This is a genomic window from Microbacterium sp. (assembly GCF_036277215.1).
Classification (GTDB): Bacteria; Actinomycetota; Actinomycetes; order Actinomycetales; family Microbacteriaceae; genus Microbacterium.
The window spans coordinates 1-46,007 of sequence record NZ_DASUNI010000240.1; the positions used below are offsets into that span (position 1 = coordinate 1).

Annotated in this window: 41 protein-coding genes; 9 read left to right on the plus strand and 32 right to left on the minus strand. The window is 70.0% G+C overall.

Annotation, left to right across the window (positions count from 1 at the left end; genetic code table 11):
- Positions 1 to 370: formylglycine-generating enzyme family protein (locus tag VFX99_RS11850; RefSeq protein WP_329666496.1), on the plus strand; the 370-nt coding region annotated here is incomplete at its 5' end.
- Positions 371 to 398: 28 nt separating this feature from the next.
- Here the strand turns inward: VFX99_RS11850 and VFX99_RS11855 are convergent.
- The 6 genes from VFX99_RS11855 to VFX99_RS11880 all read right to left on the minus strand — a co-directional run bounded on the left by VFX99_RS11855 (position 399) and on the right by VFX99_RS11880 (position 7,943).
- A complete protein-coding gene (locus VFX99_RS11855; RefSeq protein WP_329666497.1) occupies positions 399 to 2,486 on the minus strand; it encodes an ABC transporter ATP-binding protein in 2,088 nt (695 codons plus the stop codon).
- The gene (locus VFX99_RS11860; protein WP_329666535.1) at positions 2,483 to 4,210 is read right to left on the minus strand and encodes an ABC transporter ATP-binding protein; all 1,728 of its coding nucleotides are present in this window, start codon (positions 4,208 to 4,210) and stop codon (positions 2,483 to 2,485) included. Before VFX99_RS11860 ends, VFX99_RS11855 begins: the two co-directional genes overlap by 4 nt.
- A 325-nt stretch (positions 4,211 to 4,535) precedes the next feature.
- Positions 4,536 to 5,462 (minus strand): J domain-containing protein, encoded by a 927-nt coding sequence (locus tag VFX99_RS11865; protein WP_329666498.1) that lies wholly within the window; start codon positions 5,460 to 5,462, stop codon positions 4,536 to 4,538.
- Between the two features lie 56 nt (positions 5,463 to 5,518).
- Positions 5,519 to 6,034 carry a hypothetical protein gene (locus VFX99_RS11870; protein ID WP_329666499.1) on the minus strand — a complete coding sequence of 172 codons (516 nt, stop codon included), beginning with the start codon at positions 6,032 to 6,034 and terminating at the stop codon, positions 5,519 to 5,521.
- Positions 6,031 to 6,858 (minus strand): LssY C-terminal domain-containing protein, encoded by an 828-nt coding sequence (locus VFX99_RS11875; protein WP_329666500.1) that lies wholly within the window; start codon positions 6,856 to 6,858, stop codon positions 6,031 to 6,033. Before VFX99_RS11875 ends, VFX99_RS11870 begins: the two co-directional genes overlap by 4 nt.
- 14 nt (positions 6,859 to 6,872) lie before the next feature.
- A complete protein-coding gene (locus tag VFX99_RS11880) occupies positions 6,873 to 7,943 on the minus strand; it encodes an enoyl-CoA hydratase/isomerase family protein (protein ID WP_329666501.1) in 1,071 nt (356 codons plus the stop codon).
- 137 nt (positions 7,944 to 8,080) lie between these two features.
- On the opposite strand from VFX99_RS11880, the gene VFX99_RS11885 reads away from it, so the two are divergent.
- Together VFX99_RS11885 and VFX99_RS11890 are read left to right on the plus strand one after the other, a co-directional pair.
- Entirely contained in the window at positions 8,081 to 9,748 is a 1,668-nt protein-coding gene (locus VFX99_RS11885) for an ABC transporter ATP-binding protein (protein ID WP_329666502.1), read from the plus strand.
- Positions 9,745 to 10,566 (plus strand): ABC transporter permease, encoded by an 822-nt coding sequence (locus VFX99_RS11890; RefSeq protein WP_329666503.1) that lies wholly within the window; start codon positions 9,745 to 9,747, stop codon positions 10,564 to 10,566. Before VFX99_RS11885 ends, VFX99_RS11890 begins: the two co-directional genes overlap by 4 nt.
- 6 nt (positions 10,567 to 10,572) lie before the next feature.
- On the opposite strand, the gene VFX99_RS11895 is transcribed toward VFX99_RS11890, so the two are convergent.
- Together VFX99_RS11895 and VFX99_RS11900 are read right to left on the minus strand one after the other, a co-directional pair.
- A complete protein-coding gene (locus VFX99_RS11895) occupies positions 10,573 to 11,976 on the minus strand; it encodes an HNH endonuclease signature motif containing protein (protein WP_329666504.1) in 1,404 nt (467 codons plus the stop codon).
- 83 nt (positions 11,977 to 12,059) lie between these two features.
- A complete protein-coding gene (locus VFX99_RS11900) occupies positions 12,060 to 12,527 on the minus strand; it encodes a hypothetical protein (protein ID WP_329666505.1) in 468 nt (155 codons plus the stop codon).
- A 103-nt stretch (positions 12,528 to 12,630) separates the two neighbouring features.
- On the opposite strand from VFX99_RS11900, the gene cofG reads away from it, so the two are divergent.
- Genes cofG through cofC form a run of 4 tightly spaced genes read left to right on the plus strand, consistent with a single transcriptional unit; the run spans position 12,631 to position 18,234 of the window.
- A complete protein-coding gene (gene cofG / locus VFX99_RS11905; protein WP_329666506.1) occupies positions 12,631 to 15,033 on the plus strand; it encodes a 7,8-didemethyl-8-hydroxy-5-deazariboflavin synthase CofG in 2,403 nt (800 codons plus the stop codon).
- Positions 15,030 to 16,577, plus strand: coding sequence for an NAD(P)/FAD-dependent oxidoreductase (locus VFX99_RS11910; RefSeq protein WP_329666507.1), 1,548 nt, complete (start codon positions 15,030 to 15,032; stop codon positions 16,575 to 16,577). Before cofG ends, VFX99_RS11910 begins: the two co-directional genes overlap by 4 nt.
- A complete protein-coding gene (fgd, locus tag VFX99_RS11915; RefSeq protein WP_329666508.1) occupies positions 16,574 to 17,587 on the plus strand; it encodes a glucose-6-phosphate dehydrogenase (coenzyme-F420) in 1,014 nt (337 codons plus the stop codon). Before VFX99_RS11910 ends, fgd begins: the two co-directional genes overlap by 4 nt.
- Positions 17,584 to 18,234 carry a 2-phospho-L-lactate guanylyltransferase gene (gene cofC, locus VFX99_RS11920; RefSeq protein ID WP_329666509.1) on the plus strand — a complete coding sequence of 217 codons (651 nt, stop codon included), beginning with the start codon at positions 17,584 to 17,586 and terminating at the stop codon, positions 18,232 to 18,234. The genes fgd and cofC overlap by 4 nt, the downstream gene beginning before the upstream one ends.
- A gap of 101 nt (positions 18,235 to 18,335) precedes the next feature.
- Here the strand turns inward: cofC and VFX99_RS11925 are convergent, their stop codons facing one another.
- The 7 genes from VFX99_RS11925 to VFX99_RS11955 all read right to left on the minus strand — a co-directional run bounded on the left by VFX99_RS11925 (position 18,336) and on the right by VFX99_RS11955 (position 23,865).
- On the minus strand, positions 18,336 to 19,076 hold the full coding sequence (locus VFX99_RS11925) for a sulfite exporter TauE/SafE family protein (protein WP_329666510.1): 741 nt from the start codon (positions 19,074 to 19,076) through the stop codon (positions 18,336 to 18,338).
- A gap of 1 nt (position 19,077) precedes the next feature.
- Entirely contained in the window at positions 19,078 to 20,082 is a 1,005-nt protein-coding gene (gene cofD / locus VFX99_RS11930; protein WP_329666511.1) for a 2-phospho-L-lactate transferase, read from the minus strand.
- Positions 20,079 to 20,876, minus strand: a complete 798-nt coding sequence (locus VFX99_RS11935; protein WP_329666512.1) for a uroporphyrinogen-III synthase — start codon at positions 20,874 to 20,876, stop codon at positions 20,079 to 20,081. Before VFX99_RS11935 ends, cofD begins: the two co-directional genes overlap by 4 nt.
- 193 nt (positions 20,877 to 21,069) lie before the next feature.
- Positions 21,070 to 21,369, minus strand: a complete 300-nt coding sequence (locus VFX99_RS11940; RefSeq protein ID WP_329666513.1) for a hypothetical protein — start codon at positions 21,367 to 21,369, stop codon at positions 21,070 to 21,072.
- Complete coding sequence (locus VFX99_RS11945; protein ID WP_329666514.1) at positions 21,359 to 21,760, minus strand: phage holin family protein; 402 nt, start codon at positions 21,758 to 21,760, stop codon at positions 21,359 to 21,361. Before VFX99_RS11945 ends, VFX99_RS11940 begins: the two co-directional genes overlap by 11 nt.
- 2 nt (positions 21,761 to 21,762) lie before the next feature.
- A complete protein-coding gene (locus tag VFX99_RS11950; RefSeq protein ID WP_329666515.1) occupies positions 21,763 to 22,161 on the minus strand; it encodes a hypothetical protein in 399 nt (132 codons plus the stop codon).
- Between the two features lie 129 nt (positions 22,162 to 22,290).
- Positions 22,291 to 23,865, minus strand: coding sequence for a protoporphyrinogen/coproporphyrinogen oxidase (locus VFX99_RS11955; RefSeq protein WP_329666516.1), 1,575 nt, complete (start codon positions 23,863 to 23,865; stop codon positions 22,291 to 22,293).
- Between the two features lie 86 nt (positions 23,866 to 23,951).
- On the opposite strand from VFX99_RS11955, the gene VFX99_RS11960 reads away from it, so the two are divergent.
- Positions 23,952 to 24,521 carry an HhH-GPD-type base excision DNA repair protein gene (locus tag VFX99_RS11960; RefSeq protein ID WP_329666517.1) on the plus strand — a complete coding sequence of 190 codons (570 nt, stop codon included), beginning with the start codon at positions 23,952 to 23,954 and terminating at the stop codon, positions 24,519 to 24,521.
- Between the two features lie 87 nt (positions 24,522 to 24,608).
- On the opposite strand, the gene VFX99_RS11965 is transcribed toward VFX99_RS11960, so the two are convergent.
- The 8 genes from VFX99_RS11965 to VFX99_RS12000 all read right to left on the minus strand — a co-directional run bounded on the left by VFX99_RS11965 (position 24,609) and on the right by VFX99_RS12000 (position 33,753).
- The gene (locus VFX99_RS11965) at positions 24,609 to 25,994 is read right to left on the minus strand and encodes a glycine--tRNA ligase (RefSeq protein ID WP_329666518.1); all 1,386 of its coding nucleotides are present in this window, start codon (positions 25,992 to 25,994) and stop codon (positions 24,609 to 24,611) included.
- Between the two features lie 123 nt (positions 25,995 to 26,117).
- Complete coding sequence (locus tag VFX99_RS11970; protein ID WP_329666519.1) at positions 26,118 to 27,149, minus strand: hypothetical protein; 1,032 nt, start codon at positions 27,147 to 27,149, stop codon at positions 26,118 to 26,120.
- Positions 27,150 to 27,161: 12 nt separating this feature from the next.
- Positions 27,162 to 29,036: a substrate-binding and VWA domain-containing protein gene (locus VFX99_RS11975; protein WP_329666520.1), complete on the minus strand. Its 1,875-nt coding sequence runs from the start codon at positions 29,034 to 29,036 to the stop codon at positions 27,162 to 27,164.
- 99 nt (positions 29,037 to 29,135) lie between these two features.
- A complete protein-coding gene (locus tag VFX99_RS11980) occupies positions 29,136 to 30,173 on the minus strand; it encodes a hypothetical protein (RefSeq protein ID WP_329666521.1) in 1,038 nt (345 codons plus the stop codon).
- Positions 30,174 to 30,181: 8 nt separating this feature from the next.
- Positions 30,182 to 31,315, minus strand: a complete 1,134-nt coding sequence (gene menC / locus VFX99_RS11985) for an o-succinylbenzoate synthase (protein ID WP_329666522.1) — start codon at positions 31,313 to 31,315, stop codon at positions 30,182 to 30,184.
- A gap of 22 nt (positions 31,316 to 31,337) precedes the next feature.
- Complete coding sequence (locus VFX99_RS11990; RefSeq protein WP_329666523.1) at positions 31,338 to 31,733, minus strand: hypothetical protein; 396 nt, start codon at positions 31,731 to 31,733, stop codon at positions 31,338 to 31,340.
- Between the two features lie 119 nt (positions 31,734 to 31,852).
- The gene (locus tag VFX99_RS11995; RefSeq protein WP_329666524.1) at positions 31,853 to 32,764 is read right to left on the minus strand and encodes a cyclase family protein; all 912 of its coding nucleotides are present in this window, start codon (positions 32,762 to 32,764) and stop codon (positions 31,853 to 31,855) included.
- 254 nt (positions 32,765 to 33,018) lie between these two features.
- Positions 33,019 to 33,753 carry a GNAT family N-acetyltransferase gene (locus tag VFX99_RS12000; protein ID WP_329666525.1) on the minus strand — a complete coding sequence of 245 codons (735 nt, stop codon included), beginning with the start codon at positions 33,751 to 33,753 and terminating at the stop codon, positions 33,019 to 33,021.
- A 118-nt stretch (positions 33,754 to 33,871) separates the two neighbouring features.
- Here VFX99_RS12000 and VFX99_RS12005 point away from each other — a divergent pair, with 118 nt between their 5' ends.
- Positions 33,872 to 35,275: an MFS transporter gene (locus VFX99_RS12005; RefSeq protein WP_329666536.1), complete on the plus strand. Its 1,404-nt coding sequence runs from the start codon at positions 33,872 to 33,874 to the stop codon at positions 35,273 to 35,275.
- Positions 35,276 to 35,307: 32 nt separating this feature from the next.
- On the opposite strand, the gene VFX99_RS12010 is transcribed toward VFX99_RS12005, so the two are convergent.
- From VFX99_RS12010 to VFX99_RS12050, 9 genes are all read right to left on the minus strand, one after another.
- The gene (locus VFX99_RS12010; protein ID WP_329666526.1) at positions 35,308 to 36,732 is read right to left on the minus strand and encodes an HNH endonuclease signature motif containing protein; all 1,425 of its coding nucleotides are present in this window, start codon (positions 36,730 to 36,732) and stop codon (positions 35,308 to 35,310) included.
- A 169-nt stretch (positions 36,733 to 36,901) separates the two neighbouring features.
- Complete coding sequence (gene rbsK, locus VFX99_RS12015; RefSeq protein ID WP_329666527.1) at positions 36,902 to 37,831, minus strand: ribokinase; 930 nt, start codon at positions 37,829 to 37,831, stop codon at positions 36,902 to 36,904.
- Between the two features lie 40 nt (positions 37,832 to 37,871).
- Positions 37,872 to 38,816: a nucleoside hydrolase gene (locus VFX99_RS12020; RefSeq protein ID WP_329666528.1), complete on the minus strand. Its 945-nt coding sequence runs from the start codon at positions 38,814 to 38,816 to the stop codon at positions 37,872 to 37,874.
- 39 nt (positions 38,817 to 38,855) lie between these two features.
- Positions 38,856 to 41,588 carry a family 78 glycoside hydrolase catalytic domain gene (locus tag VFX99_RS12025; RefSeq protein WP_329666529.1) on the minus strand — a complete coding sequence of 911 codons (2,733 nt, stop codon included), beginning with the start codon at positions 41,586 to 41,588 and terminating at the stop codon, positions 38,856 to 38,858.
- Positions 41,589 to 41,601: 13 nt separating this feature from the next.
- Positions 41,602 to 42,447 carry a fumarylacetoacetate hydrolase family protein gene (locus VFX99_RS12030; RefSeq protein ID WP_329666530.1) on the minus strand — a complete coding sequence of 282 codons (846 nt, stop codon included), beginning with the start codon at positions 42,445 to 42,447 and terminating at the stop codon, positions 41,602 to 41,604.
- Positions 42,444 to 43,319, minus strand: a complete 876-nt coding sequence (locus tag VFX99_RS12035; protein WP_329666531.1) for a fumarylacetoacetate hydrolase family protein — start codon at positions 43,317 to 43,319, stop codon at positions 42,444 to 42,446. Before VFX99_RS12035 ends, VFX99_RS12030 begins: the two co-directional genes overlap by 4 nt.
- Positions 43,320 to 43,428: 109 nt before the next feature.
- Positions 43,429 to 44,220 (minus strand): SDR family NAD(P)-dependent oxidoreductase, encoded by a 792-nt coding sequence (locus VFX99_RS12040; protein WP_329666532.1) that lies wholly within the window; start codon positions 44,218 to 44,220, stop codon positions 43,429 to 43,431.
- Between the two features lie 25 nt (positions 44,221 to 44,245).
- A complete protein-coding gene (locus VFX99_RS12045; RefSeq protein WP_329666533.1) occupies positions 44,246 to 45,076 on the minus strand; it encodes an SDR family oxidoreductase in 831 nt (276 codons plus the stop codon).
- 57 nt (positions 45,077 to 45,133) lie between these two features.
- A partial coding sequence (locus VFX99_RS12050) for an alpha/beta hydrolase fold domain-containing protein (protein ID WP_329666534.1) occupies positions 45,134 to 46,007 on the minus strand: 874 nt, incomplete at its 5' end.

Below are 46,007 nucleotides of genomic sequence, written 5' to 3' on the forward strand. Positions count from 1 at the left end.
TCTGATGGTGAATCGATGGCAGGGGTCATTCCCGTTCCACAACACCGGGGCAGCGGGGTGGGTGGGCACGTCGCCGGTCGGCACGTTCTCGCCCAACGGATACGGCCTCGTTGACATGACAGGGAACACCTGGGAATGGACGACCGATCTCTATGCCCCTCGCCATGTGGTGTCGGGGTCGACGGGCATCGCGGCGGGCTCACGCGCGAACCTCTTGGGCGTCGCAGGCACCCGCGAGAGCCGTCGCGTGCTCAAAGGCGGCTCGCACCTGTGCTCGCCGGACTATTGCCTGCGCTATCGTCCGGCCGCGCGGAGCCCCCAGTCCGAGGACACGGCGATGACCCACATCGGGTTCCGCTGCGCGCGCTGACGCGTGTTGGGCCGAGCCCGTCACGCCGTCAGGACGACGAGACCTCCGCAGAGTCCGTCGTCACGGGGAGGGCGCGCTCGGCATCCGTGGTGACCGGAACTGTGCCTATCGCGTCGGGCTGTGCATCGAGATCGGTCGCCGCCTGCTCGAACTGCGACTGGTACAGCCGCCAGTACGCACCCTGCGCTGCGATGAGCTCCTCGTGGGTGCCCTTCTCGACGATGTCGCCGTGCTCCATCACGAGGATGAGGTCGGCATCGCGGATCGTGGAAAGCCGGTGCGCGATCACGAACGACGTGCGTCCCTCGCGAAGGGCAGCCATGGCGTGTTGCAGGAGCAGTTCGGTGCGCGTGTCGACCGACGAGGTCGCCTCGTCGAGGATCAGGACCGAAGGCTGCGAGACGAACGCGCGGGCGATCGTGATCAGCTGCTTCTCACCGGCCGAGACGTTCGATGCTTCCTCGTCGAGCACGGTGTCGTAGCCCTCGGGGAGCGAATGCACGAACCGGTCGACGCGGGTCGCGGTCGCGGCATCCACGATCTCCTGGTCGGTGGCCGACTCGCGCCCGTAGCGGATGTTCTCGCGGATCGTCCCGGCGAACAGCCACGGATCCTGCAGGACCATGCCGGTCCGCGAGCGGACGTCGTCGCGCGTCAGGTCGGCGATGTCCTGCCCGTCGAGCAGGATCCGGCCGCCGTCGAGCTCGTAGAACCGCATGATCAGGTTGACCAGCGTCGTCTTGCCGGCGCCGGTGGGTCCTACGATCGCAACCGTCTGGCCGGGCTCGACCCGGAACGACAGATCCGTGATCAGCGGGCGGTCCGGCGTGTACGAGAAGCGCACGTTCTCGAACTCGATGACACCCTCACCCTCGACGGGCTCGGGCGCATCCGCCGCATCCGGTGCCTGTTCTTCCGCGTCGAGGAGCTCGAAGACGCGCTCAGCCGATGCGGTGCCCGACTGGATCACCGCCGCCATGCCGCCCAGCTGCGACAGCGGCTGGGTGAACTGCTGCGAGTACTGGATGAACGCCTGCACGTCACCCAGCCGCAGCTGGCCGTTGGCGACCATGAGCCCGCCGAGGACGGCGATGCCGACGTAGGTCAGGTTTCCGACGAACATCATGCCGGGCATGATGATGCCGGACAGGAACTGCGCCTTGAAGCTCGCCTGGTACAGCTCCTCGTTCTCGACCTGGAACTTCTCGCGCGAGTCGACCTCACGGCCGAACACCTTGACCAGCGCGTGTCCGGAGAACGACTCCTCGACACGGGCGTTGAGGCGGCCGACCTTGCGCCATTGGGTGCCGAACGCCTTCTGCGAGCGGGGTCCGATCACACCGAAGATGACCGCCATGAGCGGCAGCGACACGAGCGCGACGAGCGCGAGCTGCCACGAGATCGAGAACATCATGATGAGCACGCCGATGACGGTCAGCACGGATGTCACGACGCTGGACAGCGACTGCTGCATCGTCTGGGTGATGTTGTCGATGTCGTTCGTCACGCGGGAGATGAGCTCACCGCGCTGCACCTTGTCGAAGTACGACAGCGGCAGCCGGTTGATCTTCGTCTCGACGGACTCGCGCAGCCGCCACATCGTGCGGACCATGATGACGTTGATGACGTAGCCCTGGATCCAGCTGAGGAACGAGGAGGCGACGTAGATCGCGAGCACGGCGACGATGACGACTCGGAGCGCCTCGAAGTCGACGCCGGTGCCCACCGAGAAGTCGTTCATCGCCGCGATCATGTTCGCGAGGTCGGTCTGTCCGGCGGAGCGGAGCGAGGCGACCACGACCTCTTGCGACGTCCCTGCGGGGAACTGGGCCGCCAGCGCGTTCGACGCCACGCCCTCGAAGATGATGTTCGTGGCCTCCCCGAGGATCTTGGGCGCGATCACTGCGAGGAAGACGCCGACGGCGCCGAGGATCGAGACGAAGACGAAGGCTACGGCGTGTGGCTTGAGCAGCCCGACCAGTCGACCGAAGCTCTGGCCGAAGTTCTGCGCCTTGCCCGGCTTGACGCTGTCCCAGTCCCCGGAATTCTGACGGGCCTGCTCGGCGAGCTCGAGTTCGAGGCGCTCCTCCTCGGTGAGGGTGTCCGGAGTGCTCATACCTCCACCCCCAGCTGCGACTCGACGATCTCCCGGTAGGTCTCGCTGGTGCGCAGCAGTTCGTCGTGTGTTCCGACGCCGACCATCCGGCCGTCTTCGAGGACGACGATGCGGTCCGCATCCGTGATGGTCGAGACGCGCTGCGCGACGACGATCTTCGTCACGTCGGGCAGTTCGCGCCAGAGCGCCTGCCTCAATCGAGCGTCGGTCGAGAGGTCGAGCGCGGAGAACGAGTCGTCGAAGACCAGGATGTCGGGCTGGTGCACGATCGCTCGGGCGATCGCGAGCCGCTGGCGCTGGCCGCCCGAGACGTTGGTGCCGCCCTGGGCGATGCGCGCGTTGAGCTGCCCCTCCATCTCCTCGACGAAGTCCTTGCCCTGAGCGATCGCCAATGCCTTCCACAGATCCTCATCCGTGGCCTCCTCGCGCCCGAACCGCAGGTTGGTCGCCACGGTGCCCGAGAACAGGAATGGACGCTGCGGCACGAGGCCGATGCCCTTCCACAGGTAGTCGAGATCGGCTTCGCGGACATCGACGCCGCCGACGCGCACCGCGCCGCCCGTCACATCGAACAGACGCGGGATCAACGAGATCAGCGTCGTCTTGCCGGAACCGGTGGATCCGACGATCGCGACCGTCTCGCCCCGCTTCGCCTCGAACGTGATGGCCTTCAGCACCGGCGACTCAGCGCCGGGGTAGGTGAACTCCACGTCGTCGAAGGCGACGGCTCCCGGTGCGGTGAAGTCGCCTATGGGGTTCTCCGCGCGAGTCAGAGTCGACTCGCTCGCGAGCACCTCGCCGATGCGCTCCGCCGAGACGGCGGCGCGGGGAATCATGATCGTCATGAAGCTCGCCATCAGCACGCCCATGAGGATCTGACCCACGTATTGCATGAAGGCGAAGAGGGTGCCGATCTCGACCGTGCCGGCGTCGACCTGGATGCCGCCGAACCAGATGACGCCCACGACGGTGACGTTCAGCACGAGCATGGCGACCGGGAACAGCAGCACGAACAGCGAGCCGACCTTACGGCCGACGACCATGATGTCGGTGTTCGCGACGGCGAAGCGCTCCTCCTCGATGTCCTCGCGGACGAACGCTCGCACGACCCGCACGCCGGTCAGCTGCTCGCGCATGACGCGGTTGACGGCGTCGAGCTTCTTCTGGAAGCTGCGGAACAGGGGCACCATGCGGCTGATGATCAGCAGGACGAACGCCAGCAGCAGCGGCACGGAGACCGCGATCAGCCAGCTGAGCCCGACATCCTGCTGCAGGGCCATGATCACGCCGCCGATCGCGAGCAGCGGCGCCGTGACCAGCATCGTCGCGCCCATCATCGCGAGCATCTGCACCTGCTGCACGTCGTTGGTGTTGCGGGTGATCAGCGAGCCGGGACCGAACTTCGACACCTCACGCTCGGAGAAGCCGCTGACCTTCTCGTAGACGTCCAGGCGGATGTCGCGGCCGGCTGCCATCGCCGCCTTCGCGGCGAAGTAGGTGGCGATGATCGACGCGACGATCTGGCCGAGCGAGATGACCAGCATGAACGTGCCGGTCGACCAGATGTACGCGGTGTCGCCACGCGCCACGCCCTGGTCGATGATGTCGGCGTTCAGGCGAGGCAGATACAGGGATGCCATGGCCGCGATGAACTGGAAGACCAGCACACCGAGCAGGAGCCAGCGGTACTGCTTCAGGTAGCGGAAGAGGAGTTTGCCGAGCACGAGGTCTCCGGGAAAGGTCGAGCGAGCGGGCGCGGCGGCGCCACCGCTCCACACTGCCACGAAGTTCCGACATGCTCACATGATCGGCGGCTGCGTACGCTCAGGGCGGAACGCGCGGCTGTCGGCGGGCGGGGGTACACCTGGGGCATGCCGACGCGCAATCAGATCGACCTCGTCGAATTCCCCGTCGCCGACGACGCCACTCTCGGGAAGACGCGCGCCGCCGCACTGTCCCGCCGGGCTCCCCCGACCGCGAGACTGCACCCGCAGGTCGAGACTGCGGGATCAACCCGCAGTCTCGACGTCCCGATGCAGTCTCGCGGCCTCAGACGAAGCGCACGGCCTGCTGGAGGCGCGTGCGGATGTCGAAGATCTCGTTGCCGCCGACCGACCGCGCCCCCGGGACGCCCTGACGCAGCACGTTCCCGAGCGCGCCGCGCGCGACCAGCACGACAGGGATGCCGCGCACGCGGCCGAGATCGGTCACGGCCTGCATCAGGTCGTCGTCGGGCAGGACGATGATCGCGCCGCCGAATCGCACGCCGGCGGCCCGCGCGACCGTCCGCATGCGCGAGAGGAGGTCGGCGACCGGCGTCCCGGTCACGCCGTCGCCGGTGATCTCGCCGCGACGCACGCCGACGGGCGCGCCGAAGTCCTCGGACAGCACCGCGTAGAGGCCCGACGGGCTCAGCACGATGTGGTCGAGCTTGTCGTCGCCGGTGCCTCCGCGCACCGGCGCGGCGACGTCATGCCACACCGTGTAGCCCATGCCGAGATCCGAGACCACGCGAGCCGTCGCCTCCTCGGCGAGAGCGTCGGCCAGCATGCGCCGCAGCTCCCGCGGCGCAGAACGGACCAGGGCCGGGTCGTAGGGGTCTTCGACGGTGACGCCGCGGCCCGCCCACTCGCGGATGAGGGTGAGGTATCGCTCGCGGCGCCAGCCGCCGGGCTGCCCGTGCGATCGCGCCTTGGGGCGGGTGTCGGCCGGGCGGGCGGGAGCGCGCCAGCCGGACCACTCCGGAGCCGCGGCCTCGCCGAAGCCATGTCCGCGGTCGTAGGCCGCGCGTGCCTCGACCGTGCCGACGAGGTCCCACGCGCGCTGCACCTGGATGAACACGAGTGCATCGCCGCCGGTGTCGGGGTGCGTCTGGCGGAGTCGCAGCCGATAGGCCTTGCGGAGCGCCTCTTCGTCGGCGGCGGGATCGACGCCGAGCACGTCGTATGCCGAGGCGGACAGCGGACTGTCGAACACGCGACCTCTCCCTCCGCGGCGGATGCGGCGCGATCCAGGCTAATCGGTGCGGAAGGTCAGCCGCGCTCGTGGCGCCGAGCGTACGCTGCGGCGCTGCGGCTGGACAGCGCGAGCAGGATCAGGATGTCGAGACCGAGCGTCAGCAGGGTCGTCGTGATCGTGATCTCCTGCCCCTCGGCCCACCACTGGACGAACGAAGAACTGATGGCGATCGCGGAGAAGGTCATCACGATCACCCGAGCCCAGTTGTGTCCGGCGAGGATGAAGAACGCCAGGATCGCATCGAGCAGGAGAAAGGACCCGAGAACGACCATCAGGACGATCAGCGCGACCCCCGCGAGCTGCGGAGTCGCCTCGACATCGTCGAACGACACATCCAGGTCGCGTACCACCGTCGGCCACTGCAGCACTGTGGCGATCATGACGATGATCCCCGCGACGACCCGGAGCAGCACGAGGACCACGCCCGCCACGGTCGACGGAGGTCGCTGCATGTCGGGGTCGTAGGTGGTGGGCTTGAGCAGCTCTGCGGCCGGCTCGAACGCCGGTCGCTTGCTCGGTACGTCCGTCATCGCGTTCCCACCTCGACCGGCCCCACGTCCACGATCGGCAGGTCGCCGTCGGTGCGGATGCTGTCACCGCCGCCGTTTCGGGCGTGATAGCCCGTCGAGAAATCCTTGAGGATCGTCACGACGACCCGCGCATCGCCGGCGGTCAGCGTCCTGACGATGTGATCGCGCTCGATGTCGGTGTCGGCATCGATGCGGTGGGTGACCTGCAGCGTGAAGAGCGAGAGCCCCACCGCCGTGTCGAAGGTTCCCGCGGCCAGCCAGTCGACACGGTAGCCGCCGGGCAGAAGCCAGCCGTCGGGGCACCTCCAGAACCGGACATGATGGCGCTGCGCGGGGTTGCCGTCGACTTCCTGCTGGTATGCGAAGTCCTGCTGCCTGCTGAAGAGGAACAGCGGACTGACGGGGGCCTCGTCGTAGCTGCGACGCGTCAGCGTCGAGGTGACGATCCGCCACGACGAGCGAAGCGTGACGGGGTCGGCTTTCGTCCATCCGGCCTGCACCATCGCGGTGTCGATCTGATCCGCCTCACCCAGGAACGCGAGATTGACCGGGTCGCCGAGCAGACCGTCGCTGGTGCGAGCCCGCCCGATGAAGTAGTCCGGGACGTAGATCGTCGTGAGGATGCGATGAAGCCGCGGGAGCACGAGGTAAGCCAGCAGCACCCAGCAGGCGATCGCGAAGACGAAGCCCCACCAGCCGACGTTGAACGTGTCGGTGAGGCTCAGGTATGCCAGCCAGACCGACGCGAGTCCCGCGAAGACGAAGAAGAACCAGTCGACCGCGATTCCGATCGAATAGCGGCGTGGGCGCGGCGCCGTTGCCATCAATGCTCCGCCCTTCAGTTCCAGAGGGGAACGGTCGGTCGGTAGGCGAAGGCGGATGCCGCGGCATCCGGTGTCAGTTCTCCGATCGTCGCCGGCTGCCACCGCGGGGTGCGGTCCTTGTCGACCAGCTGAGCGCGGATGCCCTCCAGGAGGTCGGGCTGGCCGGTTGCGAACCACATGACGAGTCCGTACTCCTGGGCGAGGGCGGCCCGCAGGTCGGGCAGCTCGCGAGCGCGACGGACGGCGGCGAGGGTCACCGCGAGCCCGGTGGGCGAGACCTCGCCGAGCACGTCCGCCGCGGCCGACGCTTCGGCCTCCGGCCGTCCCCGGAGCCGGTCGACGATCTCGGCGACGGTGTCGGCGGCGAAGGCCTCGTCGATCCACGGCCGCCGGGCCGCGAGCTGCGAGGGCTCAGGGGTCTCGTCGAAGAGGAGCACCAGCTCGGTCGGGCTCGACGGGTCGGCGCGGGTCTCGAGCGCATCACGCAGGCCGTCGAGGTTCGCCGACGGCACGAAATGGTCGGCGAGACCGGCGTAGATGGCGTCGGAGGCATCCATCGTCGCGCCCGTCAGCGCGAGATACTCGCCGAGCCGGCCAGGTGCCCGGGCGAGAAGCCACGTGCCACCGACGTCGGGCGTGAACCCGATCCGGGTCTCGGGCATCGCGAGCTTCGACCGCTCGGTCACGATGCGGATCGCCGCATGCCCGGCGAGTCCGATGCCTCCGCCCATCGTGATGCCGTCAGCCAGCACGACGATGGGCTTGGGGTATTCGGCGATGCGCGCGTTCACGGCGTACTCGGCGCGGAAGAACCGTCCTGCGCCCTCCGGATCTCCCGACCGGATCTGATCGTAAAGGCCCCGGACGTCTCCGCCGGCGCACAGGCCGCGGTCCCCGGCGCCGTCCAGCAGCACCAGATCGACGTCCGTATCGTGCTCCCACTCGTCCAGCGCGGCCGCGAGATCGCCGATCATTCCGAGATCGAGCGCGTTCAGCGCCCGCGGACGGTTGAGCGTCAGGCATCCGAGTCCGCCGGCGGCTCTCACGAGGACGCGGGGCTCATCGGGCGGCGCGGGATCGGTCACGATCGCAACGTTACCGCGCGCCCACATTGCCCGTCCGAGGGGCCGCCGCACAGTCGGCATCCGGCGGTCGCTTCGTGCGAGGAGGATCCGTTTCCGACAGGATATGGAGAACAGCCCGCGACGACGAGAGGTTCGGCATGCCCGAAGGACAGGTGCTGGAGTTCTCCGGAATCACGAAGCACTTCGGCGCGGTACGGGCGGTCTCGGACCTCTCGGCGCGAGTCGAACCGGGCGTCGTCACCGGCTTTCTCGGCCCGAACGGCGCGGGCAAGACGACGACGCTCCGGATCCTGCTCGGGCTCGTCCGCGCCAGCAGCGGCACCGCGACCATCGGCGGCCGGGCCTACGCGGCACTGGAGCGACCGCTGCAGGCGGTCGGCGCCGTGCTCGAGTCATCGAGCTTCCACCCCGGACGCAGCGCGGCCAACCACCTCAAGGTCTACGCGCAGGCAGCCGGGCTTCCCGACGCCCGCGTCGAGGAGACGCTCGGACTCGTCGGGCTCGCCGACGTGGGCGGCCGCAAGGTCGGCGGGTTCTCGCTCGGCATGCGGCAGCGGCTCGGCCTCGCGTACGCGCTGCTCGGCGATCCCGGGGTACTCGTCCTCGACGAGCCGGCCAACGGGCTCGATCCCGAAGGCATCAAGTGGATGCGCGGCTTCCTGCGGCAGCTCGCCAGCGAGGGTCGCACGGTGTTCGTGTCGTCCCACCTGCTCTCGGAGGTGCAGCAGACGGTCGACTCGGTGCTGATCATCTCCCAGGGTCGGCTGGTCTTCCAGGGCGCGCTCGAGGATCTCGCCGACCCCTCCGAGTTCGCGACGGTCGTCGATTCTCCCGATCGCGCCGCGCTGAGCACAGCGCTGACGGCGGCGGGCGTGCAGTTCGAGCTGCTCCGGTCGGGCTTCACCGTTCGAAGCCTCGATCCTGCGCGAGTCGGCGAGATCGCGGCATCCGCCGGCGTCCCCCTCTCGTCGCTCGCTCGCCGCGGTCAGGCGCTCGAGGAGGTCTTCCTCGACCTGGTGAGCGGTGCGCGCGTCCACCCGACCGGGGCCGCCGCTGCGGCGGGCAACGCGGTCGACGGGGTAGGCGCGGTGCCGGGGATCGCGCCGTTGGCGCCGGTGGAGGGAACGGATGCCGGAGCGGATCGCGCAGCGGATGACGCGGCGATCGACGCGGAGGCCTCCACCGTCGCTGCTGATCTTCAGGCCGGCAGCGGCGGCGCACCTGGAGCCGCGATCGCGACCGGAGCCGCCGTCGGCGCCGCAGCATGGGCGGCGACCGCATCGGCTGACGAGCAGGATGCGGCGGACGCTGTCGAGCCCGTTCAAGTCGCGGGCGCCGAACCCGAAGCCGAGCCGCCTCGCGAGCCTTCCGTGGAACCGAGCCCCACGTTCGCCGTCGCGAGCACGGGGGTCATCGACATCATCCCGTTCGCGGGCGACCCCGCCACGGATGCGTACGCAGACGGACTGCCGCTCGACGCGGATCCGGACGTCGAGGCCCTCGGCGCGATCGACGCGGAGCTCTCCGACGATGAGGACGCGGATGAACCGCCCGTGGTCGACGACCGCTCGTGGGAGAAGTACGTGAAGACCCGCGCGGATGTCGAGGCCGATGCGTTCTTCGCCGCGTTCACGGCCGCCGGCGGGGCGAAGGATGCCGAAGCACACACGGCCGAGGAGCGGAAGACCGAGGAGGCGGAGGAGGCCGAGTTCGGAGCCGAAGCCGGGCCACCGGATCCACCCCCTGCTGAGTCAGCCGAGGACGATCCGGCTCGCACGGATGCCGACGGGGGTGACCAGCGATGAGCCTCGCCGATGCGACCCGTTCCGAGGCGACGAAACAGCTGACGACCTCGATGTGGTGGATCCTCGCTCTCGTCCTCTTCGCGTACGTCGGCTTCACCGCCGCCGTGCTGGGCTTCGTGTTCACGGGTGCCGCGACCGGGTCGCTCCCCGGCGACGCCCCACCTGTGCCGATCGAAGGACTCTCCGCGGTGCTGTACAGCGCAGCGACGGCGATCGGATATGTGTTCCCGCTCCTCATCGGGACGCTCATGGTGACGGCCGAGTTCAGGCACAAGACACTGACGCCCACCTTCCTCGCGACACCGAAGCGCGGCCTCGTGCTGTGGGCGAAGATCCTGGTCGGGATCGCGCTGGGCGTGCTCTTCGGCGTGGTGGGCGTGCTCTCCTCGGTGATCCCGTCCGCCGGTTTCCTCGCCGCGAACGGCCTGGAGACCGACTTCACCTCTAGCGACACGTGGGCATTGTTCGGCCGCATGATCCTGGCGTTCGTACTGTGGGTGCTCGTGGGCATCGGCGTGGGTGCGCTCGTGCGCAACCAGGTGGGCGCGATCGTGGGCGTCCTGGTGTTCACCCAGTTCGTCGAGCCGGTCGGTCGCACTGCAGCCGGATTCGTCGAGGGTCTCACCGGGGTGACGCGCTTCCTGCCCGGCGCTGCGAGCGACGCGCTCGTCGGTGCGAGCCTGTTCAGCACCGCCGCCCCCGGTATGCCCGCCGAGGATCCCCTCGAGTGGTGGGTCGGCGGCCTCGTGCTGCTGGGATACGCGATCGTCCTCGTGCTGCTCGGACATCTCGTCAGCTGGCGCCGCGACGTCACCTGAGTTCGATCACTGCCTCCGCTCGAGTCGTTCTCTCAGGCGGACGCGCGAGGTGGTGACGGGTCTCCACAGCATGCGGGAGTCCCACCAGGATGGACCTCGGACCTCGGGGACGCCGTGATTCATGCGAATGCGCCATCCGCTTGAATCGAGGGTGCGATGGTGGAACCAGCACAGGAGCACGCCGTTGTCCGTGTGCGTCGGCCCACCGTGCGCGTGCTCGGCGACGTGGTGGATCTCGCACCAGCTTGCAGGGATATGGCACCCGGGGATGATGCAGCCGCCATCGCGCAGCGTGATCCCCTTGCGCTGGTGATGGTTGAAGACGCGGTCGAGCGTGTTCAACGCCACGATCCGCCCGCCCTTGTCGAGGGTCACGCGGAGCACGCCGCCGGTGCACGCGACGTGGCGCGCGGCGCCGATCGACACCGGCTGATCCGACCCCTCCACCTGGGCATAGCCGCGGCCGGTGACCAGGTCCTCCTCGCGGACCGACACCACGAGCGTCGGCGCGGCGCCGCCTATCGTGGGGAACTCCCCCGAGCGGGCGGCGACGTCGAGTGCGTTGGCCAGCACGTCGTGCTGGCGCTGTGCCCTCGTTCGATCGTCGGCGCTGACCTCGGACGGCTCGTCGGAGTCGGTGAAACGCGGTCCGCTCAGCTTCGGCGTCAGTGAGCTGTCGAAGAGCCGCTCCAGCTGGGCGGCTACCTCGGGCAGCAGATGCCCGCGCACCGGCACGAGGCTGTCGCGGCCGGCTCCGAGGGTGATTCCCCGCCTGCGCAGCGCCGCCGCCTCCCGCGGTTCGGCGCCGTCCTGGTCGAGGTAGACCGACCACACTTGAGCGAGGAGGCGGAGTTCTTCCGCACAGGCGGGGGGTGCGGCATCCACACCCTGGCCACGAGCGGAAGCGGCGATCTCCTCGTCGGCCGCGAGGTGACCCGCCCGCCCCAGGTCGCCGAGGACCCCCGAAAGCGGCCCGAGCACAGCCGACAGGCCGTCGGCACCGATGTGGCCACCGGCGAGTGCTTCGCGCAGAGCGGGGTAATCGGCAGGCAGTTCCTGGCCGGACGAGAGAGCCATCCTGCGGCAGGTCGCACGGGCAGCGCGTTCGTACCCGGCGACCGTCTGCTTGGATGCAAGCGTGGCCCGCTGGAGGAGCTCGCTCACCGACCGGGCGCCCTTCCGGGTCGTGACGCGCTCGTCGTGCGAGGAGTACTCGCATCGCTCCTGAATCTGGGCGGTCGCGTCGATTGCGAGCGCCTCGCCATGCCGGACGATCCGGCCCGCGAGGGCCGTGATGGTGAGCACCTCGTCGTCGGAAAGGCTCCGCTGCGCGCCTGTCTCGTACGACTCGCGCACAAGATCGCCGAGCGCCTGATCGAGCTCCGCCAGGGTCTCGACCATTCTGCTCATACCCCTTATTCAACCCAGGGGGTCCGACATTCCAGTGCGGAAACCGGCCGGTCAGAGGAGCGTTCCGAGAGTCTCAGGCCGGCTCAGGTGGCGGGCGCAGGGCTCGGAGCCTTGCGCTTGCGCGCCTTCTTCTTCGTCGGCGCCGGCTCCACCGGTATCGTGCCCGTCGCGAGGTCGACGACGTCCACGGCCTGCGTGTCCACGTCGAGGCGCAGCGCCTGGACGAGCTGCAGCCCGTGCCGAGTCGTCAGGATGATGCGCTCGTACTCGGGGTGGCCGTTCAGGTCGATCACGACGCTCGGGCGATGACGCCGGACGATCGCGAAGTCGTCGCCGGCCGATGAGCGCCACGTGCCCATCGCGATCACGCCACGCACGTGCGTTCCGGGACTCGGGAACCCCCGGAGCCACGTCCACGCGTCATCCGTGAGCTGAACCTTCGCGATCGTCGACCGCTCGATCGCCACATTCCCTTTATGGAATGCCAGCACGCGCTCGGCACCCGACAGCACGATTTCGAGCTGCGTCGAGTCGAGCAGGAGCGTGACCATGCCCCTAGTCTGCCAGCGCCTCCGAACGCCCACCGGGCTATTTGCTTACGGACGGACAACGATCGCGAAGCCGTCGCCGCCCCCGCGGTGCGAGACTGGAGAAGTGACCCTGCTCGAACCGCCGCGAGCTGTCGATGGATCAGCGGTCTCCACCGCGCTGGATCGATCGGCTTCCGGCGAGCGCCTGGACGTCCGCGACGCGGAGGCGCTGCTGAGCGCCGAAGGATCGGACTTCGAGCGGATGCTGGAGCTGGCCTCATCCGCGCGGGACGCGGGCCTCGCGGCATCCGGTCGCGCAGGGGTGGTCACGTACTCGCGCAAGGTCTTCATCCCGCTGACCACGCTGTGCCGCGACCGCTGCCACTACTGCATCTTCGTCGATACCCCGGGCCAGCTGCTGAAGCTTCACAAGCCGGTGTTCATGTCGCCCGAGCAGGTGCTGACCGTCGCGCGTCAGGGCGCGGCCCTCGGCTGCAAAGAAGCCCTGCTGACCCTCGGCGACCGCCCCGAAGACCGCTGGCCCGAGGCGCGCGCGTGGCTCGACGAGCACGGCTACGCCTCGACCCTGGATTACGTGGGTGCGATGGCCCGCCTGATCACCGCCGAGACCGGGCTGCTGGCGCACCTGAACCCGGGCGTCATGACCGCCGACGAGCTGCGGATGCTGCGCCCCACGGCGCCGTCGATGGGGATGATGCTCGAGACGACGTCGCGCGCGCTGTTCGAGGAGCCGGGTCGAGTGCACTACGGCTCGCCCGACAAGGACCCGGCGCTTCGCTTGACCGTGATCGGGGACGCCGGGCGCCTGCGGATCCCGTTCACCACCGGCATCCTGGTCGGCATCGGCGAGACCCTGCACGACCGCGCCGAGTCGCTGATCGCCCTGCGCGAAGCGCACGAGACCCACGGCCACGTGCAGGAGGTGATCGTGCAGAACTTCCGCGCGAAGCCCCGCACGGCCATGCAGGACAGCGCGGATGCCGAGCTGCTCGAGTACGTGGCCGCTGTGGCGGTCGCGCGGCTGGTTCTCGGCCCGCACATGCGCGTGCAGGTGCCGCCGAACCTCTCCGACCCCGCCGAGTTCGAACTGCTGCTGCGCGCCGGCGCCGACGACTGGGGCGGCGTATCGCCGCTCACCGCCGATCACGTGAACCCCGAGCGGCCCTGGCCACACCTGTCCGAGCTCGCGCAGCGCACCGCCGACCTCGGATTCGAGCTGCGCGAGCGGCTGACCGCGCACCCCGAGTTCGTGCTCGATGCCGACGAGTGGATCGATCGGGCGCTGCACCCCGCGGTCGCGGCGCTGGCCGACCCGGCGACCGGGCTCGCCGGCACCCCGCGCGCGAACCCACCCGTCCATCGCGAACCCCCACGTTCCGACGCGCAGGAGTACGTGGGTTCGGTGACAAGGCGTGGGTTCGGCGGAGGTGGACGGACCCGCCGACTCGCGGGGCGCGCCGCGGCCGACCCGCTGAGCCTGGACGACGCGGAATGGGTCGCCCTGCTCGAGGCGACCGGCGACGACCTCGACGCGCTCACCGCAACCGCGGACGACGTCCGCCGGTACACCGTCGGTGAGGCCGTGAGCCTGGTCGTCAACCGCAACCTCACCTCGAGTGGCTTCCGGTCTGCGCCGACGGGCGAACCCGGCACGTTCACCCTCGACGACGTGGCCGCGATCGCGACGGATGCCGCGGACCTCGGCGCCACGGAACTGTGCGTGCAGGGGCTGATCGCGTCGTCCGAGGACCCGGCTGCCTACCTCGACATCGCCCGCACGGTCAAGGCCGCAACTCGGCACATGCATCTGCACGCGTATCGGCCGCAGGACGTGTGGGACCTCGCCGACCGCGGCGGGCTCGGGCTGGACGGCGCGCTCGCCGCCCTGCGGAACGCCGGCGTCGACACGGTGCCCGGCACCGGCGTCAAGGTGCTGAGCGAGCGCGTCCGCGCACTCATCGCGCCCGGCGACCTCGCCATCGACCGGTGGATCGAGGGGATCGCCGCGGCTCATCGCGCCGGATTCCGCTCGACGTCGGTGATCTTCTACGGCCACGTCGAGACCGCGGCGGAGCGCATCGCCCACCTGCACCGGCTCCGCGGCATCCAGGACGAGACCGGGGGCTTCACCGAATTCGTGCCGATTCCCCTTCCGGCGCCTGCTGGCGGCGTTCCGCTCGTGCCCCGCCGCAGCCCACTCGACGAGCACCGCGCGATGGTCGCCGTATCGCGCCTGCTGCTGAGCGGCAGCATCCCGCACATCCAGATCCCCTGGACCCGCGTCGGTCGCGACGCAGCCGCGACCCTGCTGCAGTCGGGCGGCGACGACCTCGGCGGCACCCTCATGGACGGGCGGGTGCTGCCCGAGGCCGGCATCGAACACGGCCTCGAACTGCCACTGCCGGATGCCGCACGGATCGCCGCGCGCCTGTTCCGGCCGTTCCGCCAGCGCACCACGGACTACCGGGAGCCGACCGTTCGTTCGGCTCAGGGACCGGACGCATGACCCGGGTCGAGGTCGCGATCGTCGGGGCCGGTTTCGCCGGGCTCGGCATGGCGATCGCCCTGCACCGGGCGGGACGCGAGGACTTCCTGGTGCTCGAGCGTGCGGCATCCGTCGGCGGCACCTGGCGTGACAACACGTATCCCGGCGTCGCGTGCGACGTGCCCTCGCACCTGTACGGGTTCGCAGAGCACCCGAACCCGCACTGGTCTGGCCTCTTCGCACGGGGCGACGAGATCCGCCGGTACCTCGAGGACGTCGCCGACCGCGAGCAGCTCGGCGACCGGCTGCGGCTGCGCACTCCCGTGCTCGCCGCCGAGTGGGATGCCGCGGCATCCGTCTGGCGCATCGAGACGGGCGGCGACGCGCCCGGCGCGATCGAGGCCGAGGCGCTGGTGCTCGCCTGCGGACGGCTGACCGAACCATCGATCCCGGACGTGCCGGGCCTCGAGAGCTTTCCCGGGCCGCTCTTCCATTCGTCGCGATGGGACCATGACGCGGACCTGGCCGGCGCCCGCGTGGCTCTGGTGGGGACGGGGGCGAGCGCGGTGCAGCTGCTTCCCGAGCTCGCGCGAATCGCCGCACATGTCACTCTCTTCCAGCGCACCCCGGCGTGGATCGTCCCGCGCGGCGGCACCGACTACCCCGAGGACGAGCGCCGGCGGTTCGCGCAGAATCCCGTCGCGCTCGCGCGACTGCGGGCGCAGCTCTACGCCGAGGGCGAGGCGCGGTTCGCGTCACGATCAGGCGACGCCGCCGCCTCGGCCGCCGCCCGCGCGGCCGCTCTCGCCCATCTGCACGCCCAGATCGCGGACCCGGAGCTGCGGGCCGCGCTGACCCCGGACTACGCGTTCGGCTGCAAGCGCGTTCTCCTGTCGGACGACTTCTACCCCGCCGTCGCAGGTGATCGCGTGACTCTCGAGGCCTCGGCCCTCGCGACCGTGGACGGGCGGATGCTCGTCTCGGCCGACGGGACGCGAACCGAGGCGGATGCGCTTGTGCTCGCGACGGGGTTCGCCTCGACACGGCAGCCGTACGCAGACCTCGTCCGCGGCGAGGACGGCATCACCCTCGCCGACCACTGGTCGGAGGGCATGACGTCGTTCGGCTCGACGGTCGTCAGCGGCTTCCCGAACCTGTTCGTGCTCAACGGCCCGAACGCCTCCCTCGGCCATAACTCGTCCGTCCTGATGATCGAGCAGCAGGCCGCGTACGCCGTGCGCGCCTTAGGGGCGCGCGAGACCCTCGCCGACGGCGTGCTGCGGGTCGCGCCCGCGGCGGAGCAGCGCTACACCGACGAGATCGCCGTGGCAGCAGCATCCACACCATGGATCGCAGGCGGATGCCGCAACTGGTACGTCGACGAGCGCTCGGGGCGCCTGACCCTGCTGTGGCCGGGGACGGTCGAGGCTTTCCGCGACCGTCTCGCCCGCGCCGACGGCTCGGAGTTCCAGCCGCCCGTTCGGACCGCTGAAAGCGGGGCCGCTCCGGCTCCGATCCGGGCGGCGGGTGCCACCGGCTCACCGACGACGAGGGGGACCTCATGACGATTCCGCTGCGGTTGGGGTACAAGGCCTCCGCCGAGCAGTTCGGTCCGAACGAGCTGCTCGACTTCGCCGTCCTGGCCGAGGAGGTGGGGTTCGACTCGGTGTTCGTCTCGGACCACCTGCAGCCGTGGCTGCACGAGGGCGGTCATGCGCCGGCGTCGATCCCGTGGCTCGGCGCCCTGGGCGCCCGCACGTCGCGGATCGTGTTCGGGACGTCGGTGCTCACGCCGACCTTCCGGTACAACCCGACGGTGATCGCGCAGGACTTCGCCACGCTCGGCGTGATGTACCCGGGCCGCGTGATCCTGGGCGTCGGAACGGGCGAGGCGCTCAATGAGGCGAACCTCGGCATCGAGTGGCCCGACCCGCCCGAGCGGTTCCAGCGTCTCAAGGAGGCGATCGGGCTGATCCGGCGCCTGTGGTCCGAAGAGCGGGTCAACTTCGACGGCACGTATTACACGACGCGCAACATCACGATCTACGACAAGCACGACGAGCCCGTCCCGATCTACATCGGGGCGTCGGGTCCCGCCGCGACCCGGCTGGCCGGCCGCATCGCCGACGGCTACATCACGACGTCGGGCAAGTCCCCCAGCCTCTACGCCGACACCCTGCTCCCGGCCCTCGCCGAGGGCCTCGAGAAGGCCGGCCGCTCGCAGGACGCGATCGACACGCTCATGGAGGTGAAGGTCTCGCTCCACTCCGATGCGGCCGTCGCCCTGGAGAAGACCCGCTTCTGGGCGCCGCTGGCGCTGAGCGCCGACGAGAAGATGGGCGTGGACGACCCGCTCGAGATGCAGCGCCTCGGCGAGCAGCTGCCCATCGAGCGCGCGGCATCCCGCTTCATCGTCTCGACCGACCCCGACGAGCACGTCGAGCGGATCGCGCAGTACGTGGACATGGGCTTCCGCCACCTGGTCTTCCACGACCCGGGCTCCGACCAGGAGGCTTTCCTGCGCACCTACGGCGCCGAGATCCTGCCGCGACTGCGCACCCGGTTCGGAGCGTGACGACGCCCGAGGCCCGATGGGCGGTCGTCATCCCGGTCAAGCCGGCGGAGGTCGGCAAGTCGCGACTCGACATCTCGGGAGTCGACCGCGTGACGCTCGCGCGCGCGATCGCACTCGACACGGTCGCGGCAGCGGCCGCGTGCGCCTCGGTCGCGCAGGTCTTCGTCGTCACCGACGACGGCGCTCTGGTGACGCTCGCGTTCGACATCCCGGCGCTGCGATTCGTCCCGGAGGGCGACGCGATGGGACTCGACGAGGCGGTCGCGGCCGGCGCGGCGGCGGCCGGTGACGCGATGCCGCGCGCGGCGCTGCTCGGAGACCTTCCCGCACTGCGGCCCGAAGACCTCGAGGCGGCCCTCACCGCCGCAACCGATCTGGACCGTGCGGTCGTGGCGGACGCCGAGGGCACCGGCACCACGCTCGTGACGGCGGGCTCCGGCATCCCGTTCGAGTCCTCGTTCGGCGAGGGCTCGTTCGCCCGGCACGTGGACCTCGGCTGCGTGCCGCTGGCGGTGGCCGACGATTCGACCCTCCGCCGGGATGTGGACACCGCGGGGCACCTGACCGAGGCGGCGCTGCTCGGGCTCGGCCCGCGCACGGCGGCGGCTGTTCTCGGAAAGGGCAGGCACCCGTTCCGCCGCGCCTAGGCAGGCGCTCTCGCCACGGCGGTGGCGGCTCATGCCCGCCTCGGCCGCCGGAATCAGACCCCGCTTGCCACTTCGCCGCAGCACACACCGCGAACGGCACCTCAGATCAGCAGGTAGACCGCCCCGACCACCGTGAAGATGATCACCAGCCGTTCGAACAGCACCTGATCGAGCCTGCCGGCGAGCCATCGCCCGGCGAGCGCGCCGACGACGACCAGCGGTACGAGGACGAGATCCAGGACGAGACCGGGAACCGTGATCAGACCCAGCCCGACCGAGAACGGCACCTTGGCGAGGTTCACGATCGCGAAGAACCAGGCTGCTGTTCCGAGGAACTCCTTCACCGGGAACCGCGAGGCGAGGAAGTACATCGACATGACCGGGCCGGCGGCGTTGGCGACCATCGTCGTGAAGCCGCCGAGCGCGCCGTACGTCGCGGCGGCTACGCGGTGCGGACCTTCGGCGGCGACAGGCCCGAGCATCCGCCGGCGCAGCAGCGTGATCGCGATCACCGCCAGCAGGATGACGCCGATCGTCCGCTTCACCCATTCGTCGTTGGCGATCCCGAGGAATGCGACGCCCAGCACGATGCCCACGACCACCGCGGGCGCGAGACGGAGCAGAGCCCGCCAGTTCGTGTGGCGGCGGTACGCGAGCACCGCGAAAAGGTCGGCAACGATCAGCAGCAGCAGCAGTGTGCCCGTGGACTCCTTCGCCGGCAGAACTGCGGCGAAGATGGCGACCGCGACCGTGCCCGATCCGGGGACGGCGGTCTTCGACAGCCCCACGATGAGCGCGGCGACGCCCAGCAGCGCCCACGCGAACCAGGCCAGTTCGGGCATGTCAGCCTTCGACGGCGGCGAGCGCGGCGTCGACGATCGCGGCCGAGGCGGCTGCATCCTTCATCCACAACGGAGTGACGACCGTGCGGATGCCGCGCCGCTCGATCTCGTCAGCCGACGCCGCGTCCTCCTCCGCGATCAGCCACACGTCCAGGAGTCCAGCGTCCGATCGCGCGCCGTAGTGGGCGGCGACCGCCGCCGCAGAGGTGTCGACGCCGATCGCGCGCAGGCACACATCGGCCATGCCGCGCACGACCCGGCCGCCGATGATCGGGGAGACCCCGACGACGGAAGCGTCCGTCGCGCGCAGCGCCTCGCGGATGCCGGGGACCGCCAGGATCGGTCCGATCGAGACGACCGGGTTGGAGGGCGCGATCAGGACGACGTCGGCCTCGGCGATCGCCTCGAGCACACCCGCAGCGGGGGCCGCTCGGTCGATGCCGGGATTGTCGAAGCGCACCGGCTCGAGCGTGGCGCGGTGGCGAGTCCACCACTCCTGGAAGTGCATCGACGTGCCGTCCCCAAGGGCGACCTGCGTGTCGACCTCGGCGTCGGTCATCGGCAGAAGCGTGGCGCCGAGCGGCCAGCGTCGCGACATCCGTTCGATCACCTGTGTAGGCGACAGTCCGTCGCGCAGCCAGCCGGTGCGCGCCAGATGCGTTCCCAGGTCGAGGTCTCCCAGGGTGAACCACGGCCAGCCGGAGCCCCACGCCTGCAGCTCTGCGTTCACGCGTTCGCTGTCGCCCTCGCGGCCCCATCCGCGGGCGGTGTCGTTCACGCCGGCCAGCGCGTACACGATCGAGTCGACGTCCGGCTGCAGGCGGACTCCGGAGAGCCAGAGGTCGTCGCCGGTGTTGACCACGATCGTGAACCCGGACGCCCCGGCACCCGGTCTGCGCCGCAGGGATTCGCGCACGCCGATGCTGAACCGCGAGCCGCCGACCCCGCCCGCGAGCACGACGATGCGGAGCGTGGCGGCGTCGCCGGTCTGGAAGCCCGACGTCAAGGCGCGAATTCGTCCGCGGCGTGCGGGAGGGTGAAGCGGGCGACCGCTTCGATCAGTGCGTCCACGGTCTGGGTCGCAGCGACGACGTCGACGGGCAGGCCCGCGCGCCGTGCGTCCTTCGCGGTGCGGGGTCCGATCGCCGCGATCACGGTGGAGTCGGGGATGTCGGGGAACTGCAGGCTCACCTGCTCCGCCACCGAACCGCTCGTCACGAGGATCGCGTTGATGCGTCCGCTGCGGACGTCTTCGGCGATGCGATCGGTCACCGGCACACCGACCGTCCGGTAGGCGACGACGCTGCGCACGCGGTGACCGGCCTCGGTCAGCAGCCGCGTGAGGACGGGCTTGGCGATCTCGCTGCGGAGAGTCAGGATGTCGCGCGGCTCAGCCTCGAGGGCGATCATCTGCTCGGCAAGACCGGCGGCGGAGTTGTCCTGCTCGGGCACCAGGTCGACCCGATAGCCGACCGCCTGCAGGGCGGCCGCCGTCGTCTCACCGACGGCTGCCACTTTGGTGGCACCGGGGATCGTCGCACGGTGGGCGTAGAGCACGTCCACGGTCGTCGCACTGGTGACGGTCAGCCAGTCGAACGATCCCGCTTCGAGGTCGGCGAGCGCCTGATCGAGAGTCGCCTGATCATTCGTGGGTGCGAAATTGATGAGCGGCGCGACGACCGGAGTCGCCCCTTGATGGCGCAGATTCGCCGCCACTCCATCACCCCAGGGCCCGCCGCGGGGCACGAGCACGCGCCAGCCCGCGAGGGGCTTGGGCGGCTGCTGTGGAGCGTGGTTCATGGGCTTGACTCTCGTGGTGCGCAGTCAGCCGCCCCCAAAAGATCGAGCAGCCGACAGGCGACTTCGAACCCCGGGCAAATGCGGTTCTCGCCGTCGGCAGCATTCGCACCATCGCACTGCCTGACAGTTGAGCATACCCCCGGGCCGCGGCCTCGCGCGCTCAGCACGGGGTCGCGATCCGCTCGGATCCGGGTCAGCGCGTGTAGGCCCGAACCGCGGCCCACACGATCAATCCGACCGCGGCCGCCTTCGCGACGACGATCCCCGTCGTAGCGGCGGGATTCTTGCGGGCGAAGGCCCGGGCCTTGCTGATTGTCCGGTCGGTGAAGTGTGCGACTCGACGCGGGACGTTCGCCTTCTCCTCGATCGCCGCGAGAGCCGCCTTCAGCTCGGCACGCGCCTGATCGACCGGGTCTGCGATGCCCAGGGGGACGGCGGTGCGCGGCACCGCGACGGTGGTGCGAGACACGGGAACGGGTGAGTCAGAACTCATCGCGCACCTCCTTGACATCCTGGACGATCGACTGGACGGGGTTCTGGGCGCGGGCCACCTTGCGGAAGCGCAGCACTCCGAGCAGAGCGAACAGGCACGCGATCAGGACCAGGCCGAGGAACACCACGAGCGCGGCGAGCCACGCCGGCCACCAGGACGCGAGCCCGATGATGGCGAACGCGACCAGGGTACCGACCGCCCAGAAGAGGAAGAACAGCGCCACGGCGATCCAGCCGGCACCGATCCCGGCATCCTTCGAGGTGCGGCGCACCCAGGCCTTCGCCGAGTCGACCTCGGCGATGACGAGATTGCGGATGAGCTCCGGGATCTCGCCGACCAGGGTGAACAGGCTGTCTTCGGACCGATCGCGGAAGCCGCGCGGTGTCGTCACGTTCAGGCTCCGTTGCGCTCGGCGGCGGCTTCCGAGATGTCGTCGAAGGCGTCCTCCGCAGCATCCTGCACCGCGCCGGCCGACGTCTGCGCGGCCACGCTGACGTCATCGACCTGCGCCTTGCCGGTCTTGATCGCCGAGTCCAGCTTCTGCCCGGGGGTCGTGCCCTTCGACGTGGCGGCCTTGGTCACCTTCACCGCGCTGTCCCACAGAGTGTTCGGCAGCGCCATCGCGGTCGACTTCGCGAAGTCCTTGACTTTGCCGACCTGCTCCTGCACGGGATCGAGGTTCCACACCTTGGCGGCCTGCTCTTTGATCTGCTCGTAACGCTCACGACCGGCGCGCGTACCGAGCACGTAGCCCGCCGCGAGTCCGATGACGAGTCCGACTTTGCCCCTCATGGGGTCTCCTCACGCTCGATGGGCCATTTGGTCTGCCCCCAGGTTAGCCCCGTATGCCGAGTCCGGCATCCGCTGGCCTCCTGAGCGACGCTGTGCTACGAAACGGACTCGCGCCGTCGCGACGGCGGTCTACTCGCCTGGTTCCGCGCTCGGCCACAGGGCTCGGCGGCGCACCCGCTCGGCCTCGGCCCGGGCGTCGGGGACGACCTGCGCGATGCCGGTGCCCGCCACTGCTGCCCCGACGACGGCGAGCCCCGGCACCGCGTGGATCGCGGACCGCACGGCGTCGACGACCTCGCGGTGGCCGATCGCTGACACCGGCAACGGCTGCTCGTAGCGGGCGCGCGAGGATCCACGGACGCGCGCGGGATCCAAGGGCACCTCCAGCAGAGCGGATGCCGCTGCCACGGCCAATTCGGCTGCCGCAGCGTCGTCGAGGCTCAGGGTCGCGGGTGGAGCGTCCGGGCCACCGAAGGTCACCTTCAGCACGTGCTCATCCTCGCCCGACGCGCGACGGACCCACGGCCAGCGGGCGGTCGTGTCGGTGACGGAGGCGGCGACCGCGTTCCCCGGCACCGGATACACCGCGGTCCGGGCCGGCCGGGCGGTCAGCTCGCGAGAGGAGACGACCAGCGTGACGACCTCGAGCTCGGTGACCGGCAGGGGTTCGAGAGAGGGAACGGCTGCGCGCACCAGCCGGACAGTCTCGGCGGCGCCGGTCGCGATGATGAGGGCATCCGCTGGTTCGAGAGGGACGGCGGCGGGATCATCGGAGCCGGCGGTTTCGGCCCCAGCGCCGGATCCGCCTGCGTCGAGAGGGTCGCGCTGGACTGCGCCTGACTCGACGGCGAAGCCGGCCGGAGAACCGGCATCGAGCACAACAGACCATCGCCCGTCGGCACGAGGCTCGATCTCTGAGACTCGCGCGTTGAGCACGACCCGGGCGCCGAGCTCGGCGAGCCGGGAGCGCAACGCATCGATGAGCCGCGACATCCCGCCGTCGATCCCCTCGAATCCCTCGGCGCCTTCGCCTTCCTCGCGGCAATCGGCCCGCAGCTGCGCGACTCCGCCGGCCAGGCTCCCCGTGCGGGTGAGGGCGCTGCTGAGCCCGGGCGCGACGGCTTCGACATCGACGTCGTCGGGATGGATCGAGAATGCGCCCAGGCTCAGCGGCGCCACCAGGCGGTCCAGGACGGCATCGCCCATGCGGGTGCGCACCAGCCGGCCCAGGCTGCGTTCCTGGCCGATCGTGAGCGGCGGGCGCAGTCGGTCGAGGTACGCGCGCCAGGTGCCGCGCCAGCCGATCAGACGACGGACGCTCTCATCCCAGGGATTCTCGGGGATGCCGCGGACCGTTCCGGCGGGCAGCGGTGCGCTGCCGTCGGGGAGTCCCGCGATCCACTCGGCACGCGCATCGGGCGCGGTGACGGCATCCGTCAGTCCGAGCTCATCGACGAGGCGCCGTACCGCTCCCCCGCGCGTGGCGTAGCCCTCCGCCCCGAGGTCGACCGCGAGTCCTCCGACCTTCGCCGTCCACAGCGCGCCGCCGAGACGATCGGATGCCTCCACCACCGTCACCCGCAAGCCGATCTTCGCGCACTCGAGCGCCGCGACGAGACCGCCGATCCCGCCTCCGATCACGACGACGGAGGTGTCGTGCGCGTGCGCAGCGAGGGCGTCGAGCGTCTCGGGTGCGTCGTCCACGCGTCCATCCTCGCATCGACGATCGGAGCGTCGGGGGGACGGTTGGCGTCTGGCCGGAGGGTCCGCCGCGGTGCAAGACTGGCGGGATGACGCTTCACCTCACCGGCGATGCCGCGGCCGACGACCTGCTCACCCGCGACCCGCTCGCGTTGCTGATCGGGATGCTGCTGGACCAGCAGGTGCCGATGGAGACCGCGTTCGCCGGCCCGCTCAAGATCGAGCAGCGCATCGGCTCGGTGGATGCCGCGACGATCGCCGGCTACGACCCGGACGTGCTCGTGGAGATCTTCCGGCAGCCTCCGGCGGTGCACCGGTTCCCCGGATCGATGGCGGCGCGGGTGCAGGCACTGTGCGCCGCGATCGAGCAGAGCTGGGGCGGCGACGCGTCCGCGATCTGGACCCGGGACCAACCGGACGGCGCAGAGGTGCTCCGCCGACTGAGAGCCCTACCCGGCTTCGGAGAGCAGAAGGCCAGGATCTTCCTGGCGCTGCTGGGCAAGCAGTACGGATACGCCGGTGCGGGATGGCGCGAGGCCGCCGGCGCGTACGGCGAAGAGGGATCGTTCCGCAGCGTCGCCGACATCGTGTCGGCCGACTCGCTCGCCAAGGTCCGGGAGCACAAGCGCGCAGTCAAAGCCGCGGCCAAGGACACGTGAGGGAGCCGACCGGCGGCGCTGTCGACGCCTTCCTCGAGCGGGTGACCCCGGCAGAGCGCCCCATCCCGCCCTGCTGGGACCCGAGTGTCAGGCGCCCTTCAGGCGCTCTGCGAGGTACGCGTGCAGACCCTCGAGCGGCACGCGCTCCTGGGCCATCGAGTCGCGGTCGCGCACGGTGACGGCGCGGTCGTCGAGCGAGTCGAAGTCGATCGTGACGCAGAACGGGGTGCCGATCTCGTCCTGACGGCGGTAGCGGCGGCCGATCGCGCCGGCGTCGTCGAAGTCGACGTTCCACTCGCCGCGCAGGTCTTCGGCGACCTCGCGCGCGATCGGCGAGAGCTGCTCGTTGCGCGACAGCGGCAGCACCGCGACCTTGACCGGCGCGAGGCGCGGGTCGAGCCGCAGCACGGTGCGGGTGTCGGTGCCCCCCTTGGCGTTGGGCACCTCCTCCTCGCGGTACGCGTCGACGAGGAACGCCATCATCGCCCTCGTGAGGCCGAACGACGGCTCGATCACGTAGGGGGTGTACCGCTCGCCGCTGGCCTGGTCGAAGAACGACAGGCTCTGCCCGGACGCCTCGGAGTGGCTCGTCAGGTCGTAGTCGGTGCGGTTCGCGATGCCCATGAGCTCGCCCCACTGCTTGCCGGGGAACCCGAACTCGTACTCGACGTCGATCGTGCCGGCCGAGTAGTGCGCGCGATCCTCCTTCGGCACGTCGTGGCGGCGCATGTGCGCGGGATCGACGCCGAGGTCGACGAACCAGTTCCAGCACGCCTCCACCCAGTGCTCGAACCACTCCTGCGCGTCGGCGGGCGGGACGAAGAACTCGATCTCCATCTGCTCGAACTCACGCGTGCGGAAGATGAAGTTGCCGGGCGTGATCTCGTTGCGGAAGGCCTTGCCCACCTGACCCACGCCGAACGGCGGCTTCTTGCGGGCAGCGGTGACCACGTTGCCGAAGTTCACGAAGATGCCCTGCGCGGTCTCGGGGCGGAGGTAGTGCAGGCCCGAGTCGTCATCGACGACGCCGAGGTAGGTCTTCATCAGGCCGGAGAACGCCTTGGGCTCGGTGTACTGACCCTTGACGCCGCAGTTCGGGCAGGGAACCTCGGCGAGCCCCTGCTCGGCCTTACGCCCCTTCCGCGCCTCGAAATCGTCGATCAGGTTGTCGGCGCGGAACCGGCGATGGCAGTGCAGGCATTCCACGAGCGGGTCGGTGAACGTCGCGACGTGACCGGATGCCTCCCAGACGCGCTTGGGCAGGATGATCGACGAGTCGAGACCGACCATGTCACCGCGCCCGCGCACGAACGTCTGCCACCACTGACGGCGGATGTTCTCCTTCAGCTCGGTGCCGAGCGGGCCGTAGTCCCACGCAGAGCGCGAGCCACCGTAGATCTCGCCCGCTTGGAAGACGAAGCCGCGATGGCGGGCGAGGGCGATGACTTTGTCGAGGCGGGACTGCTCGGCCACGGTGGCTCCAATGGTCGGGTGGGCTGTGCGATTCGCGAGGGGATGCGCCGCTGAAGGCGGCGCTGGCCGGGATGCCGACACGTAGGCGGCGCCGCAGCGGGCGCCGTGCGGCATCCCTCGATCCTAGCCGCGGTCGAGATCGCCGACGGAGCCGGTCGGCCCGCCCTCCTCGGCGGCGCGGTCGAACTCGCGCTCCCAGTCCTGCAGTTCCTTGCGCCGGCCGATGAGTCCGTCGAGCGATACCTGGAAGTGCAGACCGCGGCGGGCGTTGACCTGCTTGATGTTCTCCAGAAGCTCTTCGGAGACGCCGGACACCGCCCCGCGCACTTCGCGGACGCGCTCGTCGGGGTCGTCCCACAGGTGCGGGTGGGTGAGGATGTCGAGGAGGTAATCGCGGTTCAGTGCGGCGGTGAGCTTGCGCAGCTTGTCGTCGTACTCGACCGCGGCGAGCGAATGCTGGCCCTCGTCGTTGCGCTTGTCGAGCCGGGCGAACAGCTCGACGACGTTGCCGGCGATGTCGCCGATGGCGTTCGCCGTCTGCGCCGCCACCGGATTACCCGACGCCCCGAGCGCGGCGTACTCGCCGCGCAGAGTCTGCAGCAGCGCGACATCCGATCGCACGCCGTCCGGCAGTCGTCGATCAGCCCGCCCGCGCGATCGGCGCGAGCGCGTCACGCCGATCGCGATGCCGATCACCGCCGCGATGGCGGCGGCGGCGAGGGCGATGCCGACGATGACACCCCCGTCCAGGCCGGCCCCCGGCGGGGCCGGCGCATCGGATGCCGCGACCACACCCTGGACCGTCTCGACCAGAGCCTGGTCGACGCCGGCGGCCGAGCTCTCGGCCTCGTTCGCGATCCGCATCGCCTCACCCGAGGCGAGGACGCGCGATCCGGCTGACAGGTCGTCGCCGACGGCCACGATGATCGTGTCGAACCCGGTGCGATCGGCGAGCTCGGACACGATCTCGGGACCGGATGCCTCCAGAGCCGCGTTATCGGAGAACACGGCGACGCCGATCGAGGCATCCGAGATCTGCTGGGTCAGCGCCTCGCGCAGAGCTGCGGACCCGCCCACCTCCGCGGAGACGTACACGTTCGACTCCGCGAGCGCGGAGGCGGCGTCGTCGACGTACCCCGCGGACGCTGCGCTCATCGGTGCCCCCGGTCAGAAGTTGTTGATGACCGACGCGAACACGAGGTCGATCTTCGTCGCGTCGGATGCGTCGAACCACTGCCCGCCGGTGGCCTCGGCGATCCGCTGCAGAGCACCGGTGTCGGCTCCCTCGCCGTACGCGATCGGGAAGATCCGCACCGGCGCGTCGTCGCCGCCCTCACGCGCCGACTGGCCGATCTTGGCGACGAGCGAGTCGAGCGACATCGTCGAGTCGGTGTCCTGTCCGTCCGACAGCAGGACGATCGCGTTGATGCGTCCGGGCTCGGCCCGCTCGAGCATCTTGTCGTACGCGAGTGACACGGCGTCGTACAGCGGCGTGCCCTCCCTCGTCGCGAACCGCAGGTCGTTGAGCGATGTGTTCAGGGACTCCAGGTCGGACGCGAGCGGCGACACCTCCCTCACGACGATGATGTTCTCGCCCTCTGGCGATTCGACCTCGGTGGTGAACGCCCACACACCGACCTCGTCCGTGCCGCGGAAGTGATCCAGCGTCGCCTGCGCACCTTCGATCGCGCCGTCGAGCTTCGAGCGCCCGTCACCGATGGGATCGTCCATCGATCCCGAGATGTCGATCACCTCGAGCACGGAGGACGGCTTGCGGATCTGCGTCCACTGGTCGATCGCGGCGGACACCACATCCACTCCGGGCTTGGGCAGGGTCACCGCCGGCCCTGCCGGATCCACACCGAACTCCTCGGTGAACAGGTCGCCCAGCGGTACCCCGTCATCCAGGGGTCGGAAGCCGTACTCGGGCAGGATCCGCTGCGCAGCCTCGGTCTGGAGGAACGCGGCGAAGGCCTCACCCGCCGTGCGCTGCACGTCCGTCACCCAGGGCGCTCCGAGCACCGTGACCGGGTTGTCGGACCACATGGAGCCGCCCGATGGATAGACCGCGGCGAGCTTCTCCTTCGGAGGGGTCAGCGTCTCGCCCGGCTGGACCGTGTGAGAGTCGGGGTTGCCCTGGTTGTAGTTCAGCAGGGACGTCTCCTCGAGCGCGACCGCCGACACGTACCCTGAGCCGCCCGTCCCGTTCTGGGTCTCGTCGTACAGGGTGGTCAGGACCTTGCCGGTCGTGTCGCCGTAGTGGATGACGCACTCCTCGAACGCCCGCGAGAAGTCGGCGGCCGCGGCGACGTCGGCGGCAGTGAGGTCGGCGGACTTGCCCGCCGCCTCGTACGACTGCATGAGGATCGCGGAGAGCCCCGTGGTGGAGGTGTTCGGATTCGTCTTGGAGATCTTGAACGAGCCCCAGATCGGCTTGCCGACACTCGCCCAGCCGTCGGGGTCGGTGCACAGCCGCTCGAGGTCGGCGATCCCGATCTCGGCGTCGGGCCAACCGAGCGCGCGGGCCATGGTCTCCGGCACGCCGAAGACCACCGGCGTCCGGGTGAAGGATTCGGGCTCCCCGACGAGCGAAGCGGATGCCGCGGCCGCGACCCGGTCCGTCCACACCGTGGACGCGGGCGACCACATCGTCGGCCAGCGCCGTGGGTTCTCGTCGGGCCAGTCGCCGCCGGCGGTGAGGATCCGGGTCGCCTCGCCGGATGACACGTTGATGGGCCGCACCGTCGCGCACTCGTCGAGCGCCTCCGCCTCCGGAGACTCCTTGAAGGCCACGGCGAGGGCGTCGAGCATGTTGACCTTCTCCGAGGACGTCGCCACGACCACGCTGGTACAGCCGTCGTCGGCGAAATCGCCGCCGCCACCGCCGTCCGTGTCGGACACGCTGCCGAAGCATCCGCTCAGTGCCATCGACGCGGTGAGGACGAGCGCTGCGGCTCCCGTCACCCGGCGCGAGCGGCGCACCGTTCTCGCGGCGGGAACGCCATCAGTGCGACCGAACGTGCGGGGTGAGCCCGTTGCCATGGGTCCAGAGTAAATCCCGCGGGCTCGCGCCGCAGAACGGATGCGCGCGGGAAGTCGCGCGGGTGCGGATCGCGGCGAACGCAGCGGGGCGCGCAGGCCTCAGCCGGAGCCGAATCCGCACCAGTTCGCGACCCAGGTGAGGATGCTGCCGCGCATGTCCTCGGATGCCGCGAGCTCGATCTCCCCCGGCTCGCCGTCGACCTGCACCTCGAGTGTGAAGATCGTTCCGCGCTTGTCCTCCTGGACCGCGTGCGGGTCGCAGCGCAGCGGCACGAGCGGGAGGTGGACGGCGTGTGGGTCGGTGTCGCCGGCGGCGACGGAGACGGCGATCGGGAACGTGTCGGCCGTGGTCCCGGGGGCTCCGGCGAAGGTCAGCAGGTTCGTCGTCTGGATGCCGACCACCTCGACTGCGGCGTCGCCGGTCGGCGCGATCTCGAGGAGGAGGTCGGCGGGCTGGCCGGCCGCGGACGGCGTGAACGAAGCGAGGGTGAGGGCCGCGGCATCCGCCACCGCGTCGGCACGGCACTCGCGCTCGTGCAGGGGCCCGATGAAATCCAGCGGGTCGTCGATCGGCGCCTCGGCCTGCCGGGGCCTCGCGTCCACGGTGTAAGTGAACGCGAGCGCGCTCGCACCGCTCTCGGACGCCGCGCAGTCCATGTCGGGCAGCTGGATGCGGATGTCGACGGTGGCGCCGGCACGCACGAGGGAGTCCCGCTCGAGCACGCGGGTCGCGTCGCCCTCGAAGCGCGGGTCGGAGACGGCCAGCGCGCCGATCGACAGGTCGGTGTCGCCGTCGTTGTGAAGCTCGACCTGCGCCTGCCGCGCGGCGACGTCGGAGCGCAGCTGCACGAGCTGCGCAGTGACCCCGTCGGGTAGCCCGGGCGGCGTCGGTGCGGCGGTCGTCGCGCTCGGCGCGCATGCGGTGAGGGCGAGCAGCAGGGCGGCAGAGGCGAGGGCTGCGGCCGCGATCTGCGGCCGGCTGGGGAGATCCGGCCGGCCCTCGGGCGGCCGGCCAGGGAGATCCAGCCGGTTCTCGCGGCGCTGGTGTTCGGCATTCAGTCTCAGCGCGTGCCCGGCGGGCCGCCGCGCGGCGTGTCGCAGGCTGCCCGGCGGCCGCAGACTGAATCCCGAACGCACGGAACCACCTACCGCCGGACGGTCTCACGCAGGACGGTGAAGTCCTCGAGCGCGATCGGGTCGATCTCGACGCCGAGGCCCGCTCCGGTGGGCACACGCACGTGGCCGTCGTCGAGCACGGCGGGCTCGGTGACGATGTCGCGGGCGTAGAACCGGTCCGAGGCCGACACGTCCCCGGGGAGGGTGAATCCGGGCAGCGCGGCGAGCGCCGCATTCGCCGCCCTCCCGATCCCGGTCTCGAGCATTCCGCCGCACCACACCGGGATGCCGGCATCCGCGCACAGGTCGTGGATCCGCACCGCCTCAAGGTACCCGCCGACCCGACCGGCCTTGATGTTGATCACGGATGCCGCTTCGAGAGCGAGCGCGTCCACCGCCGCCTTGTGCGACACGATCGACTCGTCGAGGCATACCGGGGTGCGGAGGCTCCGGGCGAGGGTGGCGTGGTCGACGAGGTCGTCCTCCTGCAGCGGCTGCTCGATCAGCAGCAGGTCGAAGCGGTCCAGCTCGGCGAGGGTGGCGGCATCCGCCAGCGTGTACGCCGAGTTGGCGTCGACCTGCAGCGGGATCGGCCCGAACGCATCGCGGACCGCCGCCGTCTCGGCGATGTCGCGACCGGGCTTGATCTTGATCTTGATCCGCACGTATCCCTCGTCGAGGTAGCCGCCCACGACCTCGACGAGCGCGGCGGGATCGCGCTGGATGCCGACCGACACGCCCGACGGCACCCGGTCGTGGACGGCGCCGAGGTACTCCCCCAGCGGGCGGCCCTCGCTTCGCAGCGCCGCGTCGAGCACCGCCAGCTCCAGGCCGGCCTTGGCCATGCGATGCCCGACGAAGGGCACGAGCACCTCCGCAACCGCCTCCGGCGCCAGCGTGTGCCGATCGAGCAGGGCGGGGATGAGCCAGCGGGCCGCGACATCCCAGGCTCCCTGCGTGTACTCGCTCGAGTAAAGCGGCGCGGCGCCGGTGACGATCTCGCCCCAGCCGTCGCCGTCGGGCGTGAGGGCCCGCGCGAGGATGACCTCGCGGACGGTCTCGGTGCCGAACGAGGTCGTGAACGGGGCGACCAGCGGGATCTGCAGCACGCGGAGCTCGAAACCCTCGAGGGTCACCGATGCCGCGGGTCGGGCGATGGGCATGCGCTCAGGCTACGCCGCGCAGTCACCCGAACGGCGATGCGCCGGTCTCGCCCGAGCGCCGCGGACGCAGAGCGAGGGGCGACGGCCACGGCAGCTGATACTGCTTTACGGGGATGTCGATCGCACCGAAGTCGTCGGTCTGCACGACCACGCGACCGGCCTCGCCGTCGCGTCCGGGCGCGACCTCCACCACCTTCACCTGCAGGGCTTCGCCGGCGTCGCGCTCCAGCATCCAGATGTCGGCGAGCCAGGCCAGTCCGCGGGATTCGAGAGCCTCTTCGGCGTCGAGCCACTCACCCGCATCGGATGCCGCGTGCCCGAGCAGGTCGATCGCCACCCAGTGCCCGCCCTCCGGCCGGATCCAGCCCAGGAGCTCGCCGTCGTCGCGGCGGTGGGGGGTCCAGTCGGCGGGGATCACAGGGCTACGCTACCGGCGGCAGCGGCGGGCGGATGCGGCGCAGTTTCCGGCATCCGGCGCGGAAGTAGGTGCGGCGCATGCCCGAAGGTGCGCTGAACGCGTGCTGCGTCGTCGCCGAGTCAGCCGATCTCGGCGAATGCGCGCACCGGGAACGTGCCGAACCCCTCGACTGCGGGCGGCGCAGCGGTGAAGCGCGCGCCGCGCGGAGGCAGCTCCCCCAGCCGGGTGAGGTGCTCGACGACGTGAACTCCTGCGGCGAGCAGCAGCGAGTGCGCCGGCCGCTCTCCGCCGGACTCGGTGTCGTCGATGTTGACCGAGTCGATGCCGACGAGCACGGCCCCGGCGTCGATCAGCCATTGCGCTGCCTCGCCGGTGAGGAAGGGGGCGCCGACGCCGTACTCGGGCGCTCCGAACCAGCGGTCCCAGCCCGTGTGCAGCAGCACGGCCGCTCCGCGCACGTCGCGGTCGGCGAGCACGGCGGTGCGGATTCCGCGGTCCGTCGCCGACCACACGTCTTCGAGGTGGAAGACCTCGGCGCGCAGTCCGACGAGTGTCGCCAGGTCGAGGCCCGCGAGGTCGGCCCCGTCGGCGTAGCGGTGGAAGGGGCTGTCGAGGTACGTGCCGGTGTTTCCGACCATGGTGAGGATGTCCATCGCGAATTCGGTGCCCGGTGCGTACCTCGCGCGGGAGTCCTCGCGCGTCAGATGCGGCGTGATGGTGGGTGCGGGCAGGCCCGGATACGTCACGAGCCCGGCGCGGATCGGATGGCTGAGATCGACGATGCGTCGTGCGGAGGGCTGTGCCCCGGTGTCGACGCCGCGGCTGCCGCGGTGGGGCTCTTCGACGACCTGGAGATCGCGGATCGTGACCGAGCCGACGAGTGTGAGCCCGAGGTGCTCGATGAGCAACAGCTCGAGGTCGCGTTCCGAGATCGCGGCCGACGGCACGTCCAGGCGGAACGCCTCGCCGGTCAGGCCTCCCCCGTTGGCGAAGCGGATGTCGAAGTCGAAGTGGGCGCGATATTCGGGCATGCGGGCCAGCCTAGAGACCTCGGATGCCGCCGGCATGCGCTTCTTCGGAGATCGGCAGTTCTGCGGAGGGAGGTGGCAGAAAGGGTCCGAAACTGTGCGGATCTCCGAGGCTGTGCGGGCGTTTCGTCTCGCGCCTGCGGCGCTCGCCCAACGACCGAGCAGGCGTGCGGGTGTTTCGTCTCGCGCCTGCCGCTCTCGCCCATCGACCGGGCGCGCTTCGGTCGTTGAGCGAGCCGAAGGCGAGACGAAACGCCCTAGGGCCGGACGAACAGGTACCCCCGCTCGTCGTCGAAGCCGGCGGCCACCAGGCCTGCGGCGAGGCGTGCCAGGAACTCCTCGCGCACACGGACGCGCCAAGCCGCGGCATCCGTCGGTGCCGAACGACGCATCGTCTCGATGTCGCGCGGTACCGCGACCGACGCGACCACATCCTCGTCGGGCGGCGTCGGGGCGGGTGGAGCGGCGAGCGCCCACGTCACCAGGAGCCGGTCGGTCTCGTCGCCGCGGTTGACGCCGTCGTCCATGGGACCGTAATGGTCGACCAGGTACTCGGTGACCCGTGCACCCAGAACGCGCAGGTTGAAGTGGGCGTTGCGGGAGACGAGCGGGTCGAACGTCCACGTGATGTGCCCGACCTCGCGCGCGAACGCCCAGTCGCGCTGGTGGCGCTTGAGCACGCGGCCGAGCCCGTGGCTCTGCATGCCCGGGAGCACTCCGGTGATGTGCGAGTGCATCGTGCGCTCCGCCGGCGGGCCGAAGAAGGCGATGGACGCTCCGACCATGCGGTCCCCCTCATACAGGCCGACGACGTAGTTGCCGGAGTGCGCGAGTGCGCGCACGAGATTGGGCGGCATGGCATCGCGGTCGCCCTCCCAGACCTGGCGCAGCACGGCGGCCGCCTCCTGGATCTGCGCGATCGTTTCGAGGGGACGGATGTCGATGCCGGGCGGGGCGGGTTCGGATGCCGCGTTCCGCGGGTCGTAGGCCATGCGCTCAGTCTGCCGCGCGCCGGTCGCCCGCGGGAGCCCGGCCCGTCCCACTCGCCCGCGGCGATAGCCTGAAGCGATGGGATCGGGGGATGAGGACGCGCGCAGACGCCTCACCCGGATGCCACGACAGGGCGCCATCGTCGCGGTTCTCGCGATCGCCGGGCTGTGCTCGTCGTTCATGTTCACGCTCGTGGTGCCGATCCAGTCGAAGCTGCCGGAGCTGCTCGATGCCAGTCGCGACGACACCGCCTGGGTCGTGACCTCGACCCTTCTCGCTGCGGCCGTGATCACTCCGATCAGCGGCCGCCTCGGCGACATGTACGGCAAACGCCGCATCGTGCTGGTGCTGCTCGCGGTCATGGTGGTCGGCTCCGTGATCGCGGCGCTCTCACCGGGGATCATCGGCATCATCGTCGGCCGCACCCTGCAGGGCGCGATCGTGGGTGTCGTGCCGCTCGGCATCTCGATCCTCCGGGACGTGCTGCACGAGAACCGCGTCGACTCGGCGATCGCCCTCATCAGCGCGACGCTCGGCGTGGGCGGTGCGCTCGGGCTTCCGATCAGTGCGGTCATCACCGAGCGCAGCGACTGGCACCTGCTGTTCTGGGTCGCGGCCGTCCTCGGCGCCGTCGTGTTCGTGCTCGTGCTGTGGATCGTGCCGGTGAGCGTCCTGCGCACCGCCGGCCGGTTCGACTTCATCGGCGCCGGGGGGCTGGCGCTGGGGCTGATCGGCATCTTGCTGGCGATCTCGCGCGGCAACGAGTGGGGCTGGGGCGCTCCGGCCGTGCTCGTGTCGGGGCTCGGCGGGCTGCTCGTCCTGCTGCTGTGGGGATGGTTCGAGCTGCGCATCCCCGAACCGCTGCTGGACCTGCGGGTGGCCGCGCGTCCCGCGGTGCTCCTCACGAACATCGCCTCGATCGCGATGGGATTCTCGCTCTTCGCGTCGAACGTCGTGTACCCGCAGATGCTCGAGCTGCCGATCGCCACCGGAGCCGGCTTCGGTCTGTCGCTCCTGGCGGCAAGCTTGATCGTGGCGCCCTCGGGCCTGGTGATGATGGTGCTGTCGCCGATCGCCGGGCGGCTCGCGCGTCGCACCGGGCCGAAGCTGCTGCTGCTCCTCGGCGCGTTCTGCCTCCTGCTCGCGTACGCCTTCACCCTGCTGCTCTCGTCCGAGGTATGGCACATCCTGGTCGCGAACATCCTCATCGGCGCGGGTATCGGATTCGGCTACGCGTCCATGCCGATGCTGATCATGCGATCCGTGCCGCAGAGCGAGACCGGAGCGTCCAACGGTCTGAACGCGCTGTTCCGCTCGCTCGGCACGAGCACCGCCGCAGCCGTGGTGGGCGCCGTCCTGGCCACGTACTCGGCGGACTTCGAGGGGGTTCCGGTTCCGACCCCGACCGCGTTCACCCTCTCGCTCGTCCTCGGAGGGGCGGCGGCGATCATCGCTCTCGTCGTGGCGCTGTTCATTCCGTCGAAGCGCACGCCGCAGGAGCGGCATCCGTCCTTGCCGAAGTAGGCGTGATGCACTCTCGTCCGGCCGGGCGTCCATCACATTCGGAGGGCGATCGCTTCACGCATACGAGTCGGAGATTTCGTGGCGGGTCGCCACTTCATGTGCGAGTCCCACCAGTGCGGACCTCGGACGTACGGCACCCCGTCGACCATCTGGATGCGCCAGCCACCCGAATCGATCGTCCGATGATGGAACCAGCACAGGAGGACTCCGTTGTCGGTATGCGTCGGCCCGCCTCGCGAGTGCTCCTGCACATGGTGAATCTCGCACCACTGCGGGGGAACGCGACAGCCGGGAATCAGGCATCCCCCGTCGCGTAAGGTGATCCCGCGCCGCTGGTGGTGGTTGAAGACCCGATCGAGCGTCTCAATCGACACGATCCGCCCTCCCGTGCCGCACACCACCCGCTGCACCGCGCCTGTGCAGGCGATGTGCCGGGCCACGGAGAGCGAGATCGGCTCGTCATCGCCCGGCAGGTGCGCATACCCGCGACCGGTCGCGAGGTCCTCCTCGCGCACCGCTACGACGAGGGTCGGTGCCGCCCCGCCCAGGGTCGGCAGGTCACCGGATGTCGCAGCCGCCGTCAGCAGCACGGCGAGCGCGTCGTGCTGCTTCTGGGCATGCGTGCGCAGCTCGGCCGCACTCTCGATCGGTTCGTCCCGATCGACCGGCTCGCTCTCGGTGAAGCACGGCGCTGCCACCTCATCGACCCTGGGATTGAGCACGCTGTCGAAGCCGAGCTCGAGCTGGGCGGCGACCTCGGGCAGCAGGTTGCCGCGCACCGGGACGAGGCCGTCCTCCGCCCGCCGCCCGATCGTGAACCCGCGCTTGCGCAACGCCTGCGACTCGGCAGGTTCCGACCCGTCCTGATCCAGATACGCGGCCCACACCTGCGCGTACGATCGCAATTCGTCCGCCGACGCCGGGGGCGCGGCATCCGCACCCTGACCGCACGCGGCGGCGGCCAGCTCCTCGTCCGCTGCGAGCAGCTCGACCCGCCCGACGACCCTCCCGCGGAACGCTCCGACCACACCGACGACTCCATCCAATCCGACCTCACCCACGCGCAGCGCCTCGCGCAGGCGCGGGAACTCTGCCGGCAGGAGCGCACCCGTCGATACGGCAACGGGTCGGCCCACCGCCCTCGCCGCCGTGATCACGTCCGACGCGGTCCGACCCGATACGCGGGTAGCCCGCTCGACCAGCTCGACGACGTTGCGGCATCCGTACCGGGTCGTCAAACGATCGGCGTGGGCAGCGAGATCCTCGCGTTCGAGCACGTGCGCAGCGGCCTCGCTGAGAATCGCTTCGGCCTCGCGCCGAAGCCTGCCCGCAGCTGCCAGCACCGCCGGCAGCACATCGTCGCCGCAGGCCCGCAGGCCGCCGGCCGCGAACGCCGTCTGCGTCACATCCGCAAGCGCATCGCCGAGCGCATCGAGGGCGTCGGCGAGGTTGGTCATGGCTCCATTCTGACGAGGGCCTCCGACATTCAAAGGTCCAGATCAGAGGCTGTTTATTCCGGTGCAGAACACTTCAGGCACCATTCCTGTGGAGGAGCCGAGCACGCCGCCCGGAACGAATCCCGAACGACACGACACGACACGACACGACAAGACGATGGAACCGCGCTCAGTCCGTCCCGGGCTCACCCAGCCGACGAAGGAAGCGCTCAACAGCTGCGCGATCCGGATACGAGGACTGTGCGCCGAGATCCTGCACCGACAGCGCCGACATCGCGGTCGCGAAGCGGACCGCGCTGCGCAGTTGCTCGCCACGGGCCAGCTCGCAGGCGGCCGCCCCGACGAACGCATCGCCGGCTCCCGTCGTATCGACGGCTTCGACCCGATGGGCGGGGATCGGGGTGACTCCGCCGGCGTCGGCGACCACCGACCCCGCCGCACCGACCGTGATCACCACCGACCGAGCCCCCTCTCCGAGCAGGTCTGCCGCCATCTCTTCCGGCTTGCGCTGCGCATCGGCATCGAGCAGGAAGCGAGCCTCGTGCTCGTTCACGATCAGCGGATCGCAGTGCCGCAGCATCCGCCGATCCAGCGATGCGGCAGGCGCTGCGTTCAGCACGATGCGAACACCGGACTCCGCGGCCCTGTCGATCAGGTGGTGCACCGTCTCGAGCGGAATCTCCAGATTCAGCACGAGCACGTCGGCATGCAGCCACGTCTCTGCTGTGGCTTCGGCTACTCGGAGATCCATCGCGCGGTTGGCGCCGGGCGACACGACGATGGAGTTCTCGCCGTCGGGCGTGACGAGGATCATGGCGGTCCCGGTCGGGTGTGGAACGGCTTGGATGCCGGACACGTCGACCCCCGCCAAGGTCAGCTGCGACCGCAGGAATTCGCCGTTGCCGTCCTGGCCAACGCACGCGATGAACCGAGTGGGAGCACCCGCACGCGCCGCGGCAGCGGCCTGATTCGCCCCCTTGCCCCCTGCGAACGTCCGGATGTCGGATCCAAGGAGCGTCTCGCCACCGTGAGGACGCCTCTCCACCTCGACCATCAGATCGACGTTGGCGCTGCCGAGGACCACGACACCTCGCGTCATCCGAGCCCCGACTCTGCGTGCATGCGCGAATCGACCATCGTCAGCCTAAGGACCGAGCGAGCACCGTGTCGAGGTAGAACTGGGCAACTTCGGCAGCGCTGACGTCCATGGCGACCTCGATCTCGGGCCAGGGCTCGGCCAAGGCGTGACCGAACGTGGCCAGGCTCGGCTCGCGGCGGTCCACCAGCGTCTGGCCGCGGCTGAGTCCCGGGGCGAGCTCGACCTGCACGGGCCACTTCTCCCAGGTGAAGAGCTCCGGCGCGACGAGCGCGCAGACGGCACCGGCATCCCCGATCAACCGGTAGACCTCCAACGAGCCGTCCGTGCCTTCACGCTGGAAGCCGACCAGCTCGCCCAGAGTCCGCTCCAGAGCGTGATCGGATCGTCGCAGCGCGTCGATCGTCGCCAGGTCGAGGCTGATCTTCTCGAAGACGTCGAGCCCGTACATCGTGAGTGGAACGCCGCTGCCCAGAACGATGTGCGCTGCCTCCGGGTCCTGCCGGATGTTGAACTCCGCCACGGCGGAGACGTTGCCCCATGTCGCTGATCCGCCCATGAAGACGATGCGCTCGATCTTCTCCGTCACCTCCGGGTAGGTGCGCAGCAGCAGGGCGATGTTCGTCAGGGGGGCCAGAGCGATCAGCGTCTGCGGCTCGTCCGCCGAAAGCAGTCGATCCCGGAGGAAGTCCACCGCGTGGATGGGCTCGGGCCGACGATCACTGGCGGGGAGGCCGACATCGGCGAGTCCATCCGTTCCGTGGAACGTCGACGCGCGCCCGGCGGGCTCGATCAGAGGTCGAACGGCACCGGCAGCCACCGGGATGTCGGGAGCATCCGCGACATCGAGGATCCGCAGCGTGTTCGCCACCACGCTCTCGAGAGATCCGTTGCCCGCGACGCACGAGATGCCGCGAACGTCGATCTCCGGATGCTTCACCGCGAAGATGATCGCCAGCGCGTCATCGATTCCGGTGTCGACGTCCATCAGCACTGGATACGTCATTCCGTTCCCTCCGGTCGGGGCTTACGCGGATCGTAGTCGCCTCACGACGTCCTCGGCATCGATGTCGTGGGTGCTGCGACCCGGAGCGAGCGCGCGCCGCGACGATCCGATGACCAGCATCGCCGACACCCCGAACGGAACATCGACGACGACGGATGCCGCATCCCCCGTCCTCGTCCACTCGACGGCCAGCCGCCCGTACGGCGTGCCCACGTGCGCCCGCACCGAATCGACGCCCGCGTCGAAGTCGGGCTCGATCACCGCCGTGCGGTACCCCGGCGAGGTCGCCCGGATGCCGGCGATCCGGCGGTAGAGCCAGTCGTCCACGCTGCCCGGCGCGTAGTGGTTGAACGACATGGGCCGGATCTCGCCGTCGGGCGAGATCGCGTCCCAGGACTCCCAGATCGTCGTGGCGCCGTGGTCGACCTCGTACAGCCACGAGGGCATCTCCGACTGGCGGAGCAGGGCGCGGGCGACATCGGGGTGGCCATGGTCCCACAGCACGTCCAGCAGGTAGGGCGTCGAGAGGAAGCCGGTGTCGAGCCGATCGCGGCGCGCCCGCACGAGCTCCACCAGGCGGGCAGCGGTCGACGGACGCAACTCCTCCGGCACCATGTCGAAGGCGAGCGCCAGCACGTAGACGCCCTGCAGCCGAACCGGCAGGTCGCCGTTCGCATCGACGTACTCCGAGGCGAAGGCGGCGCGGACCTCGACGGCGCGCGAGGCGTAGGCGGCGGCATCCGCCTCTCGACCGAGCGCCGCCGCGATGCGCGCGGCGAGTGTGAGGGTGTTCGCCTGGAACATCGGGGCGATGTACTCGCTCGTCAGGGCGGGGGCGATGCCGACGGCCTCGTGCATCGGCTTGCCCTCCATGGTGCTCGGGGCCAGCCAGTCGCCGAAGTGCATGCCGGTGTTGTAGAGCAGGGACTGGTTGCGGCGACGCCGCCGCGGGAGATCGTCGCCGGCGAGCTCCTCCGGCACCTCCGCGGCGGCCGTCACCCGCTGGTACTCGACCCACCGTGCCAGCGCGTCGTAGTTCTCCTCGAGGATCCGTCGATCGCCGTATCGCTCGTACAGCACCCACGGGACGATCGCGATGGCGTCGCTCCACCCGGCGGCCGCGACGATCGAGCCGATCCCCTGTGCGGTCGCGGCGGCCTCGGCGTCGAACGGCGAGCGGGGCGAGAAGATCGGGATGCGCCCGTCGGGCAGTTGATCGGCGCGCAGGTTGTCGAGCCACCTCGACAGGAAGGGCACGACCTGCGCATTGTTCGCGCCGGCGCCCACGAACGCCTGGATGTCGCCTGTCCACCCCGCCCGCTCGCGCTGTGGGCAGTCGGTCGGCACTGAGAGGAAGTTGCCGCGCTGGCTCCACACGACGTTCTGATGCAGGCGGTTGAGGCGATCGTCGGACGCCGCGAACGACCCGGTCTGCTCGAGATCGCTGGCAAGGACCACAGCGACGATGTCGTCGAATCCGAGCGGTGCCGAGAGCCCGCTGATCCGCGCATATCGGAAGCCGTGAAAGGTGAACTCGGGCTCCCATTCGTCATCGCCGCCCGCCGAGACGAAGACGTCGGTCTGCTCCTTGTTGATGCCGACGATGTTCGCGAACCAGGACCCGTCGGCGGCGAGCGTCTCGGTGTGCTCGAGAACCACCTTCTGCCCCGGCTTCGAGGTGCGCAGTCGCAGCCGGACGCGGCCCACGAGCACCTGACCGAAGTCGACGACCGTGCCCTCCGGCGTCGCGGTGATCTCGACGGCCGGCATCTCCCGCACCCGGCGGATCGGCTCGCCGGGAAACGGGCGGAGGAGGGTGTGGTCGCGACCGACGTCGGTGACCGGCATCCAATCGCCGTCGTCGAATCCCGCACGGTCCCATCCGAGTGGCACAGCACGGCGGTCGAAGTGCTCGCCGACGAAGAGGTCGGCGTAGACCCACGGGCCGACAGCGCTGCGGGCCCCGGGGCCGGACGCCACGACCTGGGTCGTCCCGTCCATGTAGTCGAGGTGCAGCTGCCAGAGAGCCGAGGTCCGCGTGCCGAACTGGGCGCTGGACCCGGTGAGGCCGAGCCTCCCCGCCCACCAACCGTCTGCGAGCGCGAAGCCGAGCACGTTCTCGCCTTCGACGAGGGCACCCGTCACGTCGTAGGACTGCACCGAGATCCGGTGCTCGTAGCTGTCCGAGCCCGGCGCGAGCACCTGGTCGTCCGCCCGCTCGCCGTTGACGAACGCCGAGTACACCCCGCGCGCCGTGGCGTGGAGGCGCGCGCGAACGAGCCCGCCCCTGACGTCGAAGGTCTGGCGCATCAGCTGCGGCGGACGCAGCCGATCGTCCGGCGGCGTGTCCGGGCCGAGTCCCCGGACCCAGTCGACGATGCTCCAGCGCTCGATGACGGCATCCTGCTGGACCGGCTCGACCCACGCGGCCACCCAGTCCTCGGCATCCAGGAGCGCTGTTTCGAAGACGGATGCCGCGTCCTGCGTCCACGCGTCGCCCGAGCGGCTTCGCACGAGCCACGTGTAGGCGGTGTTCGACGTGAGCCGTTCGCCCGCATACGGAATCAGCGAGCTGTCCGCGCTCTCCACGACTCCGCTCGCCCACACCTGCCGGCCGGCAGCGGTGGACACCTGCAGTTCGTAGGCGTCCTGCGCGTGGTCGGCGATCCACGAGAATCGCGGGGCCCGTACGCCGATGCCGATCGGCGCCTCGAGGTACTCGACGCGCAAATCGCGCGGACGCAGGTCGCTCACTCCCGTCCCCGGATCAGGCGAACCGGGTGGTCAACGTGCCGATGCCCTCGATCGCGCTCACCAGCACGTCGTCAGGCTGAATGAACCGCGGCGGAGTGCGACGGTTGCCGATGCCTGCGGGCGTGCCGGAGAAGATGATGTCGCCGGGCAGGAGCGGGCACACGGCCGACAGGCGGACGAGCAGCTCGGGAACGTCGTAGAGCATCATCGACGTCCGCGAGGACTGCATCCCCTCGTCCGACAGAGTGCACGAGATCGCGAGATCGTCCTTGTCGGCGAACTCGTCGGGTGTGACGAGCCACGGCCCGGTCGGACCGAATCCGGGGAACGACTTCGCCAGGCTGAACTGGGGCGCGGAGCCCTGCATCTGCGTGATGCGCTCCGAGAGGTCCTGGCCGATCGTGAGGCCGGCCACGTGGTCCCACGCGCTTTCGCGGTCGACCTTGTACGCCTCGCGGCCGATCACGACGACGAGCTCGACCTCCCAGTCGACGTGACCCTCGGGCAGCTCGACGACCACATCGGGCCCGACGATCGACGACGGGAACTTGGTGAAGGTGACCGGCATCGAATCCGGCGGGTAGCCCGCCTCGGCGGCGTGCTCGGCGTAGTTCAGGCCGATCGCGAACACCTGCCGGGGACGCGGGACGGGCGCGGACAGCTCGGCGACATCGAACGAGTCGGATGCCGCGGCATCCGCCCTCTCGAGAGCACCCGCCCACTCGGCGAACGCCGCCCAGTCCTCGAACAGCGACTGCGGATCGGGGCCGAAGCGGCCGTCCGACGCTCCGGCGATGTCGATCGCGCCGTTCTCCCCCTCGACGAGGACGGCCCGGCCGCCCAGGTTTGCGATCCTCACCAGTCCACCCGCTGTGGGGCGGGCTCGCCGTAGCGCTCTTCCCAGCCGATGACCTTGTTGCGGAGGGTGCCGATGCCGGTGATCTCGGCCTCGATCTGGTCGCCCGGCTTGAGGTAGAAGTCGAACGGGTTGGGCTGCACGGCGGCCACACCCGAGATCGTGCCCGTGGTGATGATGTCGCCGGCGCTGTAGATCTGCGGCGAGTGGTAGGCGACCAGGTGCGGGAACTTGATGCGGGTCTGGTCGGTGTTGCCCTGCTGACGGACCTCGCCGTTGACGCGCAGCTGCATCGGCAGCTCGTGCATGTCGGGCACCTCGTCGCGCGTGACGATCCACGGGCCGATCGGGCAGAACGTGTCGATGCCCTTCGAGAAGGAGAAGACGCCCGACTCCATCTCCTTGCGCTGGATGTCGCGCGCGGTGATGTCGTTGAAGACGGTGAAGCCCGCGATGTAGTCGTCGGCCTCGTCGGGTCCGAAGAACTTGCCCGCCTTGCCGATGATGATGCCGAGCTCGAGCTCGTAGTCGAGCTCCTTCGTGAGGCCCTCGGGGTAGACGATCTCGTCATCGGGTCCGATGATCGCGTCGACGTTCTGGAAGAACACGATGCCCTTGTGCACGGGGTGCGACCAATCGACGGCCGTGAGCTCGTTGTGGTGGTCTGCGAAGTTGCCGGCGGTGTGGAAGAACTTCTTGGGCCGGATGGGCGCCTCGAGCTTCACGTCGGCGTATGCCAGGCGCTCGCCGGTCTCGCGGACGTCACCGCCGCGCTCGAAGTATTCGCGGGTCGAGGGCACGTCGAGTTCGAGGACGACGCCGTCCTCGAGTTCCAGCCGGCCGACGCGGCCGCCGTCGAAGGTGATGAGCTTCATGGTTCGTTTCTCCTTGGTAGAGGCGTTTCGTCTTGTCGCTTCGCTCCTCGCGCACCGACCGGTCGTTGAGCGAGCGAAGCGAGACGAAACGCGTTGATCTGACGGACGCTTATGCGCCGACCATGTTGAAGCCGCCGTCGGCGAGCATGTAGCCGCCGGTCAGGTGGGCCGCCTCGTCGGTCGCAAGCCACAGGCAGGCCCCGGTGACGAACTCGGGCGGCGGGATGACGCCCATCGGCGTCTGAGAGATCAGAACCTCGCGGCGGCCGCTCTTCCAGTCCTCGCGGTTGAGCAGCCGCTCGGTCTCCATGAAGCCGGGTGCGAAGGTGTTGACGCGCACCGCCGGTGCGAACGCCTTGGCGTAGGACTTCGTGATGCCGAGGATCGCGTACTTCGCTGCCGCGTACTGCGGTGCGCGAGCTGAACCGCGGACGATCACTGTCGAGCCGACCTGCACGATGTTGCCGTGCCCCTGCTTCAGCATCCGCTCGCCGAATTCGTGCGTCATGAGCAGCGTGCCCTTGACGTCGATGTCGATGACCGCATCGAGCGCCTCCTGAGTCAGCTCGTCCCAGTTCATCTGCTCGCTCGAGACGTCGCCGACGTTGTTGACGAGCACGTCGAGCGTGCCGAACGCGACCCAGACCTCGTCGGCCATGCGCTTGATCTCATCCCACGACCCGATGTCGGCCTGAACCAGGATGCCGTCGCTGCCGGCTTCCCGGATGCGCTCCAGCGTCGCTTCGGCGCCCGCCTTCGACGAGCGGTAGTGCACGGCGACCTTTGCACCCTCCTGCGCGGCGCGCACGGCGATCTCGGCGCCGAAGCCGGTGCCGGCGCCGGTCACGAGTACCGTCTTGCCGGCGAACCGGGGGAAGATCTGCGGGGTCGAATCCGTCATGTCAGCTCCAATCGTGGTGCAAGTCTCAGACGAGCGTGCGTCCGCCGTCGATGTACATCACGTGACCGGTGATGAAACCGGCATGACGTGAGGACAGGAACAGCGCGGGACCGGTGATCTCATCGGGCGTTCCGAGGCGGCCCGCCGGCACGAGGCTCTCGAGGTTCTCGCGTTTGCCGGGCTTGGCGAGCTCGCCCGCCGTGAGCGGCGTCTCGACGTAACCCGGAGCGAGCGCGTTGACGGTGACGCCCGACGATGCCCACTCGCGAGCCATCACACGCAGCAGCTGGTTGATGCCGCCTTTGGACGCGGCGTAGGGCCCGTGCGAGTGGTGCGCGAGAAGTCCGGAGACGCTCGAAAGGGCGAGCACCCTGCCGTGACCCTGCTCGACCATATGGCGACCGGCGGCCTGCGCGAGGCCGAAGACCGATGAGAGGTTGACGCGCAGGATGTGATCCCACTCGTCTTCGGTGAACTCGAGGATCGGACGACGATCGTTGATGCCGACGGCGTGCAGCAGCACGTCCAGACCGCCGAACCGCTCGACGACCTCCGCCACCACGCGGGTTCCGGAACCGTGCTCGGTGAGATCCGCTTGGATCAGCTCGTGGTGAGCGCCGAGGGCGGTGAGCTCCGCGCCGAACGATTCGAGGACGCGAGCATCGCGATCGACCACGGCGACCGACGCGCCGGCTCCCGCGAATGCGAGTGCGCATGCACCGCCGATCCCGCCGCCACCTGCGATGAGGACCCGGGATCCCTGCAGTCCCAGCCAACCGGCGTCGGTCGAACGTTCTGCATCGACGATGTTCTGCGCCGCCATCATCGCCTCCTCGCGTTTTCGATGGGATTTCATCGAGTAAAAGTAGCTTTCGCTCAATGAATCTAGCTGACAAAGGCTCTCAGTGTCAATTCAGCGCACATCCGACACCCGGTGGGCGAGGAGCGTCAGCGTGGACTCGGCGGCTGGATGCCCGATCTCGTTGAGGAATCCGTGCAGCGCCGCGCGCTGTCGCACGATCGACACATCGACCCCCGCGAGCGCCAACTCCGACGCGAACGCCTCGCCGGATGCCCGCAGCCGGTCACGGTCCGCGGTGACGATGAGGGTGGGGGCCAGTCCCGTCATGTCGTTCCCGCCGGGAAATGCGTAGACGTCGGGTGCGGCATCCCCGAGGTAGTTGCTGTTGATCGCGTCGGTCGACTCCGGTGGGAACGTGAGCGCGACGGGCAGGCCCGCAAGCAGCCCCTCCAGCTCGGCGTTCGCCACGGGAAGCGGCGCGTGCAGGACGGGATACACGAGTGCGATCAGGTACGGGACGGATGCCGCGCGGTCGCGCAGCCGCACGGCAGCGCCGGCCGCGAGATTGCCGCCGGCGCTTGCTCCACCCAGCGAGACCCGGTCCGGCGCTGCGCCGAATCGCTCGGCGTTCTGCACTGCCCAGTCGAATGCCGCGACCGTCTGCAGCGACGCCACGGGGTAGCGGCAGCGCGGACCCGCCGCCTCCATCTCCGCGCGCATCTGCTCCGGCGTGGGCATGCCCTCGAGCGGCGCCGGCGGACCGAGCGCGGGCAGCGCGTCCAGGGGGGCGAGGGTGTAGTCGACCGAGACGACGGTCGTTCCCGCGCCGCTGAGGACGCGAGCGACGTGGTCGGCCTCAGCCATGTCGATCGTCCCGAACATGAACGCCCCGCCGTGCAGCCACACCCGGAGGCTGCCGTTCGGCTCGGCGGCCGGGTAGATCCTCACCCGGAAGTCGTGGTCTGCCGCCGTCAGGGCGACGTTG

Bases quoted from the DNA above. Each gene is read 5' to 3' on its own strand.
- VFX99_RS11940 (WP_329666513.1), bottom strand. From the start codon at position 21,369: ATGAGTTCTGACTCACCCGTTCCCGTGTCTCGCACCACCGTCGCGGTG.
- VFX99_RS12010 (WP_329666526.1), bottom strand. From the start codon at position 36,732: ATGACCAACCTCGCCGACGCCCTCGATGCGCTCGGCGATGCGCTTGCG.
- VFX99_RS11910 (WP_329666507.1), top strand. From the start codon at position 15,030: ATGACCCGGGTCGAGGTCGCGATCGTCGGGGCCGGTTTCGCCGGGCTC.
- VFX99_RS11870 (WP_329666499.1), bottom strand. From the start codon at position 6,034: ATGACGGACGTACCGAGCAAGCGACCGGCGTTCGAGCCGGCCGCAGAG.
- VFX99_RS12040 (WP_329666532.1), bottom strand. From the start codon at position 44,220: ATGACGGATTCGACCCCGCAGATCTTCCCCCGGTTCGCCGGCAAGACG.
- VFX99_RS12045 (WP_329666533.1), bottom strand. From the start codon at position 45,076: ATGAAATCCCATCGAAAACGCGAGGAGGCGATGATGGCGGCGCAGAAC.
- VFX99_RS12035 (WP_329666531.1), bottom strand. From the start codon at position 43,319: ATGAAGCTCATCACCTTCGACGGCGGCCGCGTCGGCCGGCTGGAACTC.
- VFX99_RS12005 (WP_329666536.1), top strand. From the start codon at position 33,872: ATGCCACGACAGGGCGCCATCGTCGCGGTTCTCGCGATCGCCGGGCTG.
- VFX99_RS11995 (WP_329666524.1), bottom strand. From the start codon at position 32,764: ATGCCCGAATATCGCGCCCACTTCGACTTCGACATCCGCTTCGCCAAC.
- VFX99_RS11975 (WP_329666520.1), bottom strand. From the start codon at position 29,036: ATGGCAACGGGCTCACCCCGCACGTTCGGTCGCACTGATGGCGTTCCC.
- VFX99_RS11935 (WP_329666512.1), bottom strand. From the start codon at position 20,876: ATGAACCACGCTCCACAGCAGCCGCCCAAGCCCCTCGCGGGCTGGCGC.
- VFX99_RS11900 (WP_329666505.1), bottom strand. From the start codon at position 12,527: ATGGTCACGCTCCTGCTCGACTCGACGCAGCTCGAAATCGTGCTGTCG.
- VFX99_RS11970 (WP_329666519.1), bottom strand. From the start codon at position 27,149: ATGAGCGCAGCGTCCGCGGGGTACGTCGACGACGCCGCCTCCGCGCTC.
- VFX99_RS12020 (WP_329666528.1), bottom strand. From the start codon at position 38,816: ATGGACGTCGACACCGGAATCGATGACGCGCTGGCGATCATCTTCGCG.
- VFX99_RS11890 (WP_329666503.1), top strand. From the start codon at position 9,745: ATGAGCCTCGCCGATGCGACCCGTTCCGAGGCGACGAAACAGCTGACG.
- menC (WP_329666522.1), bottom strand. From the start codon at position 31,315: ATGCCCATCGCCCGACCCGCGGCATCGGTGACCCTCGAGGGTTTCGAG.
- VFX99_RS11960 (WP_329666517.1), top strand. From the start codon at position 23,952: ATGACGCTTCACCTCACCGGCGATGCCGCGGCCGACGACCTGCTCACC.
- VFX99_RS11885 (WP_329666502.1), top strand. From the start codon at position 8,081: ATGCCCGAAGGACAGGTGCTGGAGTTCTCCGGAATCACGAAGCACTTC.
- VFX99_RS11855 (WP_329666497.1), bottom strand. From the start codon at position 2,486: ATGAGCACTCCGGACACCCTCACCGAGGAGGAGCGCCTCGAACTCGAG.
- VFX99_RS11950 (WP_329666515.1), bottom strand. From the start codon at position 22,161: ATGAGGGGCAAAGTCGGACTCGTCATCGGACTCGCGGCGGGCTACGTG.
- rbsK (WP_329666527.1), bottom strand. From the start codon at position 37,831: ATGACGCGAGGTGTCGTGGTCCTCGGCAGCGCCAACGTCGATCTGATG.
- VFX99_RS11875 (WP_329666500.1), bottom strand. From the start codon at position 6,858: ATGGCAACGGCGCCGCGCCCACGCCGCTATTCGATCGGAATCGCGGTC.
- VFX99_RS12000 (WP_329666525.1), bottom strand. From the start codon at position 33,753: ATGGCCTACGACCCGCGGAACGCGGCATCCGAACCCGCCCCGCCCGGC.
- VFX99_RS11925 (WP_329666510.1), bottom strand. From the start codon at position 19,076: ATGCCCGAACTGGCCTGGTTCGCGTGGGCGCTGCTGGGCGTCGCCGCG.
- fgd (WP_329666508.1), top strand. From the start codon at position 16,574: ATGACGATTCCGCTGCGGTTGGGGTACAAGGCCTCCGCCGAGCAGTTC.
- VFX99_RS11895 (WP_329666504.1), bottom strand. From the start codon at position 11,976: ATGAGCAGAATGGTCGAGACCCTGGCGGAGCTCGATCAGGCGCTCGGC.